Annotated in this window: 47 protein-coding genes and 4 pseudogenes; 21 read left to right on the plus strand and 30 right to left on the minus strand. The window is 65.2% G+C overall.

Going from position 1 to position 49,396, the window contains the following annotated elements; genetic code table 11:
- A pseudogene (locus JWN03_RS01115) lies at nt 1-191 on the plus strand (NAD(P)(+) transhydrogenase (Re/Si-specific) subunit alpha); the annotation flags it as partial.
- A pseudogene (locus JWN03_RS01120) lies at nt 142-294 on the plus strand (NAD(P)(+) transhydrogenase (Re/Si-specific) subunit beta); the annotation flags it as partial. The pseudogenes JWN03_RS01115 and JWN03_RS01120, both read left to right, overlap by 50 nt.
- Nucleotides 295-464: 170 nt before the next feature.
- Here the strand turns inward: JWN03_RS01120 and JWN03_RS01125 are convergent.
- Complete coding sequence (locus tag JWN03_RS01125; protein ID WP_297608295.1) at nt 465-1,361, minus strand: SDR family oxidoreductase; 897 nt, start codon at nt 1,359-1,361, stop codon at nt 465-467.
- 2 nt (nt 1,362-1,363) lie between these two features.
- A complete protein-coding gene (locus JWN03_RS01130) occupies nt 1,364-2,158 on the minus strand; it encodes an enoyl-CoA hydratase-related protein (protein WP_297608298.1) in 795 nt (264 codons plus the stop codon).
- 248 nt (nt 2,159-2,406) lie between these two features.
- On the opposite strand from JWN03_RS01130, the gene JWN03_RS01135 reads away from it, so the two are divergent.
- Nucleotides 2,407-2,961, plus strand: a complete 555-nt coding sequence (locus JWN03_RS01135; RefSeq protein WP_297608301.1) for a TetR/AcrR family transcriptional regulator — start codon at nt 2,407-2,409, stop codon at nt 2,959-2,961.
- Between the two features lie 15 nt (nt 2,962-2,976).
- Here JWN03_RS01135 and JWN03_RS01140 read toward each other — a convergent pair whose 3' ends face one another.
- Together JWN03_RS01140 and JWN03_RS01145 are read right to left on the minus strand one after the other, a co-directional pair.
- Entirely contained in the window at nt 2,977-4,383 is a 1,407-nt protein-coding gene (locus tag JWN03_RS01140; RefSeq protein ID WP_366914355.1) for a wax ester/triacylglycerol synthase domain-containing protein, read from the minus strand.
- 172 nt (nt 4,384-4,555) lie between these two features.
- Nucleotides 4,556-5,572: an NAD(P)H-dependent glycerol-3-phosphate dehydrogenase gene (locus JWN03_RS01145; RefSeq protein ID WP_297608303.1), complete on the minus strand. Its 1,017-nt coding sequence runs from the start codon at nt 5,570-5,572 to the stop codon at nt 4,556-4,558.
- Nucleotides 5,573-5,732: 160 nt separating this feature from the next.
- Between JWN03_RS01145 and JWN03_RS01150 the strand changes: the two genes are divergently transcribed.
- From JWN03_RS01150 to JWN03_RS01160, 3 genes are all read left to right on the plus strand, one after another.
- Nucleotides 5,733-7,226 carry an HAD-IB family hydrolase gene (locus JWN03_RS01150; protein WP_297608306.1) on the plus strand — a complete coding sequence of 498 codons (1,494 nt, stop codon included), beginning with the start codon at nt 5,733-5,735 and terminating at the stop codon, nt 7,224-7,226.
- Nucleotide 7,227: 1 nt separating this feature from the next.
- Nucleotides 7,228-8,979, plus strand: a complete 1,752-nt coding sequence (locus tag JWN03_RS01155; RefSeq protein ID WP_297608309.1) for a 1-acyl-sn-glycerol-3-phosphate acyltransferase — start codon at nt 7,228-7,230, stop codon at nt 8,977-8,979.
- Nucleotides 8,980-9,086: 107 nt separating this feature from the next.
- Nucleotides 9,087-9,326 (plus strand): hypothetical protein, encoded by a 240-nt coding sequence (locus JWN03_RS01160; protein ID WP_297608312.1) that lies wholly within the window; start codon nt 9,087-9,089, stop codon nt 9,324-9,326.
- 604 nt (nt 9,327-9,930) lie between these two features.
- On the opposite strand, the gene JWN03_RS01165 is transcribed toward JWN03_RS01160, so the two are convergent.
- The 3 genes and pseudogenes from JWN03_RS01165 to JWN03_RS01175 all read right to left on the minus strand — a co-directional run bounded on the left by JWN03_RS01165 (nt 9,931) and on the right by JWN03_RS01175 (nt 11,772).
- On the minus strand, nt 9,931-10,095 hold the full coding sequence (locus JWN03_RS01165) for a hypothetical protein (protein WP_297608315.1): 165 nt from the start codon (nt 10,093-10,095) through the stop codon (nt 9,931-9,933).
- A pseudogene (locus tag JWN03_RS01170) lies at nt 10,092-10,331 on the minus strand (IS701 family transposase); the annotation flags it as partial. The pseudogene JWN03_RS01170 and the gene JWN03_RS01165, both read right to left, overlap by 4 nt.
- A gap of 292 nt (nt 10,332-10,623) precedes the next feature.
- Nucleotides 10,624-11,772: an NAD(P)H-dependent amine dehydrogenase family protein gene (locus JWN03_RS01175; RefSeq protein ID WP_297608318.1), complete on the minus strand. Its 1,149-nt coding sequence runs from the start codon at nt 11,770-11,772 to the stop codon at nt 10,624-10,626.
- Between the two features lie 160 nt (nt 11,773-11,932).
- Here JWN03_RS01175 and JWN03_RS01180 point away from each other — a divergent pair, with 160 nt between their 5' ends.
- A complete protein-coding gene (locus JWN03_RS01180; RefSeq protein WP_297608320.1) occupies nt 11,933-12,520 on the plus strand; it encodes a TetR/AcrR family transcriptional regulator in 588 nt (195 codons plus the stop codon).
- A gap of 98 nt (nt 12,521-12,618) precedes the next feature.
- Nucleotides 12,619-13,311, plus strand: a complete 693-nt coding sequence (locus tag JWN03_RS01185; protein WP_297608322.1) for a TetR/AcrR family transcriptional regulator — start codon at nt 12,619-12,621, stop codon at nt 13,309-13,311.
- Nucleotides 13,312-13,466: 155 nt separating this feature from the next.
- Here the strand turns inward: JWN03_RS01185 and JWN03_RS01190 are convergent, their stop codons facing one another.
- From JWN03_RS01190 to JWN03_RS01205, 4 genes are all read right to left on the minus strand, one after another.
- Nucleotides 13,467-14,150 (minus strand): MspA family porin, encoded by a 684-nt coding sequence (locus tag JWN03_RS01190; protein WP_297608325.1) that lies wholly within the window; start codon nt 14,148-14,150, stop codon nt 13,467-13,469.
- A 51-nt stretch (nt 14,151-14,201) separates the two neighbouring features.
- Nucleotides 14,202-14,870: an MspA family porin gene (locus tag JWN03_RS01195; RefSeq protein WP_297608328.1), complete on the minus strand. Its 669-nt coding sequence runs from the start codon at nt 14,868-14,870 to the stop codon at nt 14,202-14,204.
- 204 nt (nt 14,871-15,074) lie between these two features.
- Nucleotides 15,075-15,839, minus strand: a complete 765-nt coding sequence (locus JWN03_RS01200; protein ID WP_297608330.1) for an IclR family transcriptional regulator — start codon at nt 15,837-15,839, stop codon at nt 15,075-15,077.
- 45 nt (nt 15,840-15,884) lie between these two features.
- Complete coding sequence (locus JWN03_RS01205; protein ID WP_297608333.1) at nt 15,885-16,793, minus strand: cutinase family protein; 909 nt, start codon at nt 16,791-16,793, stop codon at nt 15,885-15,887.
- 124 nt (nt 16,794-16,917) lie between these two features.
- On the opposite strand from JWN03_RS01205, the gene JWN03_RS01210 reads away from it, so the two are divergent.
- Nucleotides 16,918-17,577: a TetR/AcrR family transcriptional regulator gene (locus JWN03_RS01210; RefSeq protein ID WP_297608335.1), complete on the plus strand. Its 660-nt coding sequence runs from the start codon at nt 16,918-16,920 to the stop codon at nt 17,575-17,577.
- A gap of 10 nt (nt 17,578-17,587) precedes the next feature.
- On the opposite strand, the gene JWN03_RS01215 is transcribed toward JWN03_RS01210, so the two are convergent.
- From JWN03_RS01215 to JWN03_RS01260, 10 genes are read right to left on the minus strand one after another with little or no spacing between them, the layout of a single operon-like run.
- Complete coding sequence (locus tag JWN03_RS01215; RefSeq protein WP_297608338.1) at nt 17,588-18,052, minus strand: hypothetical protein; 465 nt, start codon at nt 18,050-18,052, stop codon at nt 17,588-17,590.
- Nucleotides 18,053-18,709, minus strand: coding sequence for a hypothetical protein (locus tag JWN03_RS01220; RefSeq protein ID WP_297608341.1), 657 nt, complete (start codon nt 18,707-18,709; stop codon nt 18,053-18,055).
- 13 nt (nt 18,710-18,722) lie between these two features.
- On the minus strand, nt 18,723-19,700 hold the full coding sequence (locus JWN03_RS01225) for an MlaD family protein (protein WP_297608344.1): 978 nt from the start codon (nt 19,698-19,700) through the stop codon (nt 18,723-18,725).
- Nucleotides 19,697-20,755: an MlaD family protein gene (locus tag JWN03_RS01230; RefSeq protein ID WP_297608346.1), complete on the minus strand. Its 1,059-nt coding sequence runs from the start codon at nt 20,753-20,755 to the stop codon at nt 19,697-19,699. The genes JWN03_RS01225 and JWN03_RS01230 overlap by 4 nt, the downstream gene beginning before the upstream one ends.
- Nucleotides 20,752-21,852 carry an MlaD family protein gene (locus tag JWN03_RS01235; RefSeq protein WP_297608349.1) on the minus strand — a complete coding sequence of 367 codons (1,101 nt, stop codon included), beginning with the start codon at nt 21,850-21,852 and terminating at the stop codon, nt 20,752-20,754. The genes JWN03_RS01230 and JWN03_RS01235 overlap by 4 nt, the downstream gene beginning before the upstream one ends.
- 2 nt (nt 21,853-21,854) lie before the next feature.
- Entirely contained in the window at nt 21,855-22,934 is a 1,080-nt protein-coding gene (locus tag JWN03_RS01240) for an MlaD family protein (protein ID WP_297608352.1), read from the minus strand.
- Nucleotides 22,922-23,929, minus strand: a complete 1,008-nt coding sequence (locus JWN03_RS01245; RefSeq protein ID WP_366914356.1) for an MlaD family protein — start codon at nt 23,927-23,929, stop codon at nt 22,922-22,924. The genes JWN03_RS01240 and JWN03_RS01245 overlap by 13 nt, the downstream gene beginning before the upstream one ends.
- Nucleotides 23,926-24,978 (minus strand): MlaD family protein, encoded by a 1,053-nt coding sequence (locus JWN03_RS01250; RefSeq protein WP_297608355.1) that lies wholly within the window; start codon nt 24,976-24,978, stop codon nt 23,926-23,928. Before JWN03_RS01250 ends, JWN03_RS01245 begins: the two co-directional genes overlap by 4 nt.
- 5 nt (nt 24,979-24,983) lie before the next feature.
- Nucleotides 24,984-25,850: an ABC transporter permease gene (locus tag JWN03_RS01255; RefSeq protein WP_297608357.1), complete on the minus strand. Its 867-nt coding sequence runs from the start codon at nt 25,848-25,850 to the stop codon at nt 24,984-24,986.
- Nucleotides 25,850-26,698, minus strand: a complete 849-nt coding sequence (locus JWN03_RS01260) for an MlaE family ABC transporter permease (RefSeq protein WP_441342921.1) — start codon at nt 26,696-26,698, stop codon at nt 25,850-25,852. The genes JWN03_RS01255 and JWN03_RS01260 overlap by 1 nt, the downstream gene beginning before the upstream one ends.
- 402 nt (nt 26,699-27,100) lie before the next feature.
- Here JWN03_RS01260 and JWN03_RS01265 point away from each other — a divergent pair.
- From JWN03_RS01265 to JWN03_RS01275, 3 genes and pseudogenes are all read left to right on the plus strand, one after another.
- A pseudogene (locus JWN03_RS01265) lies at nt 27,101-28,021 on the plus strand (oxygenase MpaB family protein); the annotation flags it as partial.
- Nucleotides 28,022-28,123: 102 nt separating this feature from the next.
- The gene (locus tag JWN03_RS01270) at nt 28,124-29,458 is read left to right on the plus strand and encodes a cytochrome P450 (protein WP_297608422.1); all 1,335 of its coding nucleotides are present in this window, start codon (nt 28,124-28,126) and stop codon (nt 29,456-29,458) included.
- 43 nt (nt 29,459-29,501) lie between these two features.
- Nucleotides 29,502-30,176 carry a TetR/AcrR family transcriptional regulator gene (locus tag JWN03_RS01275; RefSeq protein WP_297608363.1) on the plus strand — a complete coding sequence of 225 codons (675 nt, stop codon included), beginning with the start codon at nt 29,502-29,504 and terminating at the stop codon, nt 30,174-30,176.
- A gap of 45 nt (nt 30,177-30,221) precedes the next feature.
- Here the strand turns inward: JWN03_RS01275 and JWN03_RS01280 are convergent, their stop codons facing one another.
- Together JWN03_RS01280 and JWN03_RS01285 are read right to left on the minus strand one after the other, a co-directional pair.
- On the minus strand, nt 30,222-30,611 hold the full coding sequence (locus tag JWN03_RS01280) for a nuclear transport factor 2 family protein (RefSeq protein ID WP_297608366.1): 390 nt from the start codon (nt 30,609-30,611) through the stop codon (nt 30,222-30,224).
- The gene (locus JWN03_RS01285; RefSeq protein WP_297608368.1) at nt 30,608-31,801 is read right to left on the minus strand and encodes an FAD-dependent oxidoreductase; all 1,194 of its coding nucleotides are present in this window, start codon (nt 31,799-31,801) and stop codon (nt 30,608-30,610) included. Before JWN03_RS01285 ends, JWN03_RS01280 begins: the two co-directional genes overlap by 4 nt.
- Before the next feature lie 80 nt (nt 31,802-31,881).
- Between JWN03_RS01285 and JWN03_RS01290 the strand changes: the two genes are divergently transcribed.
- The 3 genes from JWN03_RS01290 to JWN03_RS01300 all read left to right on the plus strand — a co-directional run bounded on the left by JWN03_RS01290 (nt 31,882) and on the right by JWN03_RS01300 (nt 35,512).
- Nucleotides 31,882-32,598: a TetR/AcrR family transcriptional regulator gene (locus JWN03_RS01290; RefSeq protein ID WP_297608370.1), complete on the plus strand. Its 717-nt coding sequence runs from the start codon at nt 31,882-31,884 to the stop codon at nt 32,596-32,598.
- A 209-nt stretch (nt 32,599-32,807) separates the two neighbouring features.
- Nucleotides 32,808-34,265, plus strand: coding sequence for an aldehyde dehydrogenase (locus tag JWN03_RS01295; protein ID WP_297608372.1), 1,458 nt, complete (start codon nt 32,808-32,810; stop codon nt 34,263-34,265).
- Nucleotides 34,262-35,512, plus strand: a complete 1,251-nt coding sequence (locus tag JWN03_RS01300) for a cytochrome P450 (protein WP_297608374.1) — start codon at nt 34,262-34,264, stop codon at nt 35,510-35,512. Before JWN03_RS01295 ends, JWN03_RS01300 begins: the two co-directional genes overlap by 4 nt.
- Nucleotides 35,513-35,575: 63 nt before the next feature.
- Here JWN03_RS01300 and JWN03_RS01305 read toward each other — a convergent pair whose 3' ends face one another.
- Nucleotides 35,576-36,109, minus strand: coding sequence for a pyridoxamine 5'-phosphate oxidase family protein (locus JWN03_RS01305; protein ID WP_297608377.1), 534 nt, complete (start codon nt 36,107-36,109; stop codon nt 35,576-35,578).
- Between the two features lie 146 nt (nt 36,110-36,255).
- On the opposite strand from JWN03_RS01305, the gene JWN03_RS01310 reads away from it, so the two are divergent.
- A complete protein-coding gene (locus JWN03_RS01310) occupies nt 36,256-36,852 on the plus strand; it encodes a TetR/AcrR family transcriptional regulator (RefSeq protein ID WP_297608379.1) in 597 nt (198 codons plus the stop codon).
- 36 nt (nt 36,853-36,888) lie between these two features.
- Here the strand turns inward: JWN03_RS01310 and JWN03_RS01315 are convergent, their stop codons facing one another.
- Genes JWN03_RS01315 through JWN03_RS01335 form a run of 5 tightly spaced genes read right to left on the minus strand, consistent with a single transcriptional unit; the run spans nt 36,889 to nt 43,202 of the window.
- Nucleotides 36,889-37,911 carry a phosphotransferase family protein gene (locus JWN03_RS01315; protein ID WP_297608382.1) on the minus strand — a complete coding sequence of 341 codons (1,023 nt, stop codon included), beginning with the start codon at nt 37,909-37,911 and terminating at the stop codon, nt 36,889-36,891.
- Nucleotides 37,912-37,924: 13 nt separating this feature from the next.
- Complete coding sequence (locus tag JWN03_RS01320; RefSeq protein ID WP_297608385.1) at nt 37,925-39,154, minus strand: acyl-CoA dehydrogenase family protein; 1,230 nt, start codon at nt 39,152-39,154, stop codon at nt 37,925-37,927.
- 54 nt (nt 39,155-39,208) lie between these two features.
- The gene (locus JWN03_RS01325) at nt 39,209-41,134 is read right to left on the minus strand and encodes an acyl-CoA synthetase (protein ID WP_297608388.1); all 1,926 of its coding nucleotides are present in this window, start codon (nt 41,132-41,134) and stop codon (nt 39,209-39,211) included.
- The gene (locus JWN03_RS01330) at nt 41,131-42,072 is read right to left on the minus strand and encodes a fumarylacetoacetate hydrolase family protein (RefSeq protein WP_297608391.1); all 942 of its coding nucleotides are present in this window, start codon (nt 42,070-42,072) and stop codon (nt 41,131-41,133) included. Before JWN03_RS01330 ends, JWN03_RS01325 begins: the two co-directional genes overlap by 4 nt.
- Nucleotides 42,069-43,202: a VOC family protein gene (locus tag JWN03_RS01335; protein ID WP_297608394.1), complete on the minus strand. Its 1,134-nt coding sequence runs from the start codon at nt 43,200-43,202 to the stop codon at nt 42,069-42,071. Before JWN03_RS01335 ends, JWN03_RS01330 begins: the two co-directional genes overlap by 4 nt.
- 235 nt (nt 43,203-43,437) lie before the next feature.
- On the opposite strand from JWN03_RS01335, the gene JWN03_RS01340 reads away from it, so the two are divergent.
- The 4 genes from JWN03_RS01340 (at nt 43,438) to JWN03_RS01355 (ending at nt 47,600) form a co-directional block, all read left to right on the plus strand.
- Nucleotides 43,438-45,207: an FAD-dependent monooxygenase gene (locus JWN03_RS01340; RefSeq protein ID WP_297608396.1), complete on the plus strand. Its 1,770-nt coding sequence runs from the start codon at nt 43,438-43,440 to the stop codon at nt 45,205-45,207.
- 100 nt (nt 45,208-45,307) lie between these two features.
- Complete coding sequence (locus JWN03_RS01345) at nt 45,308-45,490, plus strand: hypothetical protein (protein ID WP_297608400.1); 183 nt, start codon at nt 45,308-45,310, stop codon at nt 45,488-45,490.
- Between the two features lie 140 nt (nt 45,491-45,630).
- On the plus strand, nt 45,631-45,999 hold the full coding sequence (locus JWN03_RS01350) for a DoxX family protein (RefSeq protein WP_297608403.1): 369 nt from the start codon (nt 45,631-45,633) through the stop codon (nt 45,997-45,999).
- Nucleotides 45,996-47,600: a bifunctional 3-(3-hydroxy-phenyl)propionate/3-hydroxycinnamic acid hydroxylase gene (locus tag JWN03_RS01355; RefSeq protein ID WP_297608406.1), complete on the plus strand. Its 1,605-nt coding sequence runs from the start codon at nt 45,996-45,998 to the stop codon at nt 47,598-47,600. Before JWN03_RS01350 ends, JWN03_RS01355 begins: the two co-directional genes overlap by 4 nt.
- Nucleotides 47,601-47,670: 70 nt before the next feature.
- On the opposite strand, the gene JWN03_RS01360 is transcribed toward JWN03_RS01355, so the two are convergent.
- Nucleotides 47,671-48,279 (minus strand): TetR/AcrR family transcriptional regulator, encoded by a 609-nt coding sequence (locus tag JWN03_RS01360; protein WP_297608409.1) that lies wholly within the window; start codon nt 48,277-48,279, stop codon nt 47,671-47,673.
- Between the two features lie 252 nt (nt 48,280-48,531).
- Between JWN03_RS01360 and JWN03_RS01365 the strand changes: the two genes are divergently transcribed.
- Nucleotides 48,532-49,396: multicopper oxidase domain-containing protein (locus tag JWN03_RS01365; protein ID WP_297608412.1), on the plus strand; the 865-nt coding region annotated here is incomplete at its 3' end.

The following is a 49,396-nucleotide window of genomic DNA, read 5'->3' on the forward strand; positions in this document are numbered from 1 at the left end:
ACACGGACGTCGTCGTCAAGGTGGCGCCGCCCAATGACGCCGAGATCGCCAAGCTTTCGAGCGGGCAGACACTGATCGGCTTCCTCGCACCGCGCAATGCCGACACCAAGATCGGCGCGCTGAAGGAGGCCGGGGTTCAAGCACGTGGATCAGGCCAAGTCGGTCATCGTGCTCAAGCGCTCGATGAACTCCGGCTTCGCCGGTATCGACAACCCGCTGTTCTACGCCGACACCACCTCCATGCTGTTCGGTGATGCCAAGAAGTCCGTCAGTGCGGTCACCGAGGAACTGAAACGCTCTAGGCACACCTCCATCACCCAACCTGCCCGCTGCCCGAATCGGTCAGCGGGCCGAATTGTCTCTAGGGCAATGTCAATAGCACAGCAAGAAGGTTCAATAGAACAGCAAGAAGGCGGGCCCTGGGTTGTCACCCAAGACCCGCCCGGTGGTGCAGCGAGTGTCGATCAGACGCCTCGCTGCGCCTTACTTACGGCGCTAGCGGCTTTGCTCCGCTCGCGCGCATCCGCCCAATCCTTCGGCGACATTGACGTCAGACCGGCGAAAGTTCCAGGGCCCGCCAGCATTTGACCGCCGTCCATGGCGATCGTCTGTCCGGTCAGGTAGTCACACGCATCCGACAATAGGAACGCGGTGAGGTTCGACAGCTCCTCGATCGTGCCCATCCGCCCCATCGGGATCTGGTCGGCCTGGGTTGCGCCGACAGAGCTCTTCTCACTGGGGTTCAACATCTCCCAGGCGTAATCTGTCGGAATAGGTCCGGAGGCAATGGCATTCAACCTGATGCCGTATCGCGCCCATTCCACCGCCAGCGACATGGTCATTGCGTGCACCGCCGCCTTCGCCATCGCCGACGGCACAACGAACGCCGATCCGGTCCACACCCAGGTGGTGAGGGTGGACAGCACCACGCCCCGCGTGCCGCCCTCGATCCATCGGCGACCGGCCGCATGCGTTGTATTGAACGAACCACCCATAACGGTGCCCGTCACGGCCTCGAAAGCCCTATGGCTCAATGATTCCGTCGGAGCGATGAAATTGGCAGCGGCGTTGTTCACCACACCGGTCAACGGACCGTGACCGGACCAGATCTCCCCTATCGCAGTGTCGACGAGGTCGGCCTGACGGACGTCCACTGCCTGCCAGTGCACTGAGCCGGGGCGAGACCTCGACGCCTCGAGCGCAGCATCCTCGAGCACTGCGGGCCGTCGGCCCCACAGATGCACCTCGGCGCCGAGTTCCACCAAATGACCAGCCAAGCCGCGGCCCAAACCGGGACCACCACCGGTGATCAGGATCCGTTTGCCCGCCAGAGCATCCGAGGAAAATGGGGAGGTAGCCATCATCAATTGCCCCGGTACGCCGAGAAATCGGGCTTGCGCTTCTCGTTGAAGGCGGTGATCCCCTCCTTGGCCTCCGCCGAGTCGCCGAACATCTTCAGGCTCGAGTAGGCCATCTGACCGATCGCCGCGAAGTGCTCGGAGTCGGTATTGAACGACTGCTTGAGCACCTTGAGCGCGGTCGGCGACAGTTGCAGGATCTCGTCTGCCCAGGCGCGCGCCTCGGCGCGCAACTGATCGGCGGCCACGACCTTGTTGACCAGACCCCAAGCCTCGGCCTGCTGGGCGCTGTACCTGCGGCACAGGAACCAGATCTCCCGCGCGCGCTTCTCGCCGATGACCCGCGCGAGGTATCCGGTACCGAAGCCTGCATCGAACGAGCCGACACGCGGACCGTTCTGCCCGAAGATCGAGGTGTCCGAGGCGATCGACAGATCGCAGAGCAGGTGCAGCACATGGCCACCGCCGATCGCGAAGCCGTTCACCGCGGCGATGACCGGCTTGGGTACATCGCGAATCACCCGGTGCAGCGCGTCGACCTCGAACAAGCCGCTGTCGGACGGACCGTAGTCGCCGGTCTCCATGCGCTGCTTCTGGTCACCGCCGGTGCAGAATGCCTTCTCCCCGGAGCCGGTGAGGACGATGACGCCGACCTCGTCGCTCGCCCATGCCTTTTTGAAGCTCTTGACCAACTCGTCCACTGTGCGGGCACGGAACGAGTTGTATCGCTCCTGCCGGTTGATGGTGATCCAGGCGAGTCCGTTCTCGACCTCGTATGTCACATCGGTGAAGTCACTCATTGACGGTACTGATCCTTCCTTGGGCAAGCACTCCAGCGATCCTCGTTGACCGCGAGCAGTAACCTCGAGCCGGTTTGGTCCGACCGTATGACAAATGTAGGTCAGTGAACGATCGTTTTCAAGAGTGCAGCGCAGATCGAATCGTCCCGCGAACATCCGTTGTAGCAGCAGGTTGAACCGCGCATCTGGAGCGATTCCGCCACTGGGCGGGACGATAACGATCGTTAACACGATGCTAGATTCTTCCAGTGGAAAGAGATCAGAGAATTCTCGAGGCAGCAGCCGAACTCTTCTACGAAAAAGGGTTCCACGGCACCAGCGTCGACCAACTCGGCGCTCGGGCAGGCCTCAGCGGGCCCGCCATCTACCGCCATTTCGCCGGGAAGGACGAGATCCTGGCCACGCTGTTCGACGAAGCCATGGACGAGTTGATCCGCGCAACCGAGGTCCGTGACGACGATCCGGATCAAGACTTCCAACGGCTGGTCCGGCATCATGTCGAGTTCGCGATCCGGAATCGCCACCTCGTCAACGTGACACAGCGCGAGGACCGTTCACTGGCCGATCCGTGGCGGCGGCGGGTGAACCGGCGTCGCCTCCGATACGTCGAAAGCTGGGAAGAGACCCTCCGGCGCTGCCTGCCGCAGGCGCAACCCTGGGAGATCTCCGTGGCCACGCAGACGTGCCTCGGGATGATCTTCTCCATCGCCTACTGGCCGGCCAAGACGAGCCGAACACCCGAGCTCGCCGATGCGATGGTTCGAAGTGCCTCCGACGTAGTCGACTCCTATCGGCGGCACTGACAGCAACGCCCGGTACTACTCAGCCAAGTCCAGTACTTCGTCGAATCCGGCACGAAGGCAAGCCCCGAACGCGGGCACGTCCGTGATCGCATCGGGATCGAGATTCACTCCGACACAACAGGTTCCCTCGTAAGACACCACGGTAACCATGGCTGCCACCCCGGGCCGCGGCCCGATCGGATAAATATGGGAAACCCTGGCACCGGCAACATAGAGCGTCCTGCCGATCCCACCCAGATTGGAGGCCTGTAGGTCTGATCCACCCGTCATTTCACTACTGAGTTCGGTCAGCACCATTCCCGGCAGTCGGCTCAGCACCGGAGCGAGCAGGTCGAGAAATCCGATCGCGGGCTCGGCGCGCGCTTGTGTGATGACCTCGCGGATCATCGCGATGCGTGCGCGCGGATCGGGTTCACCAACAGGACCGGCGAACCGGGCGCCAGCAAACTTATTGCCCCCCAGGGGATCACGATCAGTCCGCAAGCTGATGGGAATCGCCATCGGAATATGCTCGACAAAGGCGCCCGCGTGTTCGTGATAGCGGCGGAACGTGCCGAGAAGCGCAGCCAGGAACGCGTCGTTGACCGATCCCCCGGCGGCCTTGCCCGCCGCCCGGAGCGTGTCCAGTGGCACGTTGTGTGTCAGGAGCCGATAGCTGGTTCCGCCATCGCGCAGCACCGGTGAGCGCTGCGCGGGCGGCGGCGTCAGGACACGAAACAACGAGGTCCCGAAACGAACAGCACCGGTGGCGACGCCGATCGGATCGGCCATGGACCGGCCGATAACATCGGCTGAAAGTCGCACCAGATCTGCTGGGGCAGCGGCGATTTGGGCGACCAACCGATTGACGAGCAAGCCCGCTGATGTCTCGACACGGCGCGGCGCAGGATCCGGCTCACCGTCGAATTCCCTGGGATCGGCACTGTGTCCATGCGTGAGATCCAGCAGCTGCAGCATTCCGAGACCGTCACACAGGCTGTGGTGCAGCTTGAGCAGATAGGCCGCCCGGCCATCGGCCAGACCGCCGATAAGCAGTGCCTCCCAAGGTGGCCGGTTCGGATCCAGCGGCCGCCCGGCGAACGCGGCAGCGAGTCCGTACACCTCCTCGAGCGATCCCCCGCGTGGTGCGTGGACATGCTGCAGATGACAATCCAGGTCGAAATCCAGGTCAGGTGACCATGCGGGTGAGACCAGCGGCATCAAAGGCTCCACGATCCGCTCCCGCAGGCGCGGAATGCGCTGGGTCAGCCGTTTGTGCGCGAGAACCATTCGCTCCCAGTCTGGTTCGGAATCGAGCAATTCTACGACGACACCGGTCGACCGGGTGCGATGGTCACCTTCGGCCCGCCACATGAGCGCCTCCCAGGCACTCAAGTCCGGTGGTCCGCCCCACGATGAGAGGGCATCGTGCATAGTCGGCATAGAATCATCCGTTCGTTTGGTCGCATCTGCATTGTCAGTTCCGAGATCGTCGATATCGCGCCCCGGGGCGGCCTCGATCCCGAGCAGCCGACGGGCGGTAGCGCCGAAGTGTAGAAGGCGGTCTCGGCGAGATTGTTTTTCTTGTCGCCTTGTGCGGCAACGTATTCCGTGATCACCAACCGGTCCCGTGCATCTCGTGCCCGGGCGCGGTCTGCAGCAGCCCCCGGTAGGCTGCCGCGGCCGTCGCGCCGTGGTTGATCACCTGGTCGACCTCGACCGCGATCGGCATCTCGATGCCTTCCTTCTCGGCCATCCGCCGCACGACAGCCGCGGCCCGGACACCTTCGGCAACCTGGGACATGGTGGCAAGCACCTGGTCAATCGTCAGACCGCGACCGAGCGCCTCACCCACCTGGCGATTGCGACTGTGCGGGCTTATGCAGGTGACGATGAGATCGCCATTTCCTGCCAGTCCGCCGAAGGTCATAGGATCACCACCGAGCGCTTCGCCCAGCCTGCTCATCTCGCGCAGCGCACGCGTGATCACCATTGCCTTCGTATTGGCGCCCGCGCCCGCGCCGTCTCCCATGCCTGCGGCGATGGCGAAGACATTCTTCAATGCGCCGCAAAGCTCCACGCCCACAACATCGGTACTCGAGTAGACGCGGTACCTCGACGTGCCGAAAAGCTCGGCGAGTTGCGCGGCGGCTGTCGAGTCAGGCATCGCGATGGTGGCCGCCGCCGCATACCCCGCGAGGATTTCCCGGGCGATATTGGGACCGGCGAGCACGCCTGCCGGATGCCCAGGCAGCAGTTCACCGACGATTTCCGTCATCCGCAGATCGGTATCCTGCTCGAGCCCCTTGACCAAGCTGACAATCGGAACCCAAGGTCGAACAAACGGTGCGGCCGACTCGAGCGCCTGCCGGAATCCGTGGGAGGGAACCCCGACCACGATCACATCCGCCTCGGCGACCGCCTCTTCGAGCAAGGTCGTCGATCTCAGATTATGTGGCAGTGCAAGGTCTCCCACGTATCGACTGTTTCGAGATCGAGTGTTGACGTCGACACACACCTCGGCCGAACGCGCCCACAGCACCGTCGGCGCGCTGCGGGCAAGGATTGCAGCCACGGCCGTTCCCCACGAACCTGCCCCGAGGACCGCCACCCGCGGCTGCCTGCGTCTCATCGCAACGCCCCGATTACCCGATGCATGGCTGAACAATACCGCAATCGGTTGGACGTCAAATAGTAGGAAGGCAAAGTATTTTCGTGATACCGTTCACGCATAACGTGACCCCCATCGGCGCGGGCTCAACCAATTCCCTTGGCAGACAAGGAGTCACGGCATGAATTCAGTCGATGATGTGGTCGCGAGCATCAAATCCGGTCCATCCGGTCCCGCTGTTGCGGCGATCTTCGACTTCGACGGGACGCTGATTGAGGGCTATTCGGCCACTGCACTTTACGGCCATCGTGCCCGAAATTTCCAGATCGGACCCGATGAGCTGGTCCGGACAGTGATTGCGGGGCTGCGGGGCACACCGGACGAAGCCGGCTTCACCGACCTGATGGAGCGCGGCATTCGCGGGTGGGCCGGGCGAACCGAGGACGATCTACTCGAGCTCGGCGAGCAGCTCTTCGCCGGTGAGATCGGCGGTGCACTCTTCCACGACGCCTGGCGTCTGGTCCGCGCCCACCAGAATCGCGGACACACCGTTGTCATCGCTTCGTCGGCCACTCGCCTCCAAGTCGCGCCGATGGCAAGGGAATTGGGCATCGAGCACATCCTCTGCACGGAGTTGGAGAGCGCGGGGGGCATCATCACCGGCCGGATCGCCGGTCGCCCGCTCTGGGGTGGCGGGAAAGCCGCGGCGCTACGCGCGTTCACGGATCAGCACGGCATCGCGCTCGATGCCTGCTATGGCTATGCCAACGGAAACGAGGACATCCCGCTTCTGTCGAACGTCGGGCACCCCCATACCGTCAACCCACAGCCGAGTTTGGCTCGGCATGCGGACGAGAAGGGTTGGCCACAACTAACTTTCGCGACCGGACCGGGGATCCTCGACCCATTCCCGATCATTCGCACCGCGGCAATGTTCGGCAGCTTGTTCGCGACGGCCGGAGTCGGCGTGGTTGCCGGAGTGCTGACCTCCAACCGCCGTATCGGCGTCGATCTGGCAACGTCGCTCTTCGGTGACATCGCCGGGTGGTTGGGCAATATCAACGTCGTGGTGACCGGCGAAGATCGAGTGTGGTCGCAACGACCGGCGGTATTCTTCATCAACCACCAGAGCACACTGATCGACGCCTTGGTCACCGCCCGAATTCTCCGGCGCGGATACACGGTGGTCGCTAAGTCCGAAGTACGACAGATGCCGGTCATCGGTCAGATGTTCGATCTCGCTGATGTCGCGTTCTTGGATCGCTCGAGCACTTCAAAGGCCATCTCCGCCTTGCAATCGGCTACCGAAAAATTGCGCTCCGGAGTTTCGATCGCCATGGCGCCGGAAGGTACTCGATCGATGAGCCCGAAGATCGGCAAGTTCAAGAAGGGTGGATTCCACCTTGCCGTCGATGCCGGGGTGCCGATCGTGCCGATCGTGATTCGCAATGCCGGTGAGATCATGTGGCGCAATGCCAATACAGCGCGCGAAGGGATCATCGAAGTCGTTGTCCACGAACCCGTTCCGACGGCCGGATGGACACGCGCCGATATCGACAGATGGCTACCGCGAATGCGCCAGCTCTATATCGACACCCTCGACGACTGGCCTGGCACGCGGGCTGGAGACGAGTGGTCCAAGGCGATCGCCGACGCGCCGGGAGTGGGTGACTGACATGAACCCCGAACAGTTCGATACCGCGACAACACAATTGGCGCAGCAACTCGGGCGAGACGCCGCCTCCGTGCGAGCAGAAGCGAACGAGTATGTGGGGGAAATGGCCGCCCGGCACGATCCGGTCGTCTTTCGAGCCTGGAGTCGCTTCGCCGCGTGGTTGGTCCGCGGCTACGACATCATCACCGATCCGACGCAAATGGCCGAACTGCGAGAACTGGACGAGAAGAACACGCTGATCTTCCTGCTCTCACATCGGTCATACCTGGACGAGTTCGCGCTACCGCCCACACTCATTCGTGAGGGCATCTCACCTTGCTTCGGAATGGCGGGCGCCAATCTCGACTTCTTCCCGCTCGGTACGCTGGCGCGCCGCAATGGCATCGTCCATGTGCGTCGCGCCTCTGGCGATATGCCGGTTTATCGGCTCGCGCTGCGAGCGATCGTCGGCCGCATGGTCACCGGTGGGCACAATCTCGTCTGGTCGATCGAGGGCGGACGAACCCGGACCGGCAAACTCCGCCCGCCACGATACGGACTGCTGCGATACGTCACCGATGCGATCGAATCCGCGCAGGCAACAAACGCTCTCGTCATCCCGGTGTCGATCATGTACGACCAATTGCCGCTGCACGAGGTCGAACTGATGTCATCCGAATCCCGCGGTTCCAGCAAGCAACCCGAGAACCTGCGTTGGCTCATCGGATACGCACGCGGCCTGAAGAAACGTCTCGGCCGAATCTATCTCGACTTCGGCACCCCGATCCCGGTGCACGACCGGCTCCTGGCACTGCGCGCGGAGGGCATGGACGACCGGCAAGTGGTCGAACGCCTGGCGCTGGACATCTGCCACCGGATCAACCGGACAACACCTGTATCCGCCACCGCGGCAGTGTGTGTCGCAATGCTGGGCGCAGACCGCGGCCTCACCCTCGACGAAGTCTGCGCCACGGTGGCCCCCCTCGCAGGCTACCTCGCCGCGCGCGGCTGGCCGGTGGCCGGCGGCGCCGACCTGACCGACCGCGGCACCGTCGAGGAAACCCTCCACGCCCTCGTCGACTCCGGCGTCTTGACCTGCTACGACGGTGGTCCGATCGCCGTGTGGGTGGTCTGCGACAACCAGCACCTCGTCGCTGCGGTCTACCGGAACAGCGCGGTCCACGTACTCCTCGTGCGAGCCATCGCCGAACTCTCGCTGCTAGCCATTGTCCGAACACCCAACGGTGACAATCGGACTGGATGGAGCGAGGCACTGGCGCTCCGCGAACTGTTGAAGTTCGACTTCTTTTTCGCGGGACGCGCCGAGTTCGCCGGCGAACTGTGGGATGAAATCGCCATAATGGCCGGCGACAGCGAGCACCGGCTGACCGAGATACAAAAAGACGACGCCGAGACGTGGCTTGCCGACAGCACCCCATTGGTCGCACATCTGGTCCTACGCCCGTTCCTCGACGCGTACCGGATAGTCGCGCACGAATTGACCTGTGCGCCTGGCGGCGAAGGATTCGACGAAGACCAATTTCTCGACAGCTGCTTGCGTTTAGGCAAGCAATGGACACTGCAGCACAGAATCGCCAGCGAGGAGTCAGTAACCCAGGAGATGTTCGGTACAGCCCTGAAATTGGCACGGCATCGCGGCCTGCTATCGAATACCGCGGGCGATGCCGAAGTCACTGACCGGCGCCGTCAACTCGTTGCCGAACTCGACAAGGTCCTGCAGTCCATCGAAGTCCTTGCCGGGCGAGCGCATTAGCACTGCTACATCGGCACTTCAACCGGAGGAGGTTCAGCTCGCCGGGGTATATAATAGACGTTGCGTTCCAGCACGATGTTCGATTCCTGGAGCGGGACCCGTGGCACATGCGATTCAACGGCAACACCTGGCACAGCAACACCCGCCTGTACGAGAAGCGGACTGAGATGGGCGTCGGGCTGGCCGTCTACCAGAACGAGTTGTATTGCGCGGCACTCGGATCCGGCAACCAGTACCTGCGGTGGACCAGATACAACGGATCGAGTTGGAGTCCGTACATCCGCTTCAACTCCAATAACAACAGCGGTCACGGAACGGCACTGGTCCGCGACAGCAACAGCGATTAACTGCTGTGCCTGCACCGCGGCACCGGTTCCAACGGAGTGGGTCTCTCATTGGATCAGCCCGACCCGGCAGAACCCGCCGACACACCACCCGCGGAGTAACTCGCTCATAGTCTGACCCGTTGCGACCCGCACGCGGCTATGGGCGACCGAGTGCGGGCAACGTGCCAGGAACAGTGGCCAGTTCGGTCAGCGTGCCCAGCGGCATGAGTGTGTGCCGACATTCAGTCCAACGGTTCGATCCGGACACATGCGGCGCTGCCGTCCACATAGACCGCGCGGGTGCCCGCGGGCATCGGGTGACGATCTCGACACCGTCCCTGCACTCAGCGATGCTGTTGCCTGACACCACCTTCCGCCCCGTGTAGTTGCAACGAACCTGGCCCTCGCGCAGGTGATCGCTCACGATTCGTATTGTTCCGCACTGATCGCCTAAGCCGGCCGTATCCGTTTCCGGAGCAGGACTCGCACCTCGGCGCTCCGGTGCGATCCGCAGGCTGAGGTGACCGCCTGAACCCGCAAGCAGATGGGTGCACCCGGCACAGCGTGGATCAAACTTCCTTCAGAACACGATCGAGTGCCGCGCGGCCTAGTACTGCACCGACATTCAGGTGAGTGGGTGTCCGCGGCGGCGGTAGTGCGATAGGCGGGCTTGGTGTTGTCGGCGGCGTCGCCAGCGGGACCAGGCCCAGGTGTGGTCGGCGGGGTGGTGGCGGGTGAGCACGAACGCGATGAGCAGGCGGCGGATCTCCGGTAACGCGAGGGCGATCATGTCTTCGCCGGGGTCGGCGAGTCCCCCTTTGCGGCAACGCTTTTCGATGCGGCCAGCCAGGCCAGCGCGAGCATCGACAAGGTGATGTGCCCGCACCAGGCTCGCCAAGTGCGGACCTGGTAGTGATCGAGCCCAGCTTCGCTTTTGGCCTGCTGGAACGCTTCTTCCACGTGCCAGCGCGATCCTGCTATCCAGGCCAGATCCACCAGGCGGGCGGTGGCCGGGCCATTTGCACACTGCGGCAACGCGTTCGAATTCGCAGCGACGACGCGCCGGAAAGTCGTGCTCACGGTATGCTCTGCGGCCGGTCATCGGCTCGAAGATCCGTGATGGTCAGGTGGCCAACCGCCCGATCTTCACCGAATGGTGGTCGTCGGATCTGGTGTTGCTGGATCCGCTGCTGCCAGATATGTCCGGCATCCACAGGCCATCGGACTGGCCGCGGGAGGTCACTGGATGAGCCACCACACCAACGCGCTGGAGGCCACCTAGATCAAGGATCCAACGGCAGGAACCGCCGGGGTCTCGTCAATGCGTCGCCCCACCGCACGTCCGACTGTCGGGTGACGGGCCGTAGTCCGCTCGCAGCAGTCCCACGCCCGTCACCAAGGGCAAGTCGAGAGCCGAGAGGAGTCCGGGCGCGGCGCGGTGTACGGCGGGTATGGCGTTGACCATGCGGGTGGCTCCGGCGACGCGGGCGCCGAGGTCATGGTCATGGCGTTCGGCCATTTCCAACTCGCATCGCATCGTGGGTGAACCCTCGATCTCCACCCGGTAGGTGCCGCGACCACTGATTCCGGGGTAGCCGAAATCGTGTGGGGTGATGGATATTTGGGGCTGGGGCCAGTGCGGGGCCAGGTCGTCGTGCATTCTACTGACGTGGTCGACGACCAGCCTGGGGGCGCCACCGATGTAGGCGGTCAAGGTCGAGCGCATGGCGGCGATCGTCCCGGCCTCGACAGTTCCGGTCAGGGTGTCGAAAGCGAACTCCGTCGCGATGCGTTCGACCTGCTCGTCGATGTGATCGATCTCGGCGCCGAGACCGGCTGCGAGCTGATGCAATACCGGTCCCCAACCGAAGGTGAACACACCCGGCGTGGCCGCGAAGGCCTGGTACTCAGGCGGTTTGCCGAATCCGAGGATCTCGTAGACGGCCCCGACGTCCGGGTAGGTACCGTAGTTGAACATCTCGGTCACGCGGATCGATTCGATACTGCGCGAGAGTCCGGTCAGCACCAGCGGCAGGATGTCGTTGGCGAAGCCTGGATCGATACCGGTGTTGAAGAACGAGGTGCCACCGGCTGCGCAGGCCGCGGTGAGGTCGTCGGTGAGCGCCCCGGCTACGGCGGCCGGAAAGACCAGGGGCACAACCGAACACGACACCACATCCTTGCCGGCGCGCAATGCCGCCGCCATATCGGCGATCGCTTCGGCGGGGCGCAGGTTCGCGGCCGCCGAGTAGACGATGACGTCGGCGTCACCGGTCAGGATCGTCGCCGCGCCGCGGGTCGCGAGCACGCCGGTATCCGGGATGCCGCACAGCGCACCGGCATCCCGGCCCGCCTTGGCCTCGCTGTGCACGACCAGGCCCACCAGCTCCAGCTCGGGATGATCGATCACTGCTCGCAACGCGGGCAAGCCCATCGACCCGGGCCCCCATACCGCCACCTTGATCATCGCGCCTCCTAACGACACCGGTATGCCGCCCGCTCCGAGACAGAGTGATACAGATCGGCAGAAGTGTTAACTATTCAAGACTAACTGCCTTGTGTGTTTCAAGCTAGAATCGGTACCGAGGAGTTGTCAATACCGAATTGCCGCATCAGAGAGGTCGGGCGTGACACGAGACTGGCTGGCGCACCGCAGATCCGAGCTCGCGGCCGAGGCGATCCTCGACGCGGCCGCCGAACTGTTCACCCAGCACACCGTCGACTCCGTCGGAATGAACGACATCGCGCGGGCCGCCGGGTGCTCACGGCCCACGCTGTACCGATACTTCGAGAACCGGCACGCCCTGTTGCTGGCCTTCGTGCACCGCGAGACCCACCGCATCGCCGCGCTGATCGGGGAACGCACCGCGCGGGCGCCGGATCCACACGAGCGATTGACCATCGCGATCACCACCGCCGTCGAATCAGTACGCGCCACACCGACAGTGGCGGCATGGTTCGAACTCGGCGACGGCACATTGGCCGCCGAGCTCGCGCAAACCTCTTCCGTCATCAGCACTTTCGGCAAGGCCTTCCTCGCCGACAGCGCCGGCGACCGCCTGGATCTGAAGGTGCAGTGGGCAATCCGCGCCGTCATCTCACTGCTGACCGTGCCGGCCGGGACCCCCGAGATGGAGCGGGACCTCATTACGCAATTTCTCGTGCCCGCATTGCTGGCGCCCGCGGGCGCTCCGGCGGCAGGGTGCGACCGCTAGTATCGGATACTGATGGGCTGCGGACCGAGCCGCTCGTCGAAGTGACGTCGGAAAGGCGGACTCGGGCGCCGATTCCGGAACACGAGAGGAGCGGACGCGTGGCTGATGCCCGGACCGAACGCTGGGTCACCCATCGAGCGCAAGTCCGCAGGAGCCTCGTCGAATCGGCCATGCGCGCCATCGATGTCACCGGCCCCCAGGTCAGCATGCGCGAGATCGCCGCGGAGGCGAAGATCCCGAAGCCGACCCTCTACCGATTCTTTGCCGACAAGTCCGAGTTGGCCAACGCCATCGGTGATCGTGTGCGCGACACGCTCACCGAACGTATTGCGAACGGCCCCACCGAGACCGGCGCGACCCTGGGGACCTTCCTGCACTCGGGCATCGCCACCTATCTGGAATTGGCCGACGAGCACCCCAACATCTTCCGGTTCGTCATGCTCACCATGTCGGAATCCACCGAGTTCGCCAGCGAAGGCATCAACCGGGTCACGACCCCGGCCATGGACCTCGCGGCCGTGCTGCGCACCATTGTGAAGGCCCTCGGCGGCACCGACACCGATGTCGACCTCACCGCCTACATGCTGGTCGGCAGCATCATGAGCGCCGGCCACTGGTGGCTGATCCACGGCGGCGCCGACGGTGCCGACATGTCCCGCATCATCGACAAAGTCGAGCAGAACGCACGGGCACTGATCCAGACCACCGCGCACGCCAACGGTATTCACCTCGATTTCGACGCACCGATCGCGGGCTACTTCGCCGCCGCTCCGATCGCAGTGGCGAAATGACCCGACGACCGATGGCCTGAAACGACGTCGTCCCCGGAAGTATCGACTTCCGGGGACGACGTGCGCGCCTCCTTCCTTTTCACGGGTGTCCCTACCCGAACCGTTGTACCGGGCCGCGTTGCCCGACAGGATGTTTCGCCGCCCCGGCGAGGTTCTCAGCCGATGCTGAACGGCTCGCCCCACAGGGTCACGTAGCCGACCGTCGTGGGCGTGTGAACCATGACCCGCACGAACGAGCGGGCCTGGGCGTAACCGCCGCACCCATCGACCGCGAAGGTTTCGTCCTTCCAGTTGATGCTGGAATGGGTTCCGACCACTTTGTTTCGCGAACTGTGGGACTCGTTGCCGTAATCGTCCGGCGATTCCAGATCCAGGATGTAGAGGGACTTGGCCTGTCCGGCCGCGACCGTCACGCCGGCCGAGGCACCGGCCGTACCCGACACCGTCGGCGAACTGGCGCTCAGATTGCTGGCGGAGACGCCTGCACTATCCCCCGAGGTGACACCCTTCAGGTCTACCTGGCATCCGACCACGTAACCGGGCTGCAGCTTGGTATAGGTCGATGGATCGTCGGCGCCGCCTCCGGACAGGTCCACCTCGCCGTGGCCGCTGGTCCAGACATTGCGGTGTAGCGGAGTGTCGCCCAGCGACGGATTGATCTTGGCGGACTCTCCGGTCAGGGTGACATGCACAGCAGTGCCGTCCTCCAACGTCTGGGTGATATCGCCGCCCGGCAGCGGCACGAAGGTGTCCGCATTCGCCGGTGCGGCCGCCAATACCCCGAGTGTGACGCAAGCGATAACGCCGATTCCGGCGATGCTCGTACGAGCACTGTTCATGATGATTCCTCGAAATTTCTTACGCCGCGATGAATGGAGAATGAATGAGAATCAACCGATACTGAAAGGTTGACCGTACAGAGTCGTCTTGGAGTAATCCGCACCGACGATCTCCACCACGGCGAATTGACGCGCCTGCGCATAGCCGCCGCACCCCTGAATCGAGATCTCCTGATCGTCGTAATCAAGGTGATAGACACCACTGTCCGGAATATCGATCTGGTCGAATCGAACCCATTTCACCTCGCCCGGCGAGAGCGACAGCGGCAGCGACGCCGACGCCGAAATACTCGGAGCCGAGCTCAGTGACGCGGACACCCCCGGGGACGAGCTTCCCAGCGCGACCTGGCAGCCCACCTCGTATCCGACCGTCAACGCCGAAACGCCGTGCGTCGAAGAGTCGTTGGTGCCAGGGCTGTTCTGCGGGCCGTTGTTCGGGCCGACGCTCCGATGCGGGGCCACCACATCCGCGGTGACCCGGCCGGAAACCCATGCATTGCGGCCGGCCCCGTTGCTCGCCAGCGAGGGCGACACCACCACATGCTCACCGACGCTGTCGATCGTCGCACCCTGACCCTCCGAGTGGCCGTTCGGCAATGACGCGAAGGCGTCCGCATTCGCCGCACCGGGAGCAGCGAATCCCGCCAGCGCCACTGCGGCAATCGCGGCACCGGCGGCCCGATACATCCGAATCCGGCCAACACTCCTGACAATCCTCATCGCGTGTCCTCACTGAATTTCATTGAGACGTTCGGCGGCAGCCGAGACGAATAACAGGTGTGCCGAGCCTGATATAACGTATTTATTACGCCCGGCACAGAACAATAGGTTAAGTGACGCCTATGAAATACCTGACCGCAGTCTCAATGAATGAGTCACTATTATTGTGAAGCGAGCCACAAGATAGCGACGAGCTACTTCGGCTCAATAATCGACGGGACGCCGGCGCGGCGCGCTGGTAATACCGCGGGCCGCTGTCAGCAATACCCGGGCGGCGACCAATTTGCGTTCCTCATCGCTCGGGAAGAGTGCCGCGAGCGCGGCCACGACGGTGCCTTCGGCATTACGGACCGGGACGGCGACGCTGCAGGTTTCCTCCCGGGTGTCACCGCGGCGCCATGCGAAACCCCGTTTCCGGACCTCCGCCACCGACCGGCGCAGTTGATTCGACTCGGCCACAGTCTTCGGGCCGAAAGGAGACGACCGCTCGGCCAGCACACGTTCCTGGAGTTCCCGCGGCCCGAATGCGAGCAGCACGAGTCCGGCCGACGACACCGGCAGTGGCGCGCGACCGCCGACGCGGGTGGCATCGGTCACCGCCCCGAGAGCGGACAACCGTTCCAGCCAGATCACATCGTCCCTGTCGCGAATACCGAGCTGGACTTGGTGACCGATCACCGAGTGCGCGCTCCTCATGTACGGCAGCGACACCTCCCGCAGGCTCTGCGCCACCGATGCCCGCAGCCCCAATTCCCATACGCGAACACCGATCCGCAACCGGCGGTCGGCCTCACGGGTGAGTAACCCGTGCTCGACCAGTTCGGCTATCAACCGAGAGGCCGTCGCCCGATGGAGGCCGCTCCGGGCCGCTATCTGGGATACCTGCAGGATCGGCTCCTCGGGCGTGAAAGTCTCGAGGATTCGTACCGCACGCGACAGCACCGACTCACCGGTTGCCGTTCGGCCCATGGCGCGCACCGCCTTTCGCTCCAGCCCCAGCAGGGCCTGACCGGCTCACGCCATACCAGCGATCCAGTTATGCATCCAGCTGATCGCGGTCTGGCCGCCGCCCACCTGGTAGGCGCCATAGGATTCGTGGGTCCCGGTCGCGTAGAACGTGGCCAGCTGCCGAGCACGCTCATTGCTCGAGTCGTTGCCGAACTGCGACTGCACGGCCGCGATTCCGCCGTGCGCTTCTACGTCGGCGATGGTCGACGCGGCCTCGAGCTCATAACGCGACGCTTGGGCCGGATCGCCGTCCAACTGGGCGAGGTAGCCGGCGAACCGCATGACATAGTCCTGATCGTCGGCGGAGCAATACAGGTCCCCTTGCGCGCAGATGGTGCGGACCCGGTCGCTGACATAGCCGAAGCCACCCACCCGGGGCCCCTTCGCGCCGGTCCCGCCGACAGGCGGCCCTACCTGGATATCGCTGGGCGAGCGGCTCGGGTCGGAGATCAGGCCGACACCGGCGATCCGATCCGGCGCCACGACACCCTGCCCGGTAGCAATCTCGGAAGCGAGATCACCCGCGGCATCCGCACCCTGGCTGTAGCCGAGGAGTGCGATGCGGGTCCCGCCGCAGCGCTGCGCCATCGCGCCGACCATGGCACGCGCGTTCTCCACCGCCTGCTTCTGCGACGCACCGTAAATGTCGCCCTCCCAGGGCAGAGCGGTGGCCGGGTAGTCGACGTAGGCGACCTCCGCCGAGCCGGGCAGGCCGTCAGTGACACCGGTCAGCATGCCCGGCCCGTCCGCGTGCTTGTCCTTACCCGTCTCCCACGTTCCGGGAATCGCCACCACATACAGCGCGGGGCAGCCCGGGTCCGCGGCCGCGCTCCCGCTCCCGCTCCCCAGCGCAACGCCGGACAAGCCCGACAACGCCGTCACGGCCGCTACCGCAATCAACTTCTTCACCGACATCGCGCTCCAGTTCAACTCCGCGTAGAGATGGTCAGACCAACTCCACCCACGATAATTGTACAGTTGTCCATTTTCTAGGCTTAGTGACGACCGCAACCACACCCGGCATCGATACGATGCGGATGTGACCGAAACACCTGCGCGAACCAGAGGACCGGGACGGCCGCTCCGCGGTCGATCCCCGGCCTCCGAGGACACCGTGCTGGCCGGGGCTCTGCACGCATTCGCGGCGTATGGATACGCCGGGGTCTCCCTGCGCACCCTCGCGCGCGAACTCGGCGTCAGCCACAACCTGCTGCACCAGCGCTACGGTTCGAAGGCCGGCATGTGGTTCGCCTGCGTCGACTGGGGATTCGGCGGGCTGGTCGAACGACTGGACGACATCGTCACGGCCGATGGCTCCGACAGGGACCGGCTGCACGCGTTCCTGTTCACCTTCGCACTGTTCTCAGCCCGGAATCCCGACCTGCACCGCCTCGTCAATATCGAATCGTCGGCCCCCAGCGATCGACTGAACTATCTGTGCGACAACTACGCTCGCCCCACCGCGGACAGAATCCTCCCGCTCTACACGCGTGCGGTAGAGCGCAACGAACTGCGCGCCGTTCCGATCGAGAGCCTCTACTACCTCATCACGTCCGGGGTAGGCGCGATGTACAGCGGTAACGCCCTCACCGACCGGCTCTTCGGTTCTGCCCGGCTGCAACCCGACCGCCTCGAGGAACACGCCCACGCGGTCGCCGACCTCCTGATAGACGGGCTTCGACCGACGCCGCACACCTGACACAGCCCACTCACTTCACCAGTAGGAAGGCATTGACCCCGCCGACGTCGGTGATCCGCCAGCCCGCATCCTTATCGATCGTGATGTCGTAGGTCACCGCGGTGGATGAGACATTCACAAACACCTCGACCTTGAAGATTCCGCCGTTCACCGAGACGACCTGCGCCGCAAGCGGGGAAATGGCGGAAGCCCTCTCGAAGCGGATGATGGCGGCACCGACCGCGTAGTGCGTCGCCACCTGCTCGGCGTGGGTCACATCGGCCGCGCGGGCGGCGCGCTGAGCAAGGTCCTGACGCGCGGTCCAGAGCAATTCGGCGCTCACCGTCGCCACCACGAACATGATGGTGGCGACGGAGAGCGCGACAATAGTGGATCGGGGCATCGGGGCCGGGGTAACAGGGCGGGTGGAGCCGATGTCCGATCCCCCGGTGGTGCCGATATCGGGTCGCGACCCGTCCGGCTCACCGGTTTTCATCTACTTCACCGGCAGCGCGGAGTTGACGCCGCCGACATCGGTGATCTGCCATGACGCGGACTTGTCGAGGGTGATGTTGTAGGTCACCGTCGTCTGTGCGCCCTGCGGATTCTGCGCATTGGTCGAGGACACATTGACGAAGACATCCACCTTGTAGATCGCACCGTTCACCGACGAGACCCTGGCCGCGATCGGGGACGCGGTGGAGGTCCACTTCAGCGGCGTGAGAATCTCCTCGAGTTTCGGCCCGGTGATATCGAACTTATTGGCCAGCTGCGGACTGGTGCCGGCCTTGAGCTGCCCGATCCAGCTGTTCAGATCGTCGAATCTGATCGTCGCGGCACCAACGGCATACTTCGTGGCGACCTGTTCGGCGTGGCTGTCGTCGGCAGTGCGGACGTCCCTGTGCGACAGGTCATCTCGTGCCGACCACAGGAATCCACCCAGCACCCCCGCAGCGACCACCATGACGACCGCAACCGCGCTCGCCACGAGGGTGGACATCGGCATCGAGATCGAGATGCCCCGGCGGGCGGGCTCGGCCTTCCCCTTCTTCCTGCCCGAGCTCACGCTCTTACCCGAATCGGATTCGATTGCGGGCCTTACGGATTCTTCGGATTCGCCGACTGCGGCTTCGGGCTCGATATCGGTTTTCATCGTTTCTCCAGCTCTATTTGGTGTTGATTTGCAGCCTGAGCGCGCCGTCCGGGCTGGTGGCGTTGAGCGCCTGCTCGATCAATGCGCTGATGTCCAACTTCGAGGTCACGTCGGTCGCACTGGCAATCAGCGGTTGCAGGGCAGGAGTCAGCTGCGCCACGTCGGCTCCGTACTTCTTGAACCACTCGCCGAGGGCGGTGAAGAACGGCACCAGACCGATGGATTCGGGAGTGTTGACCAGGAAACCGGCGGGCCCGTCGTCGGCCCGGGCGTTCTGGGTCATCACGTCGACCATCTGCCCGACCCGCGGACCGAACTGACGCCACGGATCGGCGGCGGCGGCCAGATCGGGGCCGGCCCATGCCATATCGTCGGCCCTGCCCTGCAACGCGATCAGCATCCTCCGGATGACATCGGTGCGGCTGAGCAGCGTCGCCGCGAGCAGGCTGGTCGATCGGGTGAGCTGCGGCATCACCGCTTCGGTGCCGGCGAAGGCCGTATTGAAGGTGCCGATGATGGATCCGATCGCGTCGGGATCCACCTGCTGCAGCACCGTGGTGACACTCTGGGCAAGTGCGGGCATCGACACCGGCAGGCTGACCTTGTCCGCGTCCACGATCGCACCGTTTCGCAGGTAAGGCCCGTTCGGTGTGGCAGGGACGAATTCGACGTAGGGCTCGCCGAGCGCGGACATGCTCTCTATCCGCGCCGTCCCGGTCGCCGGCACCCGATAGCGGGTGTCGAGCCGCAATTCGACGGCGACGCCCGTCCGCGTGTGCCGGACCGAGGCCACTCGGCCGACCTCGATCCCGGACAGCAGGACTTTCGAACGCGGCAGCAGGCCACCGGAATCGGGCAGATTCATCGTGACGGTGAGCGGCGATCGGGCCCACTCGACTTTCGCCACACCGAAGGTCAGATAGCCCACGCCGAGAACGAGAATGATCGCGATGGCCAGCAGGGAACCCAGCGAGCTGAGTTTGGAGTTCATCGGGCCGCTCCGATCATCCGCAATGTCGCGAGAATGCTGTCGATCTGGACGTTCTGCGGAACCGACTGTCCCGGAGCAGGTTCGGTGGATACGCGCGTCAGGTTCACTTTCGGCCCTCGCTCCGCGAACGGAATAATCTTGTCGCGCAACAGGGCAACGATCCGGTTGAGATTGGACGGGGCGTCGAGATTCAGCGGATCGTTGGCCAGCAGCAGGGGGACAACGGCTTTGGCCGTGGCGTCGCCGGCCTTCAGAATGTTGCCGAGCCACAGGATGGAGCGGGCATCTACCCCCATCCCACCCAGGATGCCGAGGGTGGCAATGAGTGAATTCATGTCGGCTGGAATGTCGGCCGCTCCGCGCTCGGACAAAATCGCCTGTAGCGCATCGCGATTGCCGAGGGTCGCATCCAGGGTCTGCTGTAGGGAGGCGAGAAAACTGTCGACAGTATCCAGATGATGGGCGACGTCCTCGATATCGCCGCCCACCACCGCGAAGATGTGCGCGGTCTGCTCTGGGTTGTCCGGCATGACGGAGTTGATGTTGTCGACGATGTCCTGAAACTGCTGGATGGCTCCGCCGGTCACGAATGTCGACAGGCCGGCCATCAGGTCCTCGATCTGTAATGCGGGTCTGGTCTGGCTGAGCGGAATGGTGCCGTTCGGCGCTAGCACCGGACCGGGCGGTCCGGCCGGTGTGCTCAGCCCGATGTAGGTGTCGCCGAGAATGGTGTCCTGACGCAATTGCGCGACGGTACTGCCGGACAGGTGCACCGAACTCGAGATATCGACATCGGCGACGACGTGCCCCGGATGACTCGGTCCGGGGTCGCTGACCCGGACACCGCGCAGGGTGCCGATCCGGGCGCCGTCGACGACGACCTTCGCCTGGGTCGGCAGGTTGAGTGCGCTGGCGAACTCGATCCGGATCCGGTAGGTCGGCCCGGAGACCGACGTCCCCGGCACCGGGATCTGGCCCGGATCAAACCCACAGCCGGTACCGATGACCGCGGTAATCGCCAGCGTGGCAACGGCTTTGCCGATTCGCGCCGTCATCGCCCGGCTCCCGCCACACCGAGGACCAAGGGCACCAGCGGAATGTGCGCCAACCCGTCCGCGCCGTCGGTGCACCCACCCGGCGCGAGCGCGTTGAGCACGCCGCACACCTGGTCGGCGTTCGGCTGCGGCAGGGCCACCGCGGGCTGCGCGTAGGTGACGCGCACCTGCCCGGATTGCGGATCGATGACCTGCTGGAATGCGCCGACAATCGGCGGGATCATGCCTACGAGCTGTTGCATGGTGCCGATCTGGGCGCTCAGCAGCTTCAGGTCGGGACCGGCCGAATCCATCCCGCCGAGGATCGGCCGCCCGTACTCCCGGATGATTTCGTTCAACCAGGTGAAGACCGACCCCATCGAGGTCAGCAGTCCCACGCTCGTGGTCCAGATGCTGTTGATCATGTCCACGCCGGGCTTGGCGTTGACGATCATGAGCTTCAGATCGTCCCAGTTGTGGTCGACGCTGTCAGCGAGGGACTGAATGGAATCGATGAGCGCGCCGATGTGGCCGATCGCGGCATCGGGAGCACGCAGTACCGCACCGAGCTGGTTGATGAGGGTATTGAGCGCCGGGCCGGTACCCGAGGTCGCGGCCTCGACGGCCGCGACGCTCTGCTGGATGCGCGGTGAGCCGGGGGTGTCGCCGTCGCCGAGTTCGTGCGACAGCTTCGAGAAGGCTCCCAGGGACTCGGACAGGCTCTTCGGTGTGAACGTCTTCGTGATGCACTGGCCGGTCGGCCACGGCTGTGGCGCACTGTCGTCACCCAGCACCGCCAGATTGCGATCCGCGAGCAGAGTGTCGGAAACGGTCGTCGCGGAGACCTCACCGTGCGGCGGGTATTCGGCGTCGATATCGAAATCGACGCGAACTCCGGTGCCGTCCGGCTGGATTCGAGTCACCGCGCCGACGGGTATCCCCCGAATCGTCACGTGATTATGCGGATAGAGGCCCACCGCATCGGGCATGATCGCGCAGTACGACCGGGTCGGCCGGGTCGGATTCGCCACGACGAAGTAGCCGAGAACGACGACGGCCGCGAGCACGGCCGCACCGGCGACGGAGACGAAACCGCGGGTTGCGAGAATTCGCTTCATTCTCAACACCCCCGTCCCGGTACCGGAACACACACGGCCGGCGCGATGATCGTGACGCCCGACTGATCCACTGTCACACCGTCTTTCGCCGATACCGCGGCTTGCAGCCGGTTACGGATGTCCTGCACGGTGGCCACCGCCTGGTCGAATTTGCCCAGCAGCTGCTGCATTTGGGGCGTGGCGAGGGTGAGCTGATGCAGGACCGGCTCGATCACCTGATACCAGGTCGGTTCGATCGCCTCTAGCCGAGCCATCAGCTCACCGGTCACCCGCAACGACTCGGCGATCTCGGCCTTCTTGTTCAATGTCTGGACCTCGATCACGCCGAGCTTCCGCACGAAGGTGCCGATCAGCGATTTGGTGTTGTCGATCGCGGTCAGGAATTCGTCACTCACCGCCAGCGCCTGGGAGACATCGGCATTCTGTTTGTCCAGGACCGTGACCAGCGATTGCACCGCGCGGCCCATATCGCGCAGCGCGTCCGGGCTGCGACTCAGCGCGGCTTGCATTTCGAGGACGTTCTGACGCAGCGTGTCGCCGTTCACCTCGGCAACCGGTTTCGCGGCGTCCTGCATCGACTGCATCAGGCTGTAGGGCAGGTGCACGCGGTCGGCCGGAATGACCTTGCTACCCAACATGTTCGAGCCCGCCGGAACGAGCGCGACATAGTGGCCACCGACCACGGTGAGCATCCGGATATCCAGCGTGCTCTGGTCGCCGATGAAGACGTTCTTGCGCACGGTGAAGGTCATCCGCACCCGCCCGGGACGCAGTTGCAGCCCGGTGACCTTGCCGACCGCGATACCGGCCACGCGCACCTCGTCACCGGTCGTCAGCGACTGGGCTTCGGTGAGATCGGCAGAGTAGGTGACTCGGTCGAGCGGCAGCACATAGATCACCCCCGCGGCGAGCAGCACGAAAGCCAGTAACCCGGCACCCACAATGCCGAGGCGCAGCTGCCGGCGCTCGTCCGCAGCGGCAGTGCGGCCGCGCCGCCCGGCGCGGAAGATGGCCGGCTGCCACCGTTTTCCGGCGACGCGGGTTCGGATCGCCGCCTTCGCTCGATTTCTCAGCTGTTGCAAATCGCTATCCTTTGCCCACCGATGAGTAGTTGGATGACGCCCGGAACCTCGGCCTGCCCCTTGCTACAGGCGAGATCCACGTGCTGGGCCGGACCGGTATTCGGGAGCATCGCGTCGAGGGACTGCAGCAGGCCCGGTAGTTTTCCGAGCAGGTCGACGGCCGCCTGCGGGTCCGGGAACAGCCGCCGCAGGTCGGGATTATCGGGTTCGGTGAATCCCAGGTCCGCCATCAGGGCGTTCAGTGGCGCGAGCGTGTCGGGTGCGACGGCGGCGAAGTCCAGTACGCCGTCCAGCTGGGTCTGGAACGAACTGGCCACGTCCGCCAGGCCGGTCAGCATGGTGGTCAAATACGGTGAGCGGCCACCCATGGCACCGGAAAGGGCGGCCAGATTGGCGATGATCGTGGAGATCACGGCCTGCCGATTACTGACGTATTGGCTGAGCTGTTGCAGGGAATCGAGCGCGGGACCGATACCGGATCCGTCGCCCTGGATCACCGCGAGCACGTTCTCAGCGAATTTATTGATGGCGCCGGGTGAAATTTCGCGCAGCACCGGCTGTAAACCATTGAACAGCTGGGTGATATCGAACGACGGGACGGTGTGGCCGGTATCGATGGTGGCGCCGGACGCCAGCCGCTGACCGGGCTGGTCGGGTTGCCGGATATCGACATAGCGCTGCCCGGTCAGCGATTGGTACCGGATCGCCAGCACGCTGGCGTCGTAGATCGGGTGGGCCCGCAACACGGTGAACTCCACCTCGGCCTTGTTGTCGCTCAACGCGATTCGCGTGACCTTGCCCACCGGCACGCCGTACATGCGGACGATGTCGGTGCTCTTCAGACCGCTCACATCGGTGAAAACCGCACGGAAGGTAGTGGTTTCGCCGGGAACAGGCCGCTGGATCGCCTGCGCCACGACCACCAGCAGCGCAATCATCACGGCCGCGAAGACGGCCAGGCGTAGCAGCGCGGCCCGTAGCGACATCCGGGTCATCGTGTCCCTCCCGGTACGAGTGGCTGCTGCCCGAGCAGCGGCACGAACAAGCCGGGCATGTTCTGCACGATCACCTCGACATTCAGGGCGGGGCCATCCGGGGTGTCGGTGAACATGCGGTCGAGCCGATCGATCAGCTCGGTCAGCTGCGCCCGCGAGGTGGCCGGAGTGGGAACTGCGGCGGCCACGGCCTGCATCAGCGGCACGAGACTGTCGGTGGTGTCGTGCAGGTAAGTACCGACGATATTCATCGATCCGGCGATGGCGGGGAACAGCCCGTTGGCCTGCATATCGATGCTCTCGTCGTAAAAAGCCCGATCGGTTTTGAAGATGTCGATATCGAGCACGCTCTTCATCAGGAACACGATGGCCGACGAGAATTGCCCGATCCCGCCGATCAGCGATCCGTACTGGTCGATCAGATAGGACGGCAGGTAGCGCTGGGTATCGGAGACGGTCTGGGACAGTGTCACGACCGACTGCAGGAAGGGTGTGAATCGCTTCAGGTCGCCGCTGGCGGTGGTCAGCAGCTCGGTCAGCTGGGGCGTGAGCACCTTGCTGGTGGTGTCGGACAGCATGCGCAGCAGTCGCTCGAGAGTCAGGTCGGTCACCCGGCCGGAAGCACTCCCCGTGAGATCGACGATCGCGCCGTCGCGCAGCGGATTACCCGACCCTGCCTGTTTCAGGATCAGGGCGGTGATGCCGAACAGATTCGCCGGGGCGTAGTCGACATCGAAATGATCGGTCAGTCCGGCCGTCTGCGCACGATCGAGCTCGAGGGTGATGTCCTGCTGGCGGCCCTGCTCGATACTGGCTATCCGGACGACCGTGCCGACCTGCACCCCATCGAGTTGCACCTCGGTGCCGCCGGAGATTCCCGCGGCGGTCTGCTCGGTGCGCAGCCGGATCCGCAGCCGGTCGCCGGCCGAGGGACCCGGGATCACGTTCATCGCGATCGCGATCACCACGGCGACGGCGACAATGACGGTGCCGACGATCCGCGCACCGCGAGCACTGACCGCGGTACCGGGCATGGTGTAGTTGCGCATTCCCATCACCCGGGAAACTTGATCGCGGAGTTGACGCCCCACAGCACGAGGGTCAGCACCATGTCCAGAATGATGATGGTCACGAAACTCGCACGGACCGCGCGTCCGGAGGCAATGCCGACTCCCTCGGGTCCACCCGAGGCGAAAAAGCCGTAGTAGCAATGGATCAGGATCACCGCAATCCCGAATACCAGGATCTTCACCACCGACGCCAGCAGGTCGTAACCGCTGGTGAACTGGAAGAAGTAATGGTCGTAGACGCCGGACGCTTCGCCGTGCAGCACGACCACGACCGTCGAACTGGCGAAGTAACTCAAGATCAGCGCGATCACGAAGGTCGGCACGATGGCGACGGCGCCGGCGATGATTCTGGTGGTGACGACGAACGGCACCGAGCGCAAACCGAGCGATTCGATCGCGTCGATCTCCTCGGAGATCCGCATGGCGCCGATCTCCGCAGTCATCCGGCAACCGGCCTGCGCGGCGAATCCGATCGCCGCGACGATCGGCGCGAGTTCACGGGTATTGGCGAACGCCGATACCACGCCCGTCACCGGGCCGAGGCCGATCATGTTCAGTGTCGCGAAGGTCTGGATGCCGATCCCGGCGCCCATCGCGACGCCGAGGATCACCAGCACCGGGACCGTGCCGCCGCCGACGATAATCGAGCCGCGACCCCAGGTCATGTCGGTGATCGTGCGCAGGGTTTGCGCACGATACCGGCGCACCGCGAACGGCACCGAGGACAGCGCCTCCCAGATGAACGCCGTGACGAATCCCAGGGATTCGAACGGCGTCCACAGGCGGGAACGCTCGCGGGCCAGGCGGTAGACCCAGCGCAGGCCGCGCGGGGAGTAGGGCGTAGCCGTCATCACGCCACCCGCACCGGCAGGAACATGGTCACGATCTGCGTGATGACCAGGTTGACGACGATGATCCCGGCGACCGACAGCACCACGGCGGCATTGACGCCGTCGGCCACCCCGCGCGGGCCGCCCTTGGCCTCGAGCCCGCGCTGGCACGCCACGATCACCACGATGAAGCCGAACAGCATCGCCTTCACCAGCGAAATCCACAGGTCGGTGAGCGCGGTGAAGGAGCCGAAGGTCGCCCAGTAACTTCCCGGCGTGACATGCTCGGGCCCGATGGCGATCACGTAGCCGGCGACGATGCCGACGAAAATAATCAGAATATTGAGCAGCGGGGCGATGATCAGCATCGCGGCCGCCCGCGGGATGGCCAGCCTGTGCACCGGACTGATGCCCATGGTGCGCAGTGCGTCGATCTCGTCCCGGATCGTCCGGGCCCCGAGATCTGCGGCGATCGCCGAAGCGCCGGCGCCGCCGAGCAGCAGTCCGGTCGCCATCGGCGCACCCTGCTGAATGACGCCGAGCCCGCTGGCCGCGCCGATCAGCGAGTCCGCGCCGAGCTGGTGAATCAGGTTACCGACCTGTACCGAGACGACAACGCCGAACGGCACGGCCATGAGGATCGCCGGAATTGCCGTGACCGTGACGAGATACCAAGCCTGACAAGCCATTTCCCGCCACTGGAACTTGCCGGTGACCATATCGGCCACACCGCCGCGGACCACCTCCAGCGCCATATCGACCACGCGGCCGAAGGTGCGCAGCGCGGAAAGTGTTGTGTCCGAGACATTTTGCCGAACTATCCGGGCTGCCGAACTGGTCTCGGGTGGTGGATCGACGTCTATGCGTATGGCCACTGCTGTGTGACCTCCCTCGTGTGAAGCTGGGGCGAATCCGCGCCGTACAGCACCTGCGTGCAGCCGGACCGCACGCCGGGCGGCAGGTCAACTCACGGCGGTAAATCTGGGTTCCGTCGGTATCTGATACCGATGGGTGTGAAGTGTGCTCCCAGTCACAACCAAAGGTCAAGAGGGCGATGGCATTTCAATCGCCAACGGCCGCACGGTCACTCATTTACGGCGCTACCACACGCTTGACGCCGTTGGCTTCGAGGAGCAATATCTGACCATAGGTATCTGATACCCCTGGTAGCAAAACTCGCGCCGGACCCCGGTCCGCGGGCTGAGCTCGCTGCCACCATCAGTGACACATTTGAATAACTTTGTCACACTGCCCCACGGAAGGACGGCGCCATGACCACATTCGACGGTGCCAAATTCGACAGCGACATCCGGGAAGCACTACCCATGCCGGTGGGCGATGACGATATCTCGCAGGATTCACCGCGACTCGGGCCCAATACTCTGACCTGGAAGTTCTACGGCGACATCCGCGGCCTGTTCAGCTACCAGCGGGTCGCCGGGACGGAAAACTGCATCGAGCAGTTGGGCAAGGCGGTGGAGGACCACTCGGAGTTCTTCGCCGACACCATCGGCCGGGGCCGGCGCACCGGGCCACCGATCATGCAGACGGTCTACTCCGCGGACCCGTTCTACTGGGGCCGTACGGTCCGCGACTTCCACCGGCCGATCAAGGGCACGATCAGCGACGGATCGCGTTACCACGCAATGAATCCGGAGCTGTTCTACTGGGCGCACGCCACCTTCGTCGACCAGGTGCTCTACATTACCGACACCTTCATCCGGCGGCTGTCCTACGAGGAGAAGGTGCAGATCTTCGAGGAGGGCAAGGTCTGGTTCTCGCTGTACGGCATCAGCGATCGCGGCCAGCCGAAGACCTACGAGGAATTCCTCTCCTACTGGGACACGATGCTGGACAAGTTCGTGCCGACCAAGACGATTCGATACGCCACGGGCTACCTCCGCAAGGGCATACCCCGGCCGCAGCAGATACCGGTACCCGTCTGGACGGTGCTGGCTCCGCCACTCAATGCGGCCGCGCGCCTGATCGTCGTCGGAACATTGCCGCAGCAGATGCGTGACGTCTGCGGCCTGGAGTGGGATGAGAAGCAGGAGAAGCGTTTTCAGCGCTTCGCCGCCACCGTGCGCACGCTGAACCCGCTGTTCAACCGGCTGCCGATCCGCTTTCTCTTTACGCCGTGGGCGGCCGAGGCGTGGGAGCGGACGGGTGTGGATCCGCGAAAGTTCTACAACGGCAAGGGAAACGACCTACCGCCGGCGCTGCCGTCGGGCAACAGGACGACACCGAAGGCCGACAAGGCGAAACCGCGGAGTGCCGGGACCGTATCCGGCCGGATACTGGCGAGCCCGCCACCGGGCAGCGGATTGAAGCCGATCTACGGCGGCTTTCCGTCGCTGCATCAGCTGTGGTGGATGCGCCGAGATCCCCGGCGGACGATCGAGCCACGGCGCGAGAAATTCGGCGATATCACTTACAACATCACTCCGATCGGCAAGTTCGTGGATACGTTGTCCGCGCCCGCGGCCGAGGCAGTGGCGTTGAACAAGGACAAGGCCTTCGCTTCCGCGCCCGCGTGGGGCTTCATGATCGGCAAATTCTTCCGCCGCGGCCTCCTGCTCATGGACTTCGAAGAACACCGCTACCACCGACTCGTCCTGCAACAGGCCTTCACCACCGACCGCCTCAAGGGCTACCTGGAACAGATGCAGCCCCTGATCCAGCAGCGCGTCGCCGCATTCCCCGAAGGCGACAACATCCGGCTGCTCGACGAATTCAAGAAGCTCACCCTGGATGTGGCGCTGGAGATCTTCCTCGGCCTGAAACTCTCCCGCGAGGAAGCCGACCGAATCAACAAAGCCTTCATCGACTGCGTCGACGCCGGCATGGCACTGATCCGATACGACATGCCGGGCACTCGCTGGTCACGCGGCCTGGCCGGTCGAAAAGTGCTGGAAGAGTTCATGTATCAGCACCTGCCCGCCAAACGCGCACAGCAGACACCGGACCTGTTCTCCACCCTGTGCCACATCAGCTCCGACGAAGGCCACACCTTCACCGACGAAGACGTCGTCAACCACATGATCTTCCTACTCATGGCCGCACACGACACCTCCACCATCACCATGACGACGATGTCCTATTACCTTTCGCGGCACCTCGAATGGCAGAGCCGGGCCCGCGCGCAGTCCCGGGAGCTGCCGGCCGACGTCACTTACGACAACTTGTCGCAGTTCACGGTGCTGGACAAGGTCATGAAGGAGGCACTGCGGCTGAATGCTCCGGTGCCCGGATTGGTCCGCGAGGCGGTCAAGGACACCGAGATCGACGGGTACTTCGTGCCGAAGGGCACCCGTGTCGGCGCATTGGCCATGACCAATCACTTCAATCCGGAGCTGTGGACGAACCCCCGGAAGTTCGATCCGGACCGGTTCTCCCCCGAACGCGCCGAAGACAAGTCGCACAAGTTCGCCTGGATGCCCTTCGGCGGCGGCGTGCACAAATGCATCGGCCTGTACTTCGCGCAGCTGGAAATCAAAACGATCATGCACAACCTGCTGCTGACCAAGCAGTGGACGGTGCCGCCGCGCTACCGGTGGGAGCTCGACTACAGCACCCTGCCGGTCCCGAAGGACGGCCTACCCGTTCGACTGATGCCGTATACCAAGTGAGCGGTGCCGGGGTCCGAAGCGATTTGCTGGCAAAATAGGCGGCATGTCTATTGCCCCGGCGAGATCCGGCCCCGGGCGTCCGCCGGACCCCGACCTCGAATCCCGGGTCTTCGCCGCGACGCTGGACCTATATGCCGAGGTCGGCTGGGCCCGGTTCAGCCTGGATATCGTGGCCCGCCGCGCCCGAGTGGGCAAGGCCGCGCTCTACAGCCGGTGGGGCAGCAAGGAAAAGCTGATCGTGGCCGCCCTCGCCCAACGCTACGAGGACAAGCCGCACCCCGACGTGAAGATCGGATCGGTGCGTTCGGAACTGATCATCATGGCCAGGCTCATACTCGACGATCTGCTCGCTCCCGACAGTTTGGTGGTACTGCGCGCCATGGTCGAGGCGCGGGTCTATCCCGAAGTGTTCGGCCGCGAGATGGAACGAATGGGCCGGCGGCGCACCGAGGTCGGCCGGTCCATCGTGCTGCGCGCCATCGCCCGCGGCGAGCTTCCCCAGGGCACCTCGCCGGCCCTCATCCTCGACGCGGTGGGCGGAATCCTCACCAACCACGTGCTGTCGACGCCGGCCGATAAACTGCCCGCCCTCGCGGACACGCGCGACACCTACACCGAACGCATCGTCGACTTCGTCCTCACCGGCGCGCACTACCGCCCGATCGACATCGATTCCCGGACAACGGCTCCCGCTATCGCACCGCCCCGCGGCGACTGACGACAGCGGCACGCGCGGCGGCGCTGCTGAAGCGCCGCCGAGTATTCAGGCGGGCGGAATGGTGAATTCGTTCACCAGGGACGTGATCAGTCCATCCGCGTTCACTTCGGCGGTCTCGACTCCTGCGACGGCGCTGACCCGGCCATCGATGGTGTGGAACGAGGCGGCCCACGCGGCGCGCAAGGTGCCGTCCGGGTTGACCGTGGTCCGCCAGACGTGCTTCACCTCGGAGAACGCACCGACGAACCGGCGATAGAAGTCGACGATCGCGGCGCGGCCGACGACCGGTGCTCCATGGAGGTCCACCGACGCGTTCGGCGCGAAGATGTTCGCGAGTTCGGTCTCCAGAATCGAGGGGTCGAGGATTACCCGGTCGGCCAGGCCGACATAGCGGTCGAGAACCGTGGTCGGTGGCGTGGACATACCGATCCTCATCTGTGACTCCTGCGCACGGCGCGTGCGATCGCTGCGGTCGCCGGACTGGCGGCGACCCTGATGAGGGTGCTGCGCGCGACCCTGCCGAAACGGTTGGCGGGCATGAAGAAATGGCGCATCAGCAGCGCGCCGCGCTGCTGACCGGTGATGAAGGGACGCAGCTGCTGCTCCCAGTCGCCGAGCACGGCGGCAATATTGCCGGGCCGCTCGGCCAGCAGACGGCCCAGCAGCTCGCCGCCCGCGATGCCCATACCGGAGCCCTGGCCGGAGTGCGAGGTCATGCACCATGCGGAGTCGCCGACGAGCACGACCCGCCCCTCGCTCCAGCGGTTGATCTTGATCTGGCTGACCATGTCGAAGAACGTCGATTCCGCCGAGTCCAGCGAGTCCAGCATGGCGGGCACGTGGGTTCCCCCGAAGTCACCGAACGCCGCCCGCAACGCCTCGGCAGGTTCCTTGCGAACCTCCGCGGCCGGCCACGCGGTGCGATAGAGCAGGAAGGCGACCGGCGGATGATCACGGAAGCTGGTCAACCATGCCGAACGCCCAGCGTCCGATGCCACGATCGAATCGCCCGGGTTCAGCCCGCGCAGCTGACCGTCCATCGCGAAGGCGGCCAGGACATGATCGAAGTCCCTCCGATAGAGATCCTCGGGACCGAAAACCAGCGAACGCACCGTAGAATGGGTGCCGTCCGCGCCGACCAGCAGGTCCGCCGTCTCCACAGTCCCGTCGTCGAGGGTGGCGACGACGGTGTCGCGGTTCTGGGTGATGGCTACGGGCCGGGTGCCGAACCGGATCTCCACAATGCCCCGGACAGCCTCGTACAGCACGCGCTCGAGATCGCTGCGCAGCAGTATCCGCATCGGCGTGCCGTCGCCGCGCCCAGGCAGCGGCAGTCCGGGGGTGACGCGGCCCCTGCGATCCACCTCGTACATGCGGCCGGCGGGGTCACGCCGGTCCGGGATCGCGTCGAGGATGCCCAGCGACTCGGCGGCCGTGTAGCCGGGACCGGCGAAACGGACGAAGTACCCGCTGGTGCGGCGCTGCGCGGACCGTTCGATGATCACCGGCTCCCAGCCGATCCGATGCAGGCTCAGCGCGGTGGCCATGCCGGAGATGCCGGCGCCGATGATCAGCACGCGCTTGCCCGCGGTGGGTTTCGATGACGTCGACCTCGATGAGCTCATTGCCCGATCGTACGTGCCAGAGAACTATGTGACCAGATTAGCAATTGGGTCAGATAGTTTCGATATGGGATCCTGCTGTCATGACCGCACACCATGCCTCGGGCGCCGAACGATCCGCCGCGGAGTCCGATCGGGCCGAGCGCATCCTCGCCGCAGCGCACGAACTGCTGCTTTCCTGGGGTTACAAGCGGGTCACCATCGACGACATCGCCCGGCACGCGCGTGTCGGAAAGGGCACCGTCTATCTGCATTGGAAGACGAAGGAGCAGTTGTTCACCACGTTGCTGCAGCGAGAGTGCGCGACCCAGCTCGATGATCTGATCGACGGCATCCGTCGCGATCCCACCCTCGCGTTGCCGCACAACCTGTTTCGAGATCTCTTTCTCGGCCGCCGCCGCAACCCGCTGGCGCGCGCGATCCACGAGGGGAACAGCGAGGTCCTGGGAGCATTGGCCGTCGCACCCAACGGGCAGCCGGTGACCGAAGTACTCGGTGTACCCACCACACTCGCCGACCTGGTCGCCACCCTGCGCCGGCACCGGCTCCTGGTCGACGACGGGCCCGAATCGGATCAGGTGTACGCCATCGACGCGATCATCACCGGCTTCTTCCTCGGCGGCAACGCCGTCTCACCTGAGCACACCCCCGATCCGGCACGACAGGCGGATCTGCTGGCTACCGCCATCCACCGCACGTTCGAACCCGAGACCGCGCCGGACACCGGTACGTCAGCGGCCGCCGCCCGTGCGGTCATCGCCGACCTCGACCGCGCCCGCGACCGTCTGACCGGCGAGTAGCCAGCCATCCGACTGCACGATCCCCACTGATCGACGGCCACTCTCCCCCAACGCATTACGCCACACGGCAATCGATCCCGCCATGTTCGGCGGCACCCCTTGCCTCGGCGGGAAACAGCTTCTACCGTATCAATTATCGGACGATCATCGTCTGAAAGATCAAGAGCTGTGCGAAAGTCCCGGCTCGGCGCTCAGTGAGGAGCGGACCAATGACACACACCCATGAGTCGTTGTTCATCGGCGGCCGGTGGCAGCAGCCGGCAACCACCTGCCGGATCGAGGTGATCTCGGCGAGCACCGAGGAGCCGCTGGGCGGCGTTCCGGAAGCTTCGGCAGCGGATGTCGACGCCGCCGTGGCCGCAGCCCGGCACGCGTTCATCGATCCCACCGGGTGGGCGAGCTGGAGTGCGGACCGGCGCGCGGCGGCGCTGGAACGGCTGGCGGCGGCGGTGGAGAAGCGCGGCGAGCAGTTCGCTCAATTGGTGAGCAGCCAGAACGGCATGCCGATCAGCATCGGCCGCGCGACCGAAACCGTATGGGGCCCAATGCTTTTGCGCTACTACGCCGGTCTGGCCCGGCAGACGCCGGCCGAGGAGACCCGGGTGGCACTGCTGGGCGGCAATACGGTCGTGCGGCGCGAACCGTTCGGCGTGGTCGCCGTCATCGTGCCGTGGAACTTCCCGCAGGCACTGACCTTCTTCAAACTCGCACCGGCATTGGCCGCCGGATGCACCGTGGTCGTCAAGCCGGCGCCGGAGACCGTACTGGACGCGTACCTGCTGGCCGAGGCCGTCATCGAGGCCGACCTGCCGCCGGGCGTGGTCAATATCGTGCCGGGCGGGGCGGAGACCGGTACCGCTCTGGTCCGGCATCCGGACATCGACAAGGTCGCGTTCACCGGATCGACCGCCACCGGACGAACCATCGCCGAGGAGTGCGCCCGGCTGCTCCGGCCGGTGACACTGGAACTCGGCGGCAAGTCCGCGGCGATCGTCCTGGACGATGCCGACCTCCCCGCGCTGCTCGAGGAATTCTTCGCGGCGACGCTGCTCAACAATGGGCAGACCTGCTATCTCGGCACTCGAATTCTCGCGCCGCGCAACCGCTATCGCACTGTCGTCGATACGCTCACCGGTTTCGCGGCGGCATTGACCGTCGGCGATCCGCTGGACGAAACCACCCAGATCGGTCCCCTGGTCTCGCGTCGGCAGCGGGACCGCGTCGAGGGCTACATCGCCAAGGGCCGCGCCGAGGGTGCCCGGCTCACCACCGGCGGAGGCCGGCCCGCGGACCTCGATCGAGGCTGGTATGTCGAGCCGACGATCTTCGCCGATGTCGACAACTCCGCGACGATCGCACGCGAGGAGATCTTCGGCCCGGTGCTGTCGATCATCGGCTACGACGACCTCGACCAGGCCGTGGCGATCGCGAACGACTCCGACTACGGGCTCGGCGGCACCGTCTGGACGGCCGACCCCGAGCGCGGCATGGAGGTCGCGCGACGCATCGAGACCGGCAGCATCGGCATCAACTGCTACACCCTCGACCCCTGCTCACCGTTCGGCGGCGTCAAGGCCAGCGGTATGGGCCGGGAACTCGGGCCGGAGGGTCTCGCCGCGTTCCAGCAGCTCAAATCGATCTATCTCCCGCAGGAGAACACCCCATGACGATGACCGTGACCGAGGCGGGGCTGACACTGACCGACCCGGCGGCCTACGCCGACGAGACCAGGCTGCACGAGGCGCTCACCCTGCTGCGCCGCACCGACCCGGTGCACCGTGTCGAGCCGGAGGATTACCGACCGTTCTGGGCCGTCACCCGGCACGCCGACGTCATGGAGATCGAACGGAACAATCGGCTGTTCGTCAGCGGCCCGCGGCCGATGCTGGTACCTGCCGAAATGGAAGCCCAGCAGCAGCAGAGCGAAGCCGAGGGTTTGGTGTTGCGCACCCTCGTCCATATGGACGATCCCGAGCATCGCGTGATCCGGGCGATCGGCGCCGACTGGTTCAAGCCCAAGGCAATGCACGCCATGCAGCAACGGGTGAACGAGCTGGCGCGCGGCTATGTGGACCGGATGGCCGAGCTGGGCGGTGAGTGCGATTTCGTACAGCAGGTCGCCGCCCACTACCCGCTCTATGTGATCCTCTCACTGCTCGGGCTGCCCGAATCGGACTTCCCGCGCATGCTCTGGCTCACCCAGCAGATGTTCGGCGGCGAGGATCCGGAACTGCAGCGCGGCACCACTCCCGACGAGCGGATGCAGACGCTGCTGGATTTCTTCGAGTACTTCCAGAAGCTTACGGCCGCGCGCCGGGCCCACCCGACCGGCGACCTCGCCTCGACGATCGCCAACGCGCGCGTCGACGGCGGCCATCTGACGGACTTCGACGCCATCTCCTACTACATCATCATCGCCACCGCCGGCCACGACACCACCAGTTCCACCATCGCCGGCGGCCTGCACGCCCTGATCGAGAATCCGGGTGAGCTGGCACGGCTGCGCGACGACCCGGCGTTGCTGCCGACCGCCTTGGACGAGATGATCCGCTGGGTCACCCCGGTCAAGCAGTTCATGCGCACCGCCACCGCCGACACCAAGGTCGGCGGAGTTCCGATCCCAGAAGGTGACTCGGTGCTGCTGTCCTACCCGTCGGCCAACCGCGATGAGGACATCTTCTCCGACCCGTTCCGTTTCGATGTCGGCCGCGACCCCAACAAACATCTCGCGTTCGGCTTCGGCGTCCACTTCTGTCTCGGCGCGGCCCTGGCCCGCATGGAGACCCGCGCCCTGTTCGCCGAACTGCTGCCACGGCTCACGGACATCGAGCTCGCGGGCACCCCGCAGTGGGTGGCCACCACCTTCGTCGGCGGGCTCAAGCACCTGCCCATCCGCTACTCGCTGAAAGGCTGACGCCGTACCACGCCAGGTTGCCGGCGTAGAAGATCAAGGCGGCCAATGGTTTTCCGCTGGCGGTTACCAGGGCAGGCTCTGACCGATCCGAATGCTTCCCGCCTCGACCTCCCCGAGGGACTCGCGGTACTCGACCTTCTCCTCCACGCTCTTTCCGAGAGTCGGCGGCGAGTAGAAGGTGGTCTCGGGGGTGAAGCGCAGCACCACCCGGTTTTCCGCCTTGATCCATGCCAGTGCGGGCTCCTTGGGGAGGACCAGCTGTTCGTCCGGCCCCAGATTTCCCTCGCGCACCATTTCGATGCGGGCGATTTCGGTGCCGATCTGCAGCACGTACTCGGGGTCGCTCTCGACCTGCACCGACCCGTAAAGCAGCATGTAGGACGGCGGTTTGGCCATGTCGATGACGCAGACGGAGGCGCGAGGGTCGCGCCGCGCCGCCTTGGCCTTCGCTCGCGCGGCCATCGTCAGAAAACAGATGTCCCCGCCGTCCATCGCGTAGTAGCCGATGGTCATGGCGGGCCCGTGCTTCTGCCGGTTGTAGCCCCACACACAGAAGCTGTTCTCCCGAACGAACGCTCGTCGCGCGTCGCTATCCATTTCGTGATTCCTTTCGATTCGCCCGCCCGGAGCCGCCCGAACCGGCGGACCCGGTGTGTCACGCCGCCCGGGCCGGCGGCTGGTATGTGAGCCTCGATACTAACGCAAGTATACTTGCATTAGTAGCACATTGTTAGGGTGATGTCATGAATGAGAGCGCCGTTCGACCCCGCCCCGGCGGCCGCTCGGCGCGGGTTCGTGAGGCGGTGTTCGACGCCGCCGTGGCCGTGCTGGCCGAACAGGGCCCGGCCGGCTTCACCGTCGGCGAGGTCGCCAGGCGGGCGGGCGTTCACGAAACCTCGATCTATCGGCGCTGGGGCACGCGGGAAGGTCTGGCGGTCGAGGCTCTCCTCGATCGCAGCCGCCGTGAGCTGCCGATCCCGGATACGGGATCGTTGCGGGAGGACCTGGCCGCGTACGCGGCCGAGTTGATCGTGTTTCTGCGCGCGCCGCTGGGCCGGGCGCTGATGCACACGCTGACCATGGCCGCCGACAACCCCACCGTGGTCGCCGCGCGGGACGAGTTCTGGGCCGGTCGGTTCGAGCTGGCCGGGGTGATGGTCGAACGTGCCGTCGCCCGGGGCGAAGTACCCGAGGGCACCGATTCCCGCAGCGTCCTCGAGTTGTTGATCGCGCCGCTGCACTTTCGGATGCAGGCCACCGGCGAACCTCTCGGGATCGATCTCGCGGACCACTTGGCCGACCTGGTCGTGCGGGCTTTCAGCCTCCCCCTTGTAGACTGAAAGCCCGACGGCCGCAAGGTGATTCGCTGCGGCGAGCTACCGGTGGGTCAACAGCAGGCGCGCCCGCTCGGCCATGTCGGCGATGGCGGTGTCGAGCCGCTCGAGGTCGATCGTCTGCCCGCCCATCGCCTGGGCGCGGAAGCGTGCGTGCACACCTTCGGCAATACAGGCCATCCGCCACAGGGCGAAGGCTTGGTAGAAGGCGATGCCGGAGACGTCGCGGCCGGTCCGAGCGTGGTAATACTCGATAATGTCGTCCGGGGTGGCGAAGCCCTCGGCGGGATCGGGAGCCCATCCGACCAGATCGCCGGGCGACCACATGGCCACCAGCCAACCCAGATCCGCGAGGACGTCACCGACGGTGCACAGTTCCCAGTCCAGGACGGCCCGCACGCTGCCCTCGGTGTCGAGAATCAGGTTGCCGGGGCGAAAATCCCCGTGCACGAGTCCGATCTGATTTTCCGGGGGCGTGTGCTGCTCGAGCAGATCGCGCACGGTGATCAGCGCGGCGCGCTGCTCCGGAAGCGCGGCCAGTTGCCGGGTCCATCGCTTCAGCTGCCGTTCGACATAGCCACCCGGGCGGCGGAAGGAATCCAAACCTGGTGCGGCGCAGTCGATATCGTGGATGCGAGTCAGGGTGTCGACGATATTGCTGGAGGCCGCACGGCGTACGGAGGCCGGCAACTTCGCGGCTGCCGCCGCGCTGTCCAGCACGATCCCGTCGATGAACTCCATGACGTAGAAGTCGGATCCGGTGACGGTCGGGTCCGTGCAGGAACCGATCACGGCGGGTACCGGGACAGCACTTCCCTGCAGGTGGGTCAGGATCTGCGCCTCTCGCACGACATTGTGCGCCGTGGGAAGCAGCGACCCGGCCGGCGGCCGCCGCAGCACCCAGGTGCGCGCGGTGCGGTCGCGAACGAGGAAGGTGAGGTTGGAACGGCCGCCGGTGATCAGGTCGAATTCGACGGGGTCGCCCAGATCCGGGATGCGCCGGCGCAGCCATTCGGTGACGTTGTCGGTGTCGATCACCGGGGACTGGGTGTCGTGGGTCGTCATTTCTCTCCTGTTGTCAAACGTAAGTGCGTGCGGGACGGCTGAATTCCACCCGCGCCACCGACCGCAGGTGGACCTCGTCGGGACCGTCGGCCAACCGCATGGTCCGGGCCTGCACCCACAACTCCGCCAGCGTGGTGTCCGGGCCGACACCGGCCGCGCCGTGGAGTTGGATCGCGTGATCGATGACGTCGCAGACCGTGCGTGGCACGCTCGCTTTGATCGCGGCGATCTCACTGCGCGCGGCGTCCGGTCCCCCGTTCTGGATCAGCCAGGCGGTCTTCAGCACGAGCAGACGCGCCTGCTCGATCGCGATGCGGGCCTCGGCGACCCACTGCCGAACGACACCTTGTTGCGCCAGGGGACGGCCGAAGGCGACGCGTTCCTTTGCTCGGCCGCTCATCAACGCCAGGGCATGTTCGGCCATGCCGATCGCACGCATGCAGTGGTGAATCCGGCCCGGGCCCAACCGTGCTTGCGCGAGCGCGAACCCGCTGCCCGGTGCACCGATCAGGTTGGTGACCGGGACCCGCACATTGTGGAAGGTCAGCTCGGCGTGGCCGGGCTGATGGGTGTAGCCGTAGGCGGTGAGGCTGCGGGTGAGCTCCACACCTGGCGTATCCCGCGGGACCAGGACGAATGACTGCTGCGCGTGGGCAGCCGCCTCGGAATCGGTCACTCCCATGACGACCAGCACCTGGCAGCGCGGGTCCGCAGCCCCGGTAATCCACCATTTACGGCCGTTGATGACGTAGGTGTCGCCGTCGCGCACGATCGATGTTCGGATGTTCGTCGCGTCGCTGCTGGCGACATCGGGTTCGGTCATGGCGAACGCGCTGCGAATATCGCCCGCGAGTAGAGGTTTGAGCCATTGGGCCTTCTGCTCCGGTGATCCGAACATGTGCAGCAGTTCGATATTGCCGCTGTCGGGGGCGCTGCAGTTGAGCACTTCGGGCAGCACATCGGGGTACCAGCCGGTTCGTTCCGCGATCGGGGCGTAGTCCAGGACCGTCAGTCCGTGAGCCGGCTCGTCGGCGTCCGGAAGAAACAGGTTCCACAGTCCGCGGGCGCGGGCGGCCGCTTTGAGTTCCTCCACTACGGGAGGCACGTCATGCGGACGGCCTTGCTCGGTCAGGGACCGGTGTTGCTCGTGATAAACGGCGAGTGCACCGTGCACGTGGGTGTCGATGAATGCGTCCAGCTGTTCCAGATAGGACTGCGCGCGGGGGGACAACGAGAAGTCCATAGGTACTCCCGTGAGAAGAATCGTGTAGCGAGGACAGGGTGCCGGCGGAAAGAGTCAGGACTGCGATCCCTCGGCACCGATGCGCAGTCCCCACGCGATGGCGTACCGGCCGAGGCGCTGGGTGACCGCATCCGCGGCGGTGACGTCGGTGACGTCGATGGTGCTGCGGACCGTGCCATCGACGATCTCGGTGGTCACCGCGACGATTCCGTCGAGATCGTCGACGGCGGTGTGGATTTCACGACTGGTGGCGTCGGCGCGCAGGGCGAGTTTGTAGGGTTTGCCGACATCGGTGACAGGCAACGCGTCCACCACCACCACAGCTTTCGGAATGGCGGCGCGCTCAGGTACTCGCAGGCCGGCCCATTCCAGGAGTTCGGTTTCGGTCACTGTCGCGCCCGCTGCCAGGGCTACGTAGGCGACGGGAACTTCACCGGCATGGACATCGGGCCGGCCGACCGCGCCCGCGGCGACGACGTCCGGATGCTCGAGCAACGCATCCTCGATCAGCGCCGGATCGATATTGTGGCCGCCCCGAATGATGAGGTCCTTGGCGCGGCCGTGCAGGTGGATGAATCCCTCGTCGTCGATGTGGGCCAGATCGCCGGTGCGCAGCCAGCCGTCGTGCAGAGCGCCCATTCCGTCGAGCAGGTAGCCGTTGTCGTCGCGGCCGGCGACATACCCGGCGAACACGGTCGGACCGCTGATCGCCAGTTCACCGATCTCCCCCGGGCCCGCGGCATCCCAGTCGCCGTCGCACACCACGCTGATGCGCTGATACGGCATCCGCTGACCGACCGCACCCGGCCGGGGGTATTCGGGGAAGCTGCGAGCACTGGCACAGGTCGCTTCGGTGAGGCCATAGCCTTCCACCAGCGTGACACCGGTGTGGGCGTGGAACACCGCGCCGACCGCCGGAGGCAGTGGTGAAGCGCCGACCGCCGCGTAGCGCAGGCAGGTGATGTCTGCGTCGACCGGAAATTGGCTCAGTACGGCGTACACGGTGGGAACCGCGCTCATGACGGCAATGCCATAGCGCTCGACCATCTTCCAGAACACCGCGAACAGCGCCGGATCGCGGTAGCCCAGCGAGCCGGCCCACACCACCGGTTGCCCTTTGAACAGGGGCGAGAGCAGGGTGACCACGAGCGCGTTGACATGGAACAGCGGGAGTGCGGCGAATACGACCGAGTCTTGGTCCAGCAGTTCGTTCGCTGCGAGCATCCACGCGTTGGCGACCTCGTTGGCGTGGGTATGGGCCGCCAGTTTCGGCACACCGGTGGTGCCGCCGGTGTGGAACAGCGCCGCCAGATCGGTCGCGGCGGGTGCCACTCCGGCGAAGGTGTGCGGATCGTGGTCGCCGGCGCGCTCGTCGAGGTAGCCGATGTCCACACCGTCGATGACCGGCAGGGCGGGCGGGGCGTCCGTCGGCGTGGTCGGGCGCAGGACCAGGATGGTGTCCACGGCGCCCGCGGCCGCGAGGCTCCGAGTGGTTTCCCAGAGCGGGGCCGACAGCTCCGGGCCCGCGCTGATCAGCACGCGCGCGCCGGAACGCCGCAACAGCTCACCGATGTGCAGCGGGGCGAGTGCGCCGTTGATGGGTGCGGCGATTCCCGCGAGTTGGGCGGCGAGCGTGGCCCCGATCAGTTCGGCGCAATTGGGGCCGATCAGCGCTACCGCGTCGCTGCGGCCGACGCCCTTGGCATGGAGCAGGTTGGCGTAACGATGGACATCGGCGAGCAGCTGGGAGTAGCTGCGCTGCAATGGTTCTCGCCAGCGGGCAGCGTCGGGCAGCACGGTGACTGCGGTGCGGTCGGGCCACCGGGTGGCCGCGCGCACCAGCAGGGCATAGGTCGACTCCGGCAGCCCGCGGCGGTCGAGCGGGACCGTTTCGATGTCGGCCAGGTCGTGCGGGCCCACGCTTTGCGGCCACAGCAACTGCTCGTCATCGATAGCGGGCGGGCTCAGCTGCTCGGTCATCGTGCGGTCCTTACTACGGTTCGCTGGCGCCCCAAATCGATCGCGCCGTCATCGGTGGCGACGGCGACTTCGACAATGTCCCCGTCCTGCAGGTATTTCGGGTTCTTGGCCTGCTTGTCGAAGAACGCCTTCCAGCGCATCGGCGCCGGTAGCAGCGAACCGAGCAGTTGCACGAGCTTGCCCGGTGCGCGCAGGGCCGTCCCGCCGGGCGTCCCGGTCAGCAGCAGGTCACCGGCATCGAGCTGCTGGAATCGGGTCAGCGACTGCAACGCCTGCAACGGCGGGAAGATGATGTCGTGAACGGTCATGTTCTGGCGCAGTTCACCATTGACCCATAGTCGGAGCCGCAAATCGGTGAACCGCTTGAACTCGTCATCGTCCAGCAGCACCAGTGCCGGCCCGGCCGGGGTGAACGTCGGGTAGGACTTCGCCTCGTAGAACTGCGTCTGCGGCAGTTGCACATCGCGCGCGGAGACGTCATTGGTGACGACCAACCCCGCGAGGTACCCGGTGTAGTTCTCAGCGGTCAGGTCGGTGCCGACCGGCACCGCGCGCCCGACCACGACACCGATTTCGGCCTCGTAGTCCAGTAATCGAACATGACCCGGCCGGATGACATCGTCGTACGGCCCGCTGATCGAAGCCGACGACTTGCGGAAGAAGGTCAGTGGCACCTGGTCGGGGTTCCCGCCCGATTCACGAACGTGCGAGGCGTAATTCGTCATCTGCGCGATCACCCGGCACGGAGCCGTCACCGGCGACAGCAGTGCGAGTTCGCCGACGAGTGCGATGTCCGCACCGGTCGCGGCCGCGTGGATCGCCGCGCGGTCGGCCAGGATCTCAGCGGTCGTGGTCGCGGTGGTGTCGACCCGGACCGCGGTGGTCGAGGAGGTCTGCACCCACCAGGAGTCGGCAGTGCGCAAAAGGCAGATGCTCATGTTTTGGCCACTTTCAGTAGGCTGCGGAGGCGGCGGAGGTCGAATTCGTTGTCCTCGCGCAGGGCGCCGATCATGCCGCGCAGCTCACGAACCGATTCCCGGCTCGGTGCCAGCCCGAGGAAGTCCTTGGTCGTGGGCGGCCCCCACTGGTACAGGCCGGACACTGTCATCGGTGACCATCCCGGTTCTAGAGTGCAATCGAACATGTCCCCGTCACTGAAGTGCTCGACCATGAAACCGTCGGGGTCCCTCCAGTAGTCGAAGATCTGACTGCCCAGGATGTGGCGGCCGATGCCCCAGGATCGGTGATATCCGCGATCGTGCAGGTACTCGCCACCGGCGGCCAGGGCGTCGAGATCGGAGACCTGGTAGGCCGAGTGCACGTACCGATTTGTCGGGCCAAGGGTGAGCGCGAGCGTGTGGTGGTCCGTGGGTGTCGTCCCCCGGTCGCATCGGATGAAGCTCATGGCCGGCCCGCGTTCGCGTTGATCGGCGAAGTACTGGAAATCGCTGACGATCAACCCCAAATGCTTCAGAAACCAGTCCAGCGTCTGCCGATACTTCGTGCTCTGCAGGACCACGTGCCCAAGACGCTGTACACGCGCAGGTTCGCGGGGTGGCCGCTGGGTGGAGTTGATGCGCAGCAGGCCGTCACCGGCGTTGATGGTCAGCGGCGGCTGCACGGGCAGTTCCGGCAATGGATGGGTGTCACCGACAACGCGCACCCGCAAACCGTTGGGGTCGGTCAAGTCGACGGTGAAACCGCCGAGAGTCTCCGGTAGCGCCGTCAGGTTCTGCCCGGTGACATCGGCGAGCCGGACCAGATCCGCGGTATCGGCGGCCTGGAACGCCGGTCCGATGAACCGTGAGCGTGCGCCCCGCCGAATCAGCACGCACGGTGACCCCGCGCCTGTGCCGCGCAGATGGAGCTCGTCGGCAGTGCGCAGGCTGACGGTGAAGCCGAAATCATCGGCGAATTGCGCGGCCCGGTCGAGATCGGGTTTCTCGAACTCCAGCCAGGCCAGGTCGTGAACTTTCACGATCGGATCGGCCGCGCGGCCGGGGTGCTCGCCCGATAACGCACCGTGCTCGCTGTGAAGTCCGCTGTGCGGATCATGCTGGTCGACCATTCGACCACTCCCTTGTTGTCAATCATGTTCAGCGCCAGGGGCTTTGCGCATAGGCCGGCGTGAATGCCGGTGCTGCGGTCCCGCTGTCCCGACGGTACACATCTGTTCACATTAGGTCAATATTGGACTTCAAGGACAGTAATTGACAGAAGTTGAACAATAGTGTTCAGTCGCTGGTGTGGTCGGCACCACAGATACGGCGATGCCGGATTGCCCTGAACACAAGGACGTACGAATGCCCCGCAAGATCCACCAGGCCACCAGCACCTCCCGGCCGGACCCCGATTCGGTCGAGCATTTTCCCGTCCTGATCGCCGGTGCCGGACCGGTCGGATTGACCCTGGCACTAGAGCTGGAACATCACGGAGTTCGGGCACTGCTGATCGAGCGCAACCCGACTACCACCCGGCACCCGAAGATGGACATCACCAACGGACGCAGCATGGAGCTCTACCGGCGTCTCGGCGTCGCAGCGGACCTGCGGAAAATGGCGATCCCTCCGGAGAACCCCACGGTCGTGAGCTGGGTGACCGAGCTCGGCGGCCGAGAGCTGGCACGGTTCGCCTACCCCAGCGTCAACGCGCGGCAAGCCGAAATCAGGTCGTGCACCGACGGCACGATGCCCTTGGAACCGCCGATGCGGGTCTCGCAGGTCGTTCTCGAGCCCACTCTCAAGGAGTTGCTCGACACGCGTGCCGAGCATGTACAGGTGCGCTTCGGGTGGACTTTGGAGTCGTTCACCCAGGATGAGACCGGCGTCCGGGCGCAGCTGCGATGCACGCGCACCGGTGGGCAACGCACAATTCACGCCAACTACCTCGCCGGATGCGACGGCGCGAGCAGTGCCGTTCGCCAAGAGCTGGGCATCGCGTTGGATTCGGCCGACCTTCGACGAGAAATCGTGCGGGAGGTCGGTATTCGCCGCGTAGCGCGGTCGGTGGTGAAGTCCTACGTCACCCGCGGCGAAAAGCTGGTCGACGGACGCTTCTACATGGTCCACTTCACCACCACCGACCAGGCGTTGTTCGAACGCTTCGGACCGGCGTGGCACATACAGTCCCCCGACGGGTGGACGGTGATCTCCCAGAATGACGACGACTGCATGACCATGCACGCGCCGTTGACCGTCGGAGAGAACGCCGATAAGATCGATCCTCGCGAATTTCTCTACCAGCGCCTCGGCCGGCGGTTCGACTGCCAGATCCTGCTCGCCAACGCCTGGACTCCCCGATCGGCCGTGGCACGAAGCTACGGACGTGGGCGCGTCTGGCTGGCCGGCGACGCGGTTCACCAGGTCCCCCCGACCGGGGGCTATGGCATGAACACCGGCGTCGGTGACGCCGTCGGGCTCGGCTGGGCCCTGTCCGCCCTCATAAACGGTTGGGGCGGAACGGGTTTGCTGCGGGCCTACGAAACCGAACACCGCGCCGTCGCACTGCGCAATCGCACCGCAGCCCTGCGCCACAGCGCGGTCCGGGCGGCGATCAAGACCGCCTTTCCCACCACTGTCCACAGCGACCGCTGGTACGGCGAACGCAGCCGCAGCGCCTTCGGACGCGAGATCGCCGACCTGGGCAATCTGGAGAACGAAGCGCTGGGCATCGAAATGGGGTACCGCTACAGCGACTCCCCCATCGTGTGGCCGGACAGCGGTGCGGAACCGCCCCTGCGCGTCGAGTCGTACACACCGACCACCTGGCCCGGCTCACGGCCGCCGAGCGTTTACCTCGACGACGGGCGTGCCCTGTTCGACCTGCTCGGCCCGGAATTCACCCTGTTGCGCTTCACTGACACCGACGTCACCGCACTCACCGATGCCGCCCAGCAACAAGGCGTGCCCCTTACCGTCGTCGACGTCCGTGACGTGACCGCCCGGCGGCGATACGAACGCGATCTGGTACTGATTCGCCCCGACCACCATGTGGCCTGGCGAGGTAACAGCGTGCCCGAAGCTCCTGCCCGGCTGATCGACCGCATATGCGGGCTCGCCACCGTCACCGACTGATCCCCGCCTTCGGCCTGCCGGCCCGGCGCCTCGAGGACGTACGTATGCGTCCCACGGCCCGCGCGGCGAGCCGGTCGAAACTCTCGCCAGAAGGAGCCGGATGCGGCGACCATTCTCCAGAGCCGCTGTCTGGCAACACTTCACGGCGGCATTGGTACTTATCGGAGCCGGCGCGACCGGATCCCTCGACATCTACCGCGAATACGCGCTCTACCACCGGCTACACGGCGAGGCCGAGTGGGATTGGACCATCCCGGACCAGTGGTACGACCAGCAACTGTGACGTCAGCCGGCGGGCTCGCCGCCATCAGCAACCAACCGCCCCTCAAAGGAGAGCTTCAACATGATCAAGTCCGCCAGCACGCCCTATCTCCCCGAGGGGCCTCCCTCCTCGCGGGCCACGACTGCCGGAAAGGTGCAGCGATGACAGTGACGGCGATCGTATTCCAGTCCCTTCTCGGCGTGCTCTACACCGCCACCGCGAGCTTCAAGCTGGCGCGGCACCCGCACATGGTCGAGGACTTCCAGCAGATGCGGCTTCCCTACTCGACGGCCTACCTGTCCGCGGCCGCCGAAATCGTCTGCGGTCCAGCTCTTTTCGTGGGGATCTGGGTGCGGTGGCTGGTCACGCCCGCTGCGGCGGTCCTCACCCTGGTCATGCTCGGCGCAGCCATCATCAGCTATCCCCGCCGCGAACTGTGGAAGGCGATCGGGGTGTCGGTGCTGGTGGGGCTCTGCGCAGCATTGGCCCTGTACGGATACTCCGACCTGTCGGATGCGGTGACCTCGTGAACCTGGACCTACCCACACCACCGGCCGCCCGTTCCGGTCAGGACCGCCTGCACTATGACGTGATCATCGTCGGATGCGGCCCGACCGGTGCGACGCTGGCCAATCTGCTGCGGGTCAAAGGGCACCGTATCGCTGTCTTCGACCGTCAGCAGACGGTGTTCGATGCGCCACGCGCGATGCTCCTCGACGATGAGAGCGACCGCATCATCCGCGATCTCGGCGTCCGCGACGCGATGGTGCCGCAGGACATAGCGCTTTTCGAAAACCATCGCATCGCCGACAAGCAGCACAAACCGCTACTGAATGTGCATCTGCAGGATGTCGGCGTTTCCCTCGGATGGATGTTCCACCAACCGACCCTCGAGACCCTGTTGCGCGAGCAGTTCATCGACGATCCCGCGGTGCACACCTACTTCGGCTACGACGTCGACCACGTGGTCACCGGCCCCGAGACCGCACAAGTAGCCGCCACCGACACCACTACCGGGCAGTCGGCCGAATTCAGCGCGCGCTACATCATCGGTTGCGACGGAGCGGCCAGCACGGTCCGGCGTGCAATGGGAGTGGCGCGCACCGACTTCGGGTTCTCCCAGTCCTGGGTCGTCGTAGACGCCCGCGCCCGCGACACGGACTACTTCCACTCTGTGCCCAGCGGATCGGAATTCATGTGCCGTCCCGACGGCGCGGCGATCTTCGCGAAAGGATGTCGACAGCATCTGCGATTCGACTTCCAGGTCACGCCGGTTCCGGGGAAGACCGACTGGACCGCGGATGCGCGCGAACACATTGCCGAATATCTCGAGCTGTCCAAGATCGACATCGTGAGGGTGTCGCCGTACACCTGGTACGCGAGCATGCCGCAACGCTGGCGGCAGGACAGACTGCTCCTCGCCGGAGACGCCGCGCATCAGACCCCGCCGTTCGCCGGCCAAGGGCTCAATATGGGTCTGCGCGATGCCGTGAACCTCGCGTTCAAGCTCGATCTCGTATTGCACGGCCGCGCTCCCGAGAAGCTACTCGACACCTATGAGCAGGAGCGCTGGAAGAACTGCGCGACGGTGATCAAGGCTTCGGTGGCAACCGGAAAACTCATCACCTCGAACCGCCCGATCAATGTGGCGCTGCGGTCCATGGTGATGTTCGCCGGGCGGCACAGCAAATACGTCGTCCGCGCCCGCGCCCGTATGGAAGTGCGCAAGAAGCCGTATCGGCAGGGTTTGATCGGCGGCAGGCACAAAACCTCTGGGTCACTGATGATTTCACCCGATGTGCGCACCCCTGATGGTGTGAGCACCCTCGATCACGTCGCCGGCAACGACTTCCTGCTGCTGGCGACATCACCGCCGCGGGGACCGGCCGTCGACGCGTTCAGCGATCGTCTTTCGGGCCGAATCCGGGTCATCGGACGCGACGTCGATTCCCCCGAAGGAGTACTGCAGCGCTGGTTCGCCAAGAGCCGGGCGTCAGCGGTGCTGATACGCCCGGACCACTACATCTTCGACGCCGGCAATAACCCCGATGATCTGTGTGCGCGCCTGCTGTCCGCGATCGACAGCCACCACAGCACCACCCACGGCGACCTGCGCGCCACCGCGCGGTAGCGGAACCGGGCGGGACCGAATCCGGTGGAGCCGCCGTTGCGGCACGCTCATTCCCGCCCGGGCAGGGGCATCAATTTTCCGGCAACGGCGGCAGCTCCGCGGTAGCGATCCGGCGTGCCTGCTCCGGATCTACTCCGAGCGCACGCAATTGCAGTTCGGCTGCGGAGGATCCGGCTTCGCGCCAGCCCTGATGGCCTTCCAGAACCATCCAGATGGCGCTGACCGCCACGCCGATCATCAGCGAGGCGACCGACACGTCGGGCACCCCCTCCAGGACATACCGGTGAGCGGCCTTCCCTGCGGCGACGTCCTTCATCGGCGGGCCGGACAGGATGCCGCGCAGCGCCTCGTCGGTGAGACCGAAGCGCACGATGAACTTGCCCATCGACGGATTCTCGTGGGCCATCCGCACGAACATGCGCAGCGCGACGGCCAAGCGGGCGGCCGGATCGTCGTCGCCGTGATTGTCCAGGGCCACGGCGATTCGCAGGTGCAGCTCGGTGGTCAGCTCCTGCACGACATCCTCGTAGAGCCGTTCTATGGACTCGATATTGCGATACAGCGTGCCCCGCGCCACCTGCGCCTCGGCCGCCAGCTCGCTCATCGTGAGATCCAGCGTGCCCTTCTCGCCAAGCAGCTTGATCGCCGCCGCGACGACACGTTTATCTGTTGATCTCATACGTGGTTCCTCACCGATGTCCTGACGCTAGCCCCAATCGACAGTAGTCGATCATGTCCTAAATTGACCACAGTTGTTCAACCTGAGACAGAAATCACTGAGCCGTCAGAGTCACGTGCAGGAGAGTTCCGTTTCGGGCGAAACGACACGGCCGGTCAACACGGACGACACGCTGAATCGCGAACTGATCAGGGTTGTCCAATGTCATACAGTTCTGTCGAAATCCACCCGCTAACGTCGAGGAGCACACTCATGGCCGCCGCCCGACCCGACGCTCCCGGTGCCCACACGCTGGGGCGGCGACGGTTTCTGTCAGCGGCGGCCGCGGCGGCGACCGGCGGATGGCTTGCGGCCCGTGCGGCGGTGAGCGAGGCGGATCCGCTTGTCGCACAGCCGGATCCGGTAGTGGACGTGATCGCTCCGCCGTCGCCGAGGGTGGAGCCGTTCGTCGACGATCTGCCGATTCCCTCGATCGTCCGGGGTGACCGGACCCTGGCTGTGGGCACCAGCAGCCACCGCTTCCACCGCGATCTCGGTGTCGCGCCGACGTGGTCCTACGGCGGCGCCCCCTACCTCGGACCGACCATCGAAGCGCACGTCGACCAGCCGATCGAGCTGACCTTCACCAACTCCCTGGGCAGCCACTTGTTCGCAGGCGACGTCGACACCAAACTCGACGGCACCACCGACCAGGACCGCACTGCCCCGCGCGTCGCCGTGCACCTGCACGGCGCGGTCACCCCACCGGACATGGACGGTCACCCCGAAGACACCTTCCGCCCCGGCGAGTCCAAGGTCTACCGCCACCATCACCGGCAGGACGCCGCCAACCTCTGGTACCACGACCACGCGATGGGCATCACCCGCCTCAATGTCGTCGCCGGACTGGCCGGCATGTACTTCCTGCGCGACGGGTACGACACCGGCACCGCGGCCAACACACTCGGACTCCCGAGCGGCGACTTCGAAATGCCGCTGGTCATCACCGACCGCCGCTTCAACGACGACGGCTCACTGCGCTTCCACACCGTGCGCTGGATTCAGGACGGCCGCTGGGAAGGCGGCATGCTCGGCGACCTGATCACCGTCAACGGCACGGTCCACCCCCGCGCGAACG

It is taken from the genome of Nocardia sp. (genome assembly GCF_025465275.1).
Lineage (GTDB): Bacteria > Actinomycetota > Actinomycetes > Mycobacteriales > Mycobacteriaceae > Nocardia.

Coding starts and splice junctions, on each gene's coding strand:
- JWN03_RS01125 (WP_297608295.1), bottom strand. CDS start 1,361: ATGGCTACCTCCCCATTTTCCTCGGATGCTCTGGCGGGCAAACGGATC.
- JWN03_RS01130 (WP_297608298.1), bottom strand. CDS start 2,158: ATGAGTGACTTCACCGATGTGACATACGAGGTCGAGAACGGACTCGCC.
- JWN03_RS01140 (WP_366914355.1), bottom strand. CDS start 4,383: ATGCCGACTATGCACGATGCCCTCTCATCGTGGGGCGGACCACCGGAC.
- JWN03_RS01145 (WP_297608303.1), bottom strand. CDS start 5,572: ATGAGACGCAGGCAGCCGCGGGTGGCGGTCCTCGGGGCAGGTTCGTGG.
- JWN03_RS01150 (WP_297608306.1), top strand. CDS start 5,733: ATGAATTCAGTCGATGATGTGGTCGCGAGCATCAAATCCGGTCCATCC.
- JWN03_RS01155 (WP_297608309.1), top strand. CDS start 7,228: ATGAACCCCGAACAGTTCGATACCGCGACAACACAATTGGCGCAGCAA.
- JWN03_RS01160 (WP_297608312.1), top strand. CDS start 9,087: ATGCGATTCAACGGCAACACCTGGCACAGCAACACCCGCCTGTACGAG.
- JWN03_RS01165 (WP_297608315.1), bottom strand. CDS start 10,095: ATGATCGCCCTCGCGTTACCGGAGATCCGCCGCCTGCTCATCGCGTTC.
- JWN03_RS01175 (WP_297608318.1), bottom strand. CDS start 11,772: ATGATCAAGGTGGCGGTATGGGGGCCCGGGTCGATGGGCTTGCCCGCG.
- JWN03_RS01190 (WP_297608325.1), bottom strand. CDS start 14,150: ATGAACAGTGCTCGTACGAGCATCGCCGGAATCGGCGTTATCGCTTGC.
- JWN03_RS01195 (WP_297608328.1), bottom strand. CDS start 14,870: ATGAGGATTGTCAGGAGTGTTGGCCGGATTCGGATGTATCGGGCCGCC.
- JWN03_RS01200 (WP_297608330.1), bottom strand. CDS start 15,839: ATGGGCCGAACGGCAACCGGTGAGTCGGTGCTGTCGCGTGCGGTACGA.
- JWN03_RS01205 (WP_297608333.1), bottom strand. CDS start 16,793: ATGTCGGTGAAGAAGTTGATTGCGGTAGCGGCCGTGACGGCGTTGTCG.
- JWN03_RS01215 (WP_297608338.1), bottom strand. CDS start 18,052: ATGAAAACCGGTGAGCCGGACGGGTCGCGACCCGATATCGGCACCACC.
- JWN03_RS01220 (WP_297608341.1), bottom strand. CDS start 18,709: ATGAAAACCGATATCGAGCCCGAAGCCGCAGTCGGCGAATCCGAAGAA.
- JWN03_RS01225 (WP_297608344.1), bottom strand. CDS start 19,700: ATGAACTCCAAACTCAGCTCGCTGGGTTCCCTGCTGGCCATCGCGATC.
- JWN03_RS01230 (WP_297608346.1), bottom strand. CDS start 20,755: ATGACGGCGCGAATCGGCAAAGCCGTTGCCACGCTGGCGATTACCGCG.
- JWN03_RS01235 (WP_297608349.1), bottom strand. CDS start 21,852: ATGAAGCGAATTCTCGCAACCCGCGGTTTCGTCTCCGTCGCCGGTGCG.
- JWN03_RS01245 (WP_366914356.1), bottom strand. CDS start 23,929: ATGACCCGGATGTCGCTACGGGCCGCGCTGCTACGCCTGGCCGTCTTC.
- JWN03_RS01250 (WP_297608355.1), bottom strand. CDS start 24,978: ATGCGCAACTACACCATGCCCGGTACCGCGGTCAGTGCTCGCGGTGCG.
- JWN03_RS01255 (WP_297608357.1), bottom strand. CDS start 25,850: ATGACGGCTACGCCCTACTCCCCGCGCGGCCTGCGCTGGGTCTACCGC.
- JWN03_RS01275 (WP_297608363.1), top strand. CDS start 29,502: ATGTCTATTGCCCCGGCGAGATCCGGCCCCGGGCGTCCGCCGGACCCC.
- JWN03_RS01280 (WP_297608366.1), bottom strand. CDS start 30,611: ATGAGGATCGGTATGTCCACGCCACCGACCACGGTTCTCGACCGCTAT.
- JWN03_RS01285 (WP_297608368.1), bottom strand. CDS start 31,801: ATGAGCTCATCGAGGTCGACGTCATCGAAACCCACCGCGGGCAAGCGC.
- JWN03_RS01290 (WP_297608370.1), top strand. CDS start 31,882: ATGACCGCACACCATGCCTCGGGCGCCGAACGATCCGCCGCGGAGTCC.
- JWN03_RS01295 (WP_297608372.1), top strand. CDS start 32,808: ATGACACACACCCATGAGTCGTTGTTCATCGGCGGCCGGTGGCAGCAG.
- JWN03_RS01300 (WP_297608374.1), top strand. CDS start 34,262: ATGACGATGACCGTGACCGAGGCGGGGCTGACACTGACCGACCCGGCG.
- JWN03_RS01305 (WP_297608377.1), bottom strand. CDS start 36,109: ATGGATAGCGACGCGCGACGAGCGTTCGTTCGGGAGAACAGCTTCTGT.
- JWN03_RS01310 (WP_297608379.1), top strand. CDS start 36,256: ATGAATGAGAGCGCCGTTCGACCCCGCCCCGGCGGCCGCTCGGCGCGG.
- JWN03_RS01315 (WP_297608382.1), bottom strand. CDS start 37,911: ATGACGACCCACGACACCCAGTCCCCGGTGATCGACACCGACAACGTC.
- JWN03_RS01320 (WP_297608385.1), bottom strand. CDS start 39,154: ATGGACTTCTCGTTGTCCCCCCGCGCGCAGTCCTATCTGGAACAGCTG.
- JWN03_RS01325 (WP_297608388.1), bottom strand. CDS start 41,134: ATGACCGAGCAGCTGAGCCCGCCCGCTATCGATGACGAGCAGTTGCTG.
- JWN03_RS01330 (WP_297608391.1), bottom strand. CDS start 42,072: ATGAGCATCTGCCTTTTGCGCACTGCCGACTCCTGGTGGGTGCAGACC.
- JWN03_RS01335 (WP_297608394.1), bottom strand. CDS start 43,202: ATGGTCGACCAGCATGATCCGCACAGCGGACTTCACAGCGAGCACGGT.
- JWN03_RS01340 (WP_297608396.1), top strand. CDS start 43,438: ATGCCCCGCAAGATCCACCAGGCCACCAGCACCTCCCGGCCGGACCCC.
- JWN03_RS01345 (WP_297608400.1), top strand. CDS start 45,308: ATGCGGCGACCATTCTCCAGAGCCGCTGTCTGGCAACACTTCACGGCG.
- JWN03_RS01350 (WP_297608403.1), top strand. CDS start 45,631: ATGACAGTGACGGCGATCGTATTCCAGTCCCTTCTCGGCGTGCTCTAC.
- JWN03_RS01360 (WP_297608409.1), bottom strand. CDS start 48,279: ATGAGATCAACAGATAAACGTGTCGTCGCGGCGGCGATCAAGCTGCTT.